The sequence below is a fragment of the Roseobacter sp. HKCCA0882 genome, assembly GCF_037805225.1.
Taxonomy (GTDB): Bacteria; Pseudomonadota; Alphaproteobacteria; order Rhodobacterales; family Rhodobacteraceae; genus M30B80.
In genome coordinates, this window is sequence record NZ_JBBLYI010000001.1 from 1,584,275 (window position 1) to 1,625,361 (window position 41,087).

Below are 41,087 nucleotides of genomic sequence, written 5' to 3' on the forward strand. Positions count from 1 at the left end.
CAATCGCTGCATCCACAGAAGCGACAACCTTATCGTGCAAGGATTTATCACGGCTGACCACGATATTGAGGCGATTTTTCAGCGGCTTAAACGGGAGGCTCTCCCATGTGATACGGCCCATAATCACCGCCCCGCCCATTGTTTCACGTTGGAAAAAGGCCAAATCCTCGGGCGCGTGCCACGGGATTGTGTTGCCCTTTCCAATCGCGCCGTTCTGCGCCCGCGCCACGACAAGTGAAATCATGATCTTACCCCCCTAAACCGCCACTGGCGCTTTGATGGCGGGATGGGGGTCATACCCTTCGATGATGAAATCATCGTAGCGGAAATCGAAAATCGACCCAACATCGCGTGCAAGCCGCAAGGTCGGCGCAGGGCGACTGTCGCGCGACAGTTGCTCTTTCACCTGATCCATATGATTGGAATAGATGTGACCATCGCCTATCGAATGCACAAATTCGCCGGGCTTATAGCCCGTGACATGGGCCAGCATCACCGCAAGCAAGGCATAAGAGGCAATGTTAAACGGAACCCCTAAAAACATATCTGCCGAACGCTGATAAAGCTGCAGGCTCAGCCGCCCGTTCAAGATTTTCACCTGCCACAGCGTATGGCAGGGCGGCAGGGCCATTTGATCTACCTCGCCCGGGTTCCAAGCCGACACAATCAGGCGGCGACTGTCCGGCGTGCGTTTGATCATCTCAACCAAATTCGAAATCTGATCAACCGATCCAATCGACACGGCGCCATCTGCACCATGCATAACCTTTGGAAAATGTCGCCATTGATGGCCGTAAACAGGGCCAAGATCGCCCTTTTCATCGGCCCATTCATCCCAAATGGAAACGCCATTTTCTTTGAGATAGCCAATATTCGTATCGCCCGCGAGGAACCATAACAACTCGTGAATAATGGATTTCAGATGCAGCTTTTTGGTCGTAATCAGCGGGAAAGTTTCGCTCAAATCGTAGCGCGCTTGCAGGCCGAAATAGCTGCGCGTGCCCGTGCCTGTGCGGTCCGTTGTATCCACGCCCTTTTCAAGGATCAGCGCCAATTGGTCATGATATTGCTGCATCGCCACGCATCCACAGGTTGGGCCATCGTTACGCTGTATATTGAAACGATTTTAGCACAAACCGCAATATCGGGTGGGGCATTTCGTGCCCCGGCCCCCTGTAATTCTGCAAATTTCACGCTAAGCTTGAGGCAACGCGAAATTTCACGAGGGAGACAGCCGTGGCAATCCGATATCTTCACACAATGGTGCGGGTCAAAGACCTTGAAGCAACCCAAAAATTCTTTGCGCTCTTAGGCCTAAAGGAAACGCGGCGCTCTGATTATGAAAGCGGGCGCTTTAGCCTGATCTTCATGGCCCCTGAAGGCCAAGAGGAATGTCCCGTTGAACTGACCTATAACTGGGATGGTGATGATGGGCTGCCATCAGATAGCCGCCATTTCGGGCATCTCGCCTATGAGGTGGATGATATCTACGCGATGTGTCAGCACTTGATGGATCATGGCGTGACAATCAATCGCCCCCCGCGCGATGGCCGAATGGCCTTTGTGCGCTCACCCGATAATATCTCGGTCGAATTGCTTCAAAAAGGTGCGGCACAAGAGCCCGCTGAACCATGGGCTTCGATGCCAAATATCGGGCATTGGTAAGGGCCGCACTCATAATTGGGGTGGCTTTGCTGCTGCCCCAATCGGCTACGGCTTGCCGCTTGGCCTTGGCCCTTGGGTTGGATGCATCGGCATCGGTTGACAGTGACGAACACAGGCTGATGCGCGCGGGCCTTGCCAATGCGTTGACAAGCCCAGTTGTCATGACCGCACTGTTTGACAGCGCGGCACCCGTGGCCATCTTGGTGTATGAGTGGTCAGGACGAAGGCAACAGCAGTTTTTGGTTGACTGGACGATCCTCGACACCCCGACAACCCTCACCGCTGTCGCTGCCGAAATTGTGGCCGCACCGCGCGCGGATGATGAATTTCCAACCGCACTTGGATACGCGCTCGGCTTTGGGGCCACGCAATTAGCAGCAGCACCTGCCTGTGATTTTTATACGCTCGACATCTCGGGGGATGGTGAAAACAACGAGGGATTTCAACCAAGCCACGCTTTTGCCCATTTCCCCTTTGACAACGTCACTGTGAACGGGTTGGCGATTGGGGGCGCAGCGGTTGATATTGTCGAATATTACCAACGCGAAATCCTGCGCGGGCCGGGTGCCTTTATCGAACAGGCGCGCGATTACCAAGATTTTGAAGCCGCCATGTTGCGCAAACTCGAACGCGAATTGCGCCCCATAATGTTGGGCGGCCTTTGATCCGCGCGCAAATGACTTGGAAAGCCGCGAATGATATGCAAATTATATGTAAGTTTTGATTATATTTTGGGTGATTTGCGCATGCTTGACCGAACTGACCGCCGCTTATTACGTGCCTTGCAACAAAATGGCGCAATGACGGCGCAGGAGATGGGGCGTCATCTTGGTCTTTCGACCTCTCAAGCAGGGCGGCGGCGACAAAAGCATGAACAAACAGGCGTGCTGCGCGCGGTTCAGCATAGATATTGCACCAGAGGCCTGCGGCTTATCAGTGCAGGCGTTTTTGACACTCACCCGCAGCGCCCATGATCCTGCCTTGATGGATGATTTCAAGCGATTGCTACACAGCACCCCTGAAATCGTTTCAGCCTTTGATGTCACAGGCTCTGCAAACACAATCCTGCGCGTTTGGCGCAGCGATCTAGACGCCCTACGCGAACTCATTGATACCATCATCTTACCCCATCCGATGGTCGAGAAACTGCACACCGAGATCGTGATGGCGCAAATCAAGCCAGACAGCGCCTTGCCGCTCTGATCCACTCGTGCCAAAGTTGCACTCAAGACGAACGCAACCTCCCCCACGCAAAGGACAGGCCGATGGAAAGTCTGCTTTTACAGGCGACAATCTACCTTTCTGCAATGGTCATCACTGTGCCTTTGACCGTGCGGTTTGGTCTGGGATCGGTCTTGGGCTATTTGCTTGCTGGCATCGCGATTGGCCCATTGATTGGGTATATTGGGTCGGACACGGATGACCTCCAACATTACGCCGAATTTGGCGTGGTGCTGATGCTGTTTCTGATCGGTCTAGAACTAGAGCCGCGCAATCTGTGGGATATGCGGCAACGTTTGATCGGTTTGGGCGGGGCGCAGGTTGTTTTGACGACCTTTGCGCTTGCAGGGGTCGCGCTGCTCTTTGGCTTGCAATGGCAATTGGCCTTGGCAACAGGGATGATCTTGGCCCTGTCTTCGACCGCGATTGTGCTACAGACGCTCAGCGAAAAGGGATTGATGAAAACCAACGGCGGCCGCGGCGCGTTTTCTGTGCTTATGACCCAAGATATTGCAGTCATTCCGATGTTGGCGTTTCTTCCCCTTTTGGCCGTGTCGGGCAGTTTAAGTTTTGCACAAGACGGCTCGATCCAACGCGCAACCAATACGGCGGATCATGGGGCCCATTCCTTCTCACTGGTCGAGGGACTGCCGGGATGGGGGGTAACGCTGGTCACAATTGCCGCCATCGCGCTTGTGATCCTTGCGGGGCATTTCCTATCCCGCCCCCTGTTCCGCTTTATCCACATGGCACGCTTGCGCGAGGTTTATACCGCGGTGGCGCTAGTGATCGTTGTTGGTATCGCAGCCCTCATGATCTTGGTGGGGCTTTCGCCCGCGCTTGGGGCGTTTATTGCGGGCGTTGTCCTTGCCAATTCCGAATTCCGCCATGAATTAGAGGCCGATATCGCCCCGTTCAAAGGCCTGCTCTTGGGGCTGTTCTTTATCACTGTGGGCGCAGGTATAAATTTCGGAACGCTATTTTCAGCACCCCTGACAATCTTGGGTCTGACCTTGGGAATGATGGCCCTTAAAGGGATAATCCTTTTGGCTATCGGATTTGCCTTTGGAATGCGGAAAAAAGACCTGTCTCTCTTTACGCTTGGCCTCGCACAAGCGGGCGAGTTTGGCTTTGTTTTGATCTCATTCTCAGTGCAGCAATCGGTGATGACCGATGCGACCGGCGAAACGCTTTTGCTGGTTGTGGCGCTGTCCATGCTTCTGACGCCTTTGGCCTTCATCCTCTATGATCGGCTCGCCCATCGTTTGGCCGATACAGGCACCGCCCCAGAGGCCGATGAAATCGGGGAAACCGCGCCCATCATCATCGCAGGCGTGGGGCGGTTTGGGCAGGTGGTCAATCGTGTTGTCCAAGGTGCAGGGTTTAAGACGGTGGTGCTCGATGCCGATTTATCAGTCATCCAACTGATGCGCGGCTTTGGCTTCAAGGCGTTTTTCGGCGACCCGACCCGCCCCGAACTCTTGACTGCGGCAGGGTTAGAAGAGGCCAAGGTTCTTGTCGTTGCGGTCGACAACAAGGAAAGCGCGGTGCGTCTTGTCACCTATGCGCGCCGCATCAGGCCAGATCTCCATATCACTGCACGGGCGCATGATCGGCTGCATGTCTACGAACTTTATAAGGCAGGTGCAGATCATATCGTGCGCGAGATGTTCGACAGCTCACTGCGGGCCGCGCGCTATGTGCTTGAGGATATGGGCCTGTCTGATTACGAGGCCCATGAAATGGAGGTGGCCTTTTACCGCCATGACCGCCAAAATCTGCGCGATTTGGCGGAACTGTGGAAACTAGGCGTGCCGATTGCCGAGAACCCCGCCTATATGGAACGCGCGCGCGAATTGAACGCGAACCTTGAGGCGGCGCTGCTCAGCGCATTAGACGAATCCACGCGGGAGAATGCCATGTGGGAAGGCCCTACAGATCGCCGCCGCGCGCGCGGTGATGCCAGCGCACTTTCGGGCAAGCTGTCACGCGGCGGTGCGCGGGATGCCTCTTAACCCGCGCTGACGCCAGCTTCAGCAAAGCTCGCCATGCCTGAGTGGCAGGCAAGCGCCCCTTTAAGAATTTGAATGGCCAAGGCGGCCCCGCTACCTTCACCAAGACGCAATCCAAGGTTCAGCAAAGGCTCTTTGCCAATCGCGTCCAGCAATTTGCGATGTCCTCCCTCAGCTGAGAGATGGCCTGCCACACAATGATCCAATGCACCCTTTTGGGCCTGCTCCAAACAGGCGGCCGCCGCAGTGCAGATAAATCCATCAAGGATAACAGGGATGCAGTTTGCGCGCGCCGCAGCAATCGCGCCCGCCATGGCAACAATCTCGCGCCCGCCCAAGCATCGCAAAGCCGTCAATGGATCGCTCCGCGCCTCAGGGTTCGCGGCAATCCCCCGCGCCACCACATCCGCCTTGCGCGCAAGGCCCGCATCATCCACACCCGTGCCGCGACCAACCCAATCGCCCCCCGTGCCACCAAACAGCGCGCAGGCCATCGCCGCAGCGGCAGTGGTGTTGCCGATCCCCATTTCTCCCACCACCAAAAGGTCAGAAGTTGGATCAACAGCCCCCCAGCCCGTTAAGAACGCAGCCAAAAATGCGGCCTCATCCATTGCAGGGCCTTGCGTGAAATCTGCGGTTGGCTGTTCCAGATCAAGCGCATGAACATCCATCTTCGCGCCAGCAAGCTTGGACAGTTGATTGATCGCTGCCCCGCCTGCCTCGAAATTAGCAACCATTTGCACTGTGACCTCAGCGGGAAAGGCACTGACACCCTGAGCGGTGATCCCGTGATTCCCTGCAAAGACAATGACCTGTGGGGCGTCAATTTGCGCGCGCGCATTACCGCGCCACCCGCAATACCAGATTGCCACCTCCTCAAGACGCCCCAAAGCGGCAGGGGGCTTGGTCAATTGGCTGTTGCGCAACTCGGCAGCCTCCAACGCGGTTGCATCAGATTTGGGGGCTGCGACAAGGGTCGCGCGAATGTCGGAAAGGGTCTCAAATTGCATGACGAGCTTTGTCCACCAGATCAAAGGATTGCGTGCTGCCCCCCCTATCCGATAGACAATGGCGGGGACAACAGGAACATCGCAAGAATGACCTATAACTTTCTGCATGGAAACCGACCAAAACTAGGCGATATCGCCGTTGCCTTTGCGCTTTTGAGCCGCCTTTCCCTGCCCTTCAAACCCGATTACACGCGCGGCGCAGAGGCCGCATGGGCCTATCCGCTTGTGGGCGCGGCTATCGGCGCGATTGGGATGGGGCTTGGCGGTGCGGCTTTGGGGCTGGGCCTGCCGCTTAGCGTTGCGGGTATAATCGCGCTTGCCGCCCTTATCCTCAGCACAGGCGCGATGCATGAGGACGGTCTCTCGGATGTGGCTGATGGGTTTTGGGGCGGATGGAGTGTGGAAGATCGCCTGACCATCATGAAAGACAGTCATGTGGGCGTATACGGCGTCATTGCCCTGACCTTATCGCTACTGCTTCGCGCAAGCCTAATTATTACGGTTTTACCGCAAGCCCCCCTTGCCCTGATTGCCATCGCTGCATTGAGCCGCGCGCCCATGGTCGTGCTGATGCGCTTTTTGCCCAACCCCCGCGCCGCGGGCCTGTCGCGCAGCGTGGGAACCCCGTCTAACGTCACCACGGGCGGCGCAGCTATTCTTGCCTTCCTGATAACATTGGGGCTAATCGGGCCGCTTTCGGGCCTCTTGGTGATTGGCGTTGCAGCCTTGACGGCATTTGGCCTTGGCCTGTTGGCTAAGGCCAAAATCGGCGGGCAAACGGGGGATGTGTTGGGGGCAAGCCAACAGATCACCGAAATTGTCGCCTTGGCGACAATTGCATCTGTCTTATAACAAAAACGCCGCGCGAAGATCCCTTCACGCGGCGCATCGAATGTTTCAAGAAATGGCTTAGGCCGCGCGGGCGGTCAAAACCTCATCCACGCGCTGCTGCGCGCCGCGCTCATCCATGCCTTGCACGGCGGCCAACTCGCGGGTCAAACGCTCGAGCGCCGCTTCATACAGCTGACGCTCAGAATAGCTTTGCTCGCGCTGGTCATCCGCACGATGCAAATCGCGCACCACTTCGGCAATTGCGATCAAATCGCCAGAATTGATCTTTTGCTCATATTCTTGCGCACGGCGCGACCACATGGCCCGCTTCACCCGCGCCTTACCCTTCAGCGTATCTAGCGCCTTGGACACGACATCGGGACTCGACAGCGAGCGCATCCCGACCTCAGTGGCCTTTGCGGTTGGCACCCGCAGGGTCATTTTGTCTTTTTCAAACGAGATCACGAACAGCTCCAGATTGATGCCAGCAATCTCTTGCTCTTCAATCGAGATGATCTGACCTACACCATGGGCGGGATAGACGACATAATCATTGGGGCTGAATTCTTGCGATTTACGCGACTTGCTCATAAGCAGTGTTTCCTTTGCACGGGCCACCCACGGCAATCAGCCGAAAAAACCGCATGCAGAAAAGAGCTGCTTTTCTACCTTGGCGATTGTTACGGAATGTGAGGCGATGGCCTAAGCCCGTGAATATGTTGGTTTGGGCAGTGATTCCAAAAAAGCTTGCAACATTAATTTAACACAAAATTACGCTGATTCAAAGTTGGCGCAGCAGACCTGCGCCCGTATCCCTATTTTTTCAGATAAATTTGCGCACAAATAAAGGCCAGCACAAACAGAACACAGGCGAATCGGTGCCAGAATCGCCGCGTCTTTTTGCTATTTAACCACCTTCACCGGGCTTTTCGGAAAAGAGATCCATTTTGCCAGGCTTACCATCCATTTCCTCTGCCTCGGGCAGTGGGTCTTTCTTGGTAATGATCACAGGCCATGCTTCTGACCATTTGCGGTTAAACTCAACCCACTGCTCCATATCTGGCTCAGTGTCGGGCCGGATCGCATCGGCAGGGCATTCAGGCTCGCAGACGCCACAATCGATACATTCGTCTGGATGGATGACCAACATATTCTCGCCCTCGTAGAAGCAATCCACGGGGCATACCTCAACGCAGTCTGTATATTTGCAGGCAATGCAATTGTCGGTCACGACATAGGTCATAGGGTCATCACTCTTTTCAAAAGATCATGCGGCATGGGTTTACTGCCCTGTCGCCCATCATTCAAGCACCCCTTGGCGCAAAGAAATAGCCTGTCGCCTTTCGCGTTTTGAGGGGCGTCCATGTCCCTCCATCTGGGGCTTTTCTGGAACAGTTTCTTTGATCTCGCTCAAATCGGCATAACAGGCCTGCGCCTCCGAGGCGGGGCCGCGGCGGACGGGCAAGGATATAACCCGCACCACGCGCACCGTCTGGCCTTGTGCGAAGGTCAGAACATCCCCCGCGCCGATGGCAGTTGCGGGTTTGGTAACCCGCGCGCTGTTCACCCGCACCGCCCCCTCCTCAACAATACGGGTGGCGAGGCTGCGGGTTTTGAAGAACCGCGCGTGCCACAGCCATTTATCAATCCGCAAGGTCGGGCGGGATTGGGTCAACCTTTCTCCTTCAGACCCATCAAGGCCTGCGCAAATGGGTTATCGGGATCAATGCGATCTTTTTTCTCGGGCTTGGCGCTGAAACTGCGCGCGGCCTCAGGCTTGCCGCCCTGACCCTTCCCTTTGGGCCCGCGCTGCGGCTTGCCACCTTTGCGCGGAGGCCGTCCTGATCCATCCGCCTCACCCGCACCTTCGCGGCGCGGGTTTGATTTACGATCCCGCCGTGGTGGCGCCCATTTGAAGTTATAGAAAACTTCCATCTCTGGGGCATCCTCTGGGGCATCGGTTGCAGCAGCATCTGCCACCTGTGGCACTTCGGTGGTTGGCTCAGGGGTAGTTTCGGCGGGTTCCGCATCCGTGGCGGCATCAGGCGCTGCGATCTCGGCGGGGGCATCAACCACCGCCTTAACCTTCACCCGTTCGCCCCTCTCAGCGCGATAGCCAAGACCTGTCATCAAATCCGCGAATTGCTCCAGCGTGAGGCCCGTGATGGACAGCATATCTGCATTGCCCTCGAACCCTGCGCGGCTGTCTTCCTTGCGCAGCATGTCAGCGAGACGTTCAAGCATATCAATACGGATCGCACGCGTGCCAGCAGGACGGTAACCTGACATTGTGAAATACCCCTCTGGCGCTTCTGCGTCATTGGGAATTGTCACGAGCCCCGGAGGGGGGCTTTCGGGGAATTGATCCAACTTGCCTGCCAACGCCCATAGAACCAAGCGCAACCGTGTCGGCGCGGGTTTTAGCAAGGCAGGCATGAACACGGTGAACTGACCAAAGCGCACCCCATGTTTGCGCAAGAGCGCGCGTGCCTCTTGATCAAGGGCTTTGACATCGTCTGCGACATCGCTGCGCGGCAAGATGCCCATGGCCTCAGACAGGCGGAAGGCAAAACCGCGCGCAAGCCCCGTGATGCCCTCATCTTTTTGCATCGCCAACATAGGCTCAAACAGGGCCGCAATTTTGCGATCAATAAAATGCTGCAAGCGCCGCTGCACTTTCTGGATAACCTCAGGGCCAGCATCCTCGTCAACAAAGGCCTCAGCCACGGGGCGTGTTGCGTCACTGCCAAGGGTGAGTTTGCCAACCGCCGATTGGCCCCACATCAGCCCACCTTGCTCGGTGAAGTCAAATTCCGTGTCGGGTGCATTATACAGACGATCTGCGCGCAGATGCAGCTCGGGCTTGAGGGCAGCCACGGCGGCTTGGCGCAAAGTTTTCGCTTCATCAGGGGTGGCGGCACTATCTTGGCGGAAGCGGAACCCGTCCAAACGACCAATGAATTGGCCCTCTACGGTGACTTCCCCGTTTTCATTCACTTCGGCCACAAGGCTCTCCTTCTGTTTCAATCGCCGCATCAAAACCGATGTGCGCCGATCGACAAATCTTTGGGTCAGTCGCTCATGGAGCGCATCTGACAAGCGGTCTTCTACCGCACGGGTTTCCTCGCGCCAATACGCGACATCATCCACCCAAGCAGCACGTTGTGCGACAAATGTCCATGTGCGGATATAAGCCAAGCGTTTCGATAATGTGTCAATGTCGCCATCTTGCCGATCAATCCGCTTTACCTGCCGCGCAAGCCAATCATCAGGCACGCGGCCCAATTCATGCAAATATTGAAAGATACCCGCCAAGAGGCTGCTATGCTCAGCGGGGCTAATCCCCCGAAAATCAGGGATACAGCATACATCCCACAAAAGCCGCACATCTTGGGCATCTCTGATCCGATGGGTCACATCAGCCCGTTCCGAAAGCGTCCGCAGCGCGATGACATCATCGGCTGCACGCGCCCGCGTCAGCCATTCATTGTCGGTTTGCGCCTCTAAAGACATCAAAAGACGCGAAATTGATCCAAATGACAGGCGACTGTTGCGCCATTGCAATTTGCGGATAGGGGCAAAACGATGCTCGGTGATGGCTTTAGCCACTTCATCATCTAATGGGCTTGCCTCGCCCGTCACACCAAATGTGCCTTGCAAAGTATGACGGCCCGCGCGGCCCGCGATCTGACCCAATTCATTCGGCGCCAAATCGCGCATCTTGCGACCATCAAATTTGCGCAGCCCCGAAAAGGCCACGTGCTTGATATCCAGATTAAGCCCCATGCCAATGGCATCCGTAGCCACCAGAAATTCAACATCGCCGTTTTGATATAAATCGACCTGTGCATTGCGTGTGCGCGGGCTAAGCGCACCCATCACAACCGCAGCACCACCCTTTTGGCGGCGCAAAAGCTCGGCAATGGCATAGACGTTTTCAACCGAAAACCCGACAATGGTCGAGCGCGGCGACATGCGCGACAGTTTCTTTGAACCAGTATAGGTCAGTTCAGAAAAGCGTTCTCGCCTCAGGAATTGCGCCTTCGGCACAAGCGCCGCGATTGCGCCCCGCATCGTATCTGCGCCCAGAAACAACGTCTCATGCAGGCCCCGCGCGTGAAGCAAGCGGTCGGTAAAGACATGGCCCCGCTCTGGATCAGCACAAAGTTGGATTTCATCCACAGCCAAAAAATCGCATGCGTGATTTGTGGGCATCGCCTCGACTGTGCAGACCCAATATTGCACGCGATCAGGAATGATGCGTTCCTCGCCCGTGATCAGCGCGACCACGGAAGGGCCGCGTATGGCCACGATGCGATCATAGACTTCGCGCGCCAGGAGGCGCAAAGGCAGGCCAATCACGCCAGTGCGATGCGCCAACATCCTCTCGATGGCGTAATGGGTTTTGCCCGTATTGGTGGGGCCTAATACGGCAGCGATCCGCCCTTGGCCCATCAATGTGCCCGTCATGCCGCCCATCTTGCCCGTTTTAGGCAGAGCCCTGCCCGCCTCTTGCCTAGAGGCTGATTCCTTCAAGCTGGCGCTCCAGCCGCTCCACTGCCTGTTCTAGGTCGGGGCGATGCGGATGTATAGCGCGCGCGGCACGAAAAGCGTCCAAAGCATGGGAATAGGCCTCCACCTGCTCCATGATCATGCCCAATCCCGTGAGCGCCCCAAAATGATTGGGGTTCAGGGCCAAAGTGCGCGCGATATCATCAAGGCTTGGGCCATAATCGCCCATTTCATAAAATAGGGTCGCGCGCGCGTTCCAGCCTTCCGCAAATTCAGGCGCATGATCGGTCAAGGCCGTCAAATGGGTCAATGCAGCGGAATAATCCCCCCGTGCCATGGCCTGCCTGCCACGGCGCAGCAACAAATCCATCGCGGGAGAGCCCGAGCGCGACCAAAAGTTTAGGATTTCGGCTTCGACACGTTCCCAATCGGGCAAAACGGGGGTTTGCAACTCGCTCAACAGGGAGGCGAGCCTTGCATCGGATGCAGCCTCCTCACTTGGTGCAGCAGGCGCAGATTGTGCGAGGGCAGCACAGCAGAGGGCCGTATTTATTGAAAATACCGCGATCAGGATGTTGAAGCTGATCCGAAATAGCCACATCATATGTGAGAAGTTAGCAGCCAATCACGCGACATCCAGTCCTGATTTTCAAAATCCTTGCGGTGAGGCCGCGTTATGAAAGAGAAATTCCAATGTCCGATTTGATTGCCGCAGCCGTGGATGCAATCGCCAAAAAACTGGTCAAACCTTACGATGGCGCGGCTAAATTCGTGATCGAGGGGGCAGGTTGCGTGATTATCCAAGGCGCAGACGTGCGCCCCAGTGACGAGGCTGAACCTGCCGATGTGACCATGCGTGCAACATCAGAGGTGTTCCAAGACATCCTCGCAGGGCGACTAAACCCCGCCATGGCATTTATGTCAGGCAAACTTAAACTTGAGGGCGATATGAGTGCCGCCATGCGCCTTGGTGGGGTTCTGGCGTGACACCTCCCCCGTTTTACGGCGCAGATCGGCCCGAGGATATACGTTGGATCACCGCCGCAGACGGCAAACGCTTACGCGCGGGCCATTGGCCGAAGGGGCAAAAGGGAACAATTCTTTTGTTCACGGGGCGCACCGAATTCCTTGAGAAATACACGGATGCGTCCCAAACTTTTGCCGCGCTTGGATGGGGGATAGCTTCGCTTGATTGGCGGGGTCAAGGCCTCTCGGCGCGGTTGCTAGAAGATCCACAAATCGGTCATGTGGGTGATTTTTCTGAATATCAACGCGATGTGGATGCGTTTCTTGACTATTGCGCGCGTTGCGATTTGCCCAAGCCATGGGTCATGTTCGCCCATTCGATGGGCGGCGCTATCGGCTTGCGCGCCCTTCACAACGGGTTCCGCCCCGCAGCTGCGGTGTTCTCTGCGCCAATGTGGGATATTCAACTGAGCCCCGTCTTGCGGATCTTGGCCAAGGTTGCCTATGTCATCGCTAAGCCGATTGGCCGTGCCGCGCGCTATGCGCCCACGCAAGGCCCGCATGAGCCGATGGTGTTTGAAGGCAATCCCCTAACCCATGATCAGGCGCGTCTCGATTGGATGAAGGAACAAGCCAAGGCAGACCCGCTGCTGACCCTTGGGGGGGCATCCATTTCATGGGTCTATCATGCCTTGACCGAGTGTCAGGCCCTTGCCGCACTGCCTGCGCCAAAAGGTGTTCCGACCCTTGGCTTTGTCGGCACGGATGAGCGCGTGGTCTCGCGCGAGAGAATTGCAGAGATCATGGCGACATGGCCTGATGGTCAGTTTCTTGAAATTGAAGGCGCCGCGCATGAGGTGTTGATGGAAACAGATCCCCTGCGCGATCAAGCCTTGCGCGCCATAGCCCAGATTTTGGGGCGCGTTGCCCCTTAGGGGCAATGCGGGGCAATCTGCCCTTGGGATAACACCACCACCCGATCCATGCGCGCAGCCAAGGCGTGGTTATGGGTGGCCACAAGCGCGGCCATGTTGGAGGCGCGCACGAGATCAAGCAGCATATCAAACACCATATCCGCCGTATCAGGATCAAGATTGCCCGTTGGCTCATCCGCCAAAAGCATCCGTGGTGCATTGGCCAAAGCACGGCAAATTGCCACGCGCTGCTGCTCGCCTCCAGACATTTGGGCGGGGCGATGCTGCGCCCTTTGCGAGAGGCCAACACGATCAAGCAAAGCGGCGGCCCGTGCCCGCGCTGCCCCCTCATCATGGCCAAGGGCCAATTGTGGCAGCACGATATTCTCTAGCGCGCTGAATTCAGGCAAGAGATGGTGAAATTGATACACAAACCCCAGATCACGGCAGCGTGCAGCACTGCGCCCCGCATCAGTCGCGCGCGCCATGGCCTGACCGCAGAGATCAACCTGCCCCGCGTCAGGCGTATCAAGCAAGCCCGCGATATGCAAAAGCGTGGATTTACCAGCGCCTGACGGCGCAATGAGCCCAACAATCTCGCCTGCATGAATGCGCAGATCCGCACCCGACAAAACACGCGTCTCATTGGGGCGACCAAGGTTATAGGACTTTTCCACCCCCTCAAGGCGCAGCACAGGCTGATCACTCATAACGCAGTGCCTCCACAGGGTTCATTCGCGCCGCACGGCGCGCAGGGAAAATCGTCACCAAAAATGACAGCCCAAGCGACAGGGACATGGCGGAAAGAATATCGCCCATCTCCAATCGGGCAGGCAATTGCGACAGATATCGAACCGAAGGATCCCAGACCCCGCCCCCTGCCATCCAATTCACGGCAGCAAAAATGGGATCAATATAAATCGCGAAGGCCGAGCCAAGGGCCACGCCAAATAGCGTTCCCGCCACCCCTACAGAGGCCCCGCAAATGAAGAAGACGCGCAAAATCGCCCCTTGCGTGAGGCCAACTGTTCGCAAAATCCCAATATCGCGCCCCTTGTTTTTAACCAACATGATAAGGCCCGAAACAATATTGAGCGTGGCAATCATCACGAGGATCGACAAGATGATGAACATCACATTGTCCTCCATTTGCAACGCTTGCAAAAAGGCGCCAGAACTGTCTTCCCAAGTCCACGCTGTGGCCATGGGCCCCGCTGCACCGAACACACGGGTCACGGCCGCATTTGCTTGTTCGGGGTCGTCCAGCATCACATCGATGCGATCAACCAAACCTTCGCGGTTAAAATAGGGCTGCGCTTGATCAAGTGGCATATAGACCCGCACGCGGTCGATATCGAAACGGCCCACTTGGAAAATATAGACCACTTCAGCATTCACAATGCGCGGGCTTGTGCCAAAAGCGGTGCGCGCGCCATCGGGCGAAATCAGGCGGATTTGATCTCCAACCACCACCCCCAATTCCCGCGCCACGCCCGAGCCGATAGCGACACCTTGATCAAATTGATCCAGATTGCCCCATGCGCGTTCAGGGTCCGCAACAAGGGGCAGACTGCGCAAATCTGCGCCTGTGATCCCCACAACCTCAACGCCTGCATTTCGGCCAAAAGCGGCGGCCATGACCTGCCCCGTGACCACCGGGGCCACGTGGGCCACGCCATCTAGCGTTGCAATTGCCGAAGCAATATCAGTGTAATCTGAAATCTCACGGCTCATCGCGCCTGTTGCGCTGTAATTGGGCGCACCATAGACCGAAATATGCGGGTTCGCGCCCAAAATCGTTCCAACAAATTCATGTCGAAACCCCGCCCGCACCGAGAGGGTCGCAATCAGCGCCGCCACGGCCAAAGCGATGCCAAGAAAGCTGATCCATGTCATCGCGGACACGCCCCCCTCAGCACGGCGGGCGCGCAGGTAGCGCATGGCGATCATAAATTCAAACCGCGCAAACGGGCGCGGGGAACGCGGTGCAGGGTTGGCGGTGGCAGCGGTGGTCATGACCACTCCTTCGCAAGGCTTCCTTGCCCTGATTTAGGCCTTCTTGAGGCGCTCTACAACTTGGCTCGCGTTTTCGTCAGGCGGAAACACGGGATAGATCACATCTTCGATCACCCCATCGCAACAGATCAGGGTCAGGCGTTTCAACAACACCTCCCCCGCAACCTCAAAACTAGGCAACCGCAGCGCATCGCGCAGTGCAAGCCCCTGATCCGATAGCATCGCATAGGGCAGATGCAGACGCAGAACCGCCTCAGCCTGATAGGCGCTGTCTTGGGTTGAAAGGCCAAAAAGATGATCGACCCCAAGCGCGCGCAAATCTGCGTAAAGATCACGAAACGCACAAGATTGCGGGGTGCAGCCCCGCGCGCCGGGTATGTCATTCCACCCGTCTGGCAGCGCGACATCAGGTCGTCCCGTGCGCGGATAGGCAAAGATCACGCTCCGCCCCTGAAGCGCCGCCAGAGAGACGACCGCCCCATCAGTGGCAGGCAAAGATACATCAGGCAAGGTCATACCGCGCAAGTGATCTGCCGCACCATCATCAACAGGCGCAGGGATGGTTGACCAATCAACTTCAAGCCCGTGCTTGGCAGATGCAGACATGGCCACGCTCCTCAGCTCTGGATATGCCCGAAATGCGGGGCGTAAATCTCGACCAAGCGCGCAATCGCATCTTCTGGCTTCATCTCAACGCTTTCGCCCGTGCGCCGCGAGGTCAATTCAACCACGCCATTGGCAAGGCCACGCGGGCCAACAGTGATACGCCATGGCAGGCCGATCAAGTCCATCGTGGCGAATTTGCCCCCTGCCCGCTCGGCGCGATCATCATAAAGTGGCTCAAGACCCTTGGCACTGAGGGCGTTGTAAATCTCGTCACAGGCTGCATCTGCGGCAGCATCACCCTGCTTGAGATTGACAATCCCGCAATGGAACGGGGTCACGCCTTCGGGCCAGATGATGCCATTATCATCGTGGTTGGCTTCAATGATCGCACCCAAAAGACGGCTCACCCCGATGCCATGGCTGCCCATATGGACGGGCACACGATTGCCATCACGATCTGAGACAACAGCCCCCATTGCCTCTGAATATTTTGTGCCAAAATAGAAAATCTGGCCCACCTCAATCCCGCGCGCCACGCGCTGACGCGCTTCGGGCAATTGCGCGAAAATCTCGGCATCATGTGTTTCATCTGTGCGCGCATAGCGGCTTGTGAATTCCTCCAGCACGCTTTGGCACTGGTCGACATTGTCGTAATCAATATCCCGATCACCAAAACGCAGATCCGTGATTTCGCTGTCATAGAATACCTCAGACTCGCCTGTCTCGGCCAGAACAAGGAATTCATGGGTGTAATCGCCGCCAATAGGGCCGCCATCAGCGCGCATCGGAATTGCTTGCAGCCCCATACGTTCATAGCTGCGCAGGTAACTGACCAAATGGCGGTTATAGGCGTGCAGCGCATCCTCTTTGGTCAGATCGAAATTATACCCGTCCTTCATCAAGAATTCGCGGCCCCGCATGACACCGAAACGCGGGCGGATTTCATCGCGGAATTTCCACTGGATATGATAGAGCGTCAGCGGCAAATCCTTGTAACTGCCGACATGGGCGCGGAAGATATCAGTGATCAATTCCTCATTGGTCGGGCCATAGAGCATATCGCGGCCATGGCGGTCTGTGATGCGCAGCATTTCTTGGCCGTAATCATCATAGCGTCCGCTCTCGCGCCAAAGATCGGCAGATTGCAAGGTGGGCATCAGCATTGGAATATGGCCTGCGCGCACCTGCTCTTCATGCACGATCGTCTCGATCCGCTTGAGAACCTTATAGCCCAAAGGAAGCCAGCTATAGATCCCCGCACTGGTCTGTTTGATCATGCCTGCGCGCAGCATCAAGCGGTGGCTTGCAATCTGCGCTTCGGAGGGCGTTTCTTTCAGGACGGGCAGGAAATAGCGGGTCAGGCGCATAGCGATCCTCATGGATTATGGTGATGCGCCCTCTCAATCAGGCGCAATACGTTTGACAAAACCGCTTAGGCCATCATCCGCGATGCGGCAAGGGGCCTGTGGCCAAGATGCTAATGTGTGCTGTTGGAAAAAAGCTGCACCACCACAATGCCGCTCACGATCATGCCAATCCCAATGATGCCCGCAAGGTCAAGTTTTTGCCCATAAACCCACAGCCCCACCAGTGCGATTGCGGCAATCCCTGCCCCTGACCAAATCGCATAGACCACGGCCAAATCAAAAACCCGCAAGGCCTGTGAAAGCATGACAAAGGCCAAGCCGTAACTGATGACAACCACCACAGATGGCAAAACCCGTGTGAACCCATCAGAAGCCTTGAGCGCGCTTGTTCCCGCAACTTCGGCGCATATCGCGATAGTAAGATAGATCCAATGCATGGGTTAAGCTGCCTTCTACCCCAGAGCGGGTTAATCAAAGAAGGGCATCGGATCGATGGCTTCGAACCCGCGCCGCACCTCAAAATGCAAGAAGGACGGCGAACCAGGCCCAACCTCGGCAATGGTTTGACCGCGGCTGACACGATCCCCGCGCGAGACGGTGATGTCGCGAATATTGGCGTAAACGGTCAGCAACCCATCGGCATGGCGCAAAACCAAGATCGGCACTTGATCCGTATCTTGGGTAATCGCCGCCACTTCGCCCGCCTCCGCTGCGCGGACGGGCGTGCCAACCGCCGAGGCGATATCAACCCCCTCATTGCTGGCCGAGAAGGCACGGATGATATTGCCCGATACGGGGCGCAACAAAGCCCCCCCTGCATCTGCCACTGCAGGCGCGGCTGCCTGCGGCTGCGCAGCAGGTGCGGGTGCGCTGCTTGGGGTCGCGGGGCGCGGCGCAGGCACAGTGCTGCTTGCAGGTGCGACTGCGCTTTGTTGCGCGGGCAGCGTTTCGCTGGTGATGGGGGCTGGCAAAGCTTGGCTTGCAGAAGGCGGTGGGGGTGGGGTCGAGGCACCTGGCACCGCCCCATCGGCAATAGTGCCTGTGGCGGTTTCAAGGGCCAACGGAATGACGAGATATTGCCCCTCACGCACTTCGAGATCGGGGCCGAGCCCGTTCCAATCCGACAAGGCGCGCACAGACACGTTGTAAAGACGCGCAATGGAATAGGCCGTTTCCCCGCGTGTCACGCGGTGGCGCACAGGCTCTTGACCAGATTGCACGGCGGGCGATTGCGGGCTGCGTGTCTCAGCCGCATCAATGGCCGAGCTTGCAATCTGCGTGATGTCCCGTCCCGCACCGCCACTGCCCACACGCGCATCACGCGGCAAGGCCAAAACCTCGTTCGGGCGCAGCGGATCATCCGCAGTGCGACCATTGAACCGCGCCAAACTGTCTGCATCAATACCGATGCGCGATGCCACGCTGCGCACTGTGTCACCCGACCGCGCGACAGCAAGCTGATAATTGGGATAGGTGATTAAACCTTGCGCATCAGGTTCAGGCCGTGGAGCTGTGGCGCTGACATCCGTGTTGGAAATTGCGTTTCCACGGAAATCAAAATCCAAATCGCTGACCGCACCAACGCAGCCCGACAACAGCGCAGCGCTCAGCCCGAAGGCGAGAATATTGGTCACAGGCAAGTGGCGCGCCACCGAAAATTTGCGTTTCATCATCTGCTCTTTCAGCTTCTGGCCGCTCAGCCAGAGGGAGGGCATCGGTTTCACCGCTGCACGTTCTTTACGCTCAACCATATATCAAAGATGCGGGTCGTTTCTACCCTTTGTCCCGCGTTATTGCGCGCTTTATGCCTCGGCCAAGCCTTCGACAAGCGGGACAAAGCGGACAGGCATCAATTCTTCGTAGTCAAACCCGTCCTCATGGCGCACAACCTTGATCAGGCTTTGCACCTGATCGGACTGCCCCACAGGCAGCACCATTATGCCGCCCACCTTCAGCTGCGCCAATAAGGGTGTCGGCGGGTCCTCGGCCGCGGCTGTGACGAGGATACGATCAAACGGGGCTTGTTCCTCCATCCCGAAACACCCGTCCCCTGTCACAACAGTGACATTGGGGATACCGAGCGCCGTGATCACCTCTTGCGCGGCACGGGTCAGGTTGCGATGGCGGTCGATCGTATAGACGCGGCGCGCCAGATGCGACAGCACCACAGCCTGATATCCAGACCCTGTGCCAATTTCCAAAACCTTATCGCGTTCGCTCACCTCAAGGGCTTGGGTCATCAACCCCACCACGGAAGGTTGCGAGATGGTCTGACCCGAGGCAATCGGCAAGGGCATATCTTCATAGGCCCGATCCGCGAAATGGCCGCGCACAAACATGCCGCGGTCGACTTTTTCCATAGCCGCCAAAACACGCGCATTGCTGATCCCCTTGGAGCGCAAGGTCAACAGAAACTGCATTTTGCGTTCGGCCAAATCGCTCATATTGGATCACTCAAGGCGGGATTTCAGATCTGACAACGCATCATGAGCGGTCAAATCTGCGCGCATTGGCGTGATTGAGATATAACCTGCCAAATTGGCATGGGCATCTGTATCGGGCTGGGTCGGCACATCTTGCGCGCCGCCCTTGATCCACAAAAAGCGGCGCTGGTTGGGGGCGATCATAGCCTCGACTTTAAAGCTTATTTCGCGGCGAAAGCCCTGCGCAACAACGCGGCGCCCTTTCACATCTGCTGCGGCAACGGGTGGGAAATTCACGTTATAAAACAGCCGATAATCATTTTGATCCCAATGCGCCTGCTGCCACAACGCGCGCAAAAGATCTGCGCCATGCGCCTCGGCAGCCTCAAACGGGTTTTCCAGATGGGCATTATGCGGCCCGAAATATTGCGACAATGCGATTGCAGGCAAGCCCTGCAAGGCCGCCTCCATCGCACCGCCAATCGTGCCAGAGTAGAGCACGTTCTCAGCAGAATTATTGCCGCGATTGATGCCAGACAAAACCAAATCTGGCGGGCAGTCTTGCAGCACATCGTAAAGCCCCGCCAAAACGCAATCCGCAGGCGTGCCTTCAGCGGCAAATTTTTTGGGGCCAAGTTCAGCGATCATCGTAGGATGCACATAGGAGATGCAATGCGCGACACCTGACTGTTCAAAGGCAGGGGCAACCGTCCAAACTTCGCCATCAGGGCCTGCCAGATCAGTTGCTATTTTGTAAAGGCTGGCCAGACCCGGCGCATTGATGCCATCGTCATTGGTAATCAGAATTCGCATCAATCGCACTCCTTCACGGCTATCGTTCTGTGAGTGTTGTTAGCGAAGGGGGCGGCGCACGACAAGGGCAGAGCTGCGCTGTGAGGATCGCCTAACTGATCCGAAGCGCATGATTGCGCCGCGCCGTGTAGATCGCCGAAGCGGCGGCGCCAATAGCGCAAGCGAGCATCAAATAAATCAGCGGATAGGCCTGATCCGATTGAGACAGAATGACGCCCGAAAGCGCGGAAAGACTGGCCCCACCCGCCAACATTATCGAGCCACCAAGCCCCGAAGCCGTGCCCGCCAGATCAGGTCGGATGGACATCATCCCAGATGTCGCATTCGGCAGCACCATCCCATTTCCAAGGCCCACAAAAGTCATTGAGCCAAAAAAGACCAGTGCGGTTTTATAGCCTACGAAAAACAGACCCAAGCCTGTGCTGAGACCTGCAACGGTGATCAGTGCGCCCCATAGGATCATGCGGTCAACGCCCACGCGCACTGAGAAGCGCCCCGATATTAGATTACCAAAGAAATAACCCAAAGCGGGCACGCCAAAAAACAGGCCAAGCAATGCAGGCTCTAGACCGAAGATGCGCGCGCCCACCAAAGGAGCACCGCCCAAATAGGCAAAAAACGCGCCCGAGGCCAAAGTGCTTGATAGGCTATAGCCCCAAAAGCGGCGCGAAAGCAGCAAAGTGGGATATTGCGCGAATTGATCCCGCAAGCGCCCCTCCCCCTTCCGCGCGGTCTCGCCCAAATCAGCCCATGCCAAGAGCAAGATCACGAGGCCTGCGCCGAATAAGAGCCAGAAATTGGCCTTCCATCCGAAGGCTTGCCCCAAAGCGCCACCGATGACGGGGCCAACCATTGGAACAATCGCCATACCCATGGTGACATACCCAATCATCGAGGCCGCTTGATCCCGAGGGTAAAGGTCACGCACCACAGCACGTCCCAACACCAAACCCACAACAACGCTGGCTTGAATCATGCGAAACACCAGAAAGGTGATGACATCTGGCGCCCAAAGGCACCCCAAACTGGCCAAGCAATAGATCGCCACCCCAACAAGCATCACAGGTCTGCGGCCATAGCGATCAGAGAGCGGGCCAACCAACAGCTGCAAGGCAGCGTTCACCCCCAAATAAAGCGCCACAGAAAGCTGAACCACACCGTATTCTGCCCCGAAATACTCGGCCATCTGCGGCAAAGACGGCAGAAATACATTCATCGACAACGCGCCCAAGCCCGTGAGCACGATCAATGTGAAAATGGATGGGGCCGTGCTGCGGTCTAAGAACCGCTGCGGAGGGATGTGAGACATAGCCCATCGCTAAGCCCGTTTGACTAAACTGTCTAGTTCAAAATCTGCACATGGCGGCAATGCCTCTAATATTTGCAGATTTGCAAAATTATTAAAAGCAAAGCGAAGTAATTTGCAAATATGCCAGAGAAGACTCGCCCGACCACATCAGATTGCGTAAGGTCAACGCAATTGTGAGACCGCCCCATGACGCGGCACGAAGGAGGATCGCCTGATGAAGGATATTTTGCAACAGCTTGAGGATCGCCGCGCGGAGGCGCGTTTGGGGGGCGGGCAAAAGCGCATTGATGCCCAGCACAGCAAAGGCAAGCTGACCGCACGCGAACGGATAGAACTGTTGCTCGATGAAGGCTCCTTCGAAGAATATGATATGTTCATCACCCATCGCTGCACCGATTTTGGGATGGCCGAAAGCAAGCCACGCGGCGATGGGGTGATCACGGGATGGGGCACCATCAATGGCCGCTTGGTCTATGTGTTTAGCCAAGACTTTACCGTGCTTGGCGGTTCCGTATCGGAAACCCACGCGCAAAAAATCTGCAAAATTATGGATATGGCCATGCAAAATGGCGCGCCTGTGATCGGCATGAACGACTCAGGCGGTGCGCGCATCCAAGAAGGCGTTGCCTCCTTGGCTGCCTATGGCGAGATTTTTCAACGCAATATTGAGGCATCAGGCGTTATTCCGCAGATCAGCCTGATCATGGGGCCATGTGCGGGCGGTGCGGTCTACAGCCCCGCGATGACTGATTTTATTTTCATGGTCAAAGACAGCTCATACATGTTCGTCACAGGGCCAGATGTTGTGAAAACCGTGACCAACGAGGTCGTCACAGCCGAAGAATTGGGCGGCGCCTCGACACATACCAAGAAAAGCTCGGTCGCGGATGCCGCCTTTGAAGATGACGTTCAGGCTATCTCAGAAGTGCGCCGATTGATTGATTTCCTTCCGCTATCCAACCGCGAAAAACCCCCAGTCCGCCCCTTCTACGATACGCCCAATCGGATCGAAGAGAGCCTTGATACGCTCGTCCCCGACACCCCCAACACGCCCTATGATATGAAAGAACTGATCGAAAAGGTCGCGGATGAGGGCGATTTTTACGAGATCCAGGAAAATTTCGCGAAAAACATTATCACGGGCTTTATCCGCCTTGAGGGGCAGACCGTGGGTGTCGTTGCCAATCAGCCGATGGTGCTGGCGGGCGTTCTTGATATCGACTCGAGCCGCAAAGCCGCCCGCTTCGTACGTTTTTGCGACTGCTTCGAGATCCCGATCCTGACCTTGGTGGATGTTCCAGGCTTCCTGCCAGGCACGAAGCAGGAATATGACGGGGTGATCAAGCACGGCGCAAAGCTACTCTTTGCTTATGGCGAGGCGACCGTGCCAAAAGTCACTGTCATCACCCGCAAAGCCTATGGCGGGGCCTATGTGGTTATGGCCTCCAAACATCTGCGCGCCGATGTCAATTACGCGTGGCCCACCTCAGAGGTGGCCGTTATGGGCGCGAAAGGTGCCACGGAGATCCTCTATCGTTCCGAATTGGGCGATGCCGCAAAAATCGCGCAGCGCACCAAAGATTATGAGGATCGGTTCGCCAATCCTTTCGTGGCCGCAGAGCGTGGGTTCATTGACGAGGTGATCCAACCGCAATCCACCCGCAAGCGCGTTTGCAAAGCCTTTGCCATGCTTCGCAGCAAAAAGCGCAGCATGCCATGGAAGAAGCACGACAATATCCCGCTCTAGGACAGAACGGCCCATCATGTACATGAAAATCATGTTTAATTTATATTTAAAATTTCCTTTGACTGCGTATATCATGCGCGCAAGCCATGAGTTCATGGCCAAAGCGTTGCGCGAATTCGGAAGCGAATTTGCGCCTATAACAAAGTTGAGGAGAGCAAGATGTCAGCGAGCATCAAAATTATTCTGGTTGCGGCAGGTTTGGCCAGCCTTGCAGGCTGTGCGCAACGCGCGCCTGTGCAAGACGAAGTCATCTATGTCGAGCCTGCGCCAATCATGCCAGAGCCTGTTTACAACAAATACCGCTGAACCGCGTTATAATCGGTTTGGGTACACGATGGCCGCTCCTTACGAGGTGCGGCCATGATCAAACATCGCGGTTTCCCCTCGCGCCTTCCAGGCACCGATTATCACTTCACCATCCGCCGTGAAAGCCGTGAAGGGGCCACCCCCCTTAAGCGCCGCGAGCGTTTTGCGGATCGCAAAGCCGCAGATCGCCGCGCAGATGCAGCTTTTATGGAGGCGTTGTGGCTCTATTTTGGCGAGGCCCCTTTCGAGCGGGGAAATCTCGATGCAGGTCGCCTGTCATGGCTCTTTGGGCGCGAAATTATCGCCGCCGAAGACCCGTTTGATCCAGAAAGCTATGATGCGCTTTTGCGGATTGATGTGGCCCGCGCACAGGCCGCCTTCCCTGAAGCCTTTGATGGATCAGGCGTTTGGGAGGGGCGATCGGCATGAATCTGCCCATCTTCGACAGATTTCAGCTAATTGCCGCTGATGCCAAATCTGCGCCCGCTTCCCCACTTGAAGCACGGCAGCCGCCTGCCCATATGATTGGTCACGCAACGGATTTTACCTCCTATTCTAGCCGCTGCAGCGGGGCCCATACGGCCCCAGGATGTTCCATCTATTCCCCTTCGAAAGGGTCGGTGCGCCCCACGCATCGACCCTCTAGGATTGCATGGATAAACCATGTATTATTTTCGCATATAGGCAGTCATCGGACAGGAGATCCAATATGCAAAAAACACTCAAACTCTTCGGCATCGTTCTTGTGGGCGCAATGCTTTCGGCTTGCGTCTCCTCAGATATTGAGCGCGCGGGCGTTGGCGCCGCTGCGGGGGCTGGTGCAGCTGTTATCTTGGATGGCGACATTGCCACAGGCGCCATTGTCGGCGCAGCAGGCGGTGCGCTTTGTGACGATGTGGGGCTGTGCCGCCGCTAACCCAGCGCAATACGTAAAAATTCAAATCGCCGCGTGTGGGGAAGCGCCCCGCACGCGGCTTTTTGTTTGAGACAGACGGCCAGCTTGGCCCAAAAGGAAGGAACGTGAACCCATGTTCAAAAAAATTCTGATTGCCAACCGTGGCGAAATCGCCTGTCGCCTCATCAAAACCGCGCGCAAAATGGGCATCGCCACCGTGGCGATCTATTCCGATGCGGATCGCAACGCGCTGCATGTGCAAATGGCAGATGAGGCGGTGCATATCGGCCCCGCCCCCGCCAATGAAAGCTATATCGTCATCGATAAGGTGATGGCAGCCATCAAGGCAACGGGTGCCGAGGCCGTGCATCCCGGCTATGGGTTCTTGTCCGAAAATAAGAAATTCGCCGAAGCCCTTGAGGCCGCAGGCGTGGCCTTTATCGGGCCACCTGCAGGCGCGATTGAGGCCATGGGGGATAAGATCACCTCAAAGAAACTCGCCCAAGAGGCAGGCGTCTCCACTGTTCCGGGCTATATGGGGCTGATTGAAGATGCTGAAGAAGCGGTGAAAATCAGCAATGAGATCGGCTATCCCGTGATGATCAAGGCCTCCGCAGGCGGCGGCGGCAAGGGGATGCGAATTGCATGGAATGATGATGAGGCACGCGAAGGGTTCCAATCCTCCAAGAATGAAGCAGCAAATTCCTTTGGGGATGACCGCATCTTTATCGAGAAATTCGTAACCCAGCCGCGCCATATCGAAATTCAGGTTCTCGCCGATGGTCACGGGAATTGCGTCTATTTAGGCGAGCGCGAATGTTCAATCCAACGCCGCAACCAAAAAGTGATCGAAGAAGCCCCCTCGCCCTTCTTGGATGAAGCCACCCGCAAATCCATGGGCGAGCAGGCCGTGGCCTTGGCCCAGGCAGTGAATTATACAAGTGCGGGCACAGTGGAATTTATTGTCGATGGCAATCGCAATTTCTACTTCCTTGAGATGAACACCCGTTTGCAGGTGGAGCATCCTGTAACCGAGTTGATCACGGGCGTTGATCTGGTCGAGCAGATGATCCGTGTCGCCTATGGCGAGAAACTGCCTTTCGCGCAAAAGGATGTGACGCTGACAGGTTGGGCCATGGAAAGCCGCCTCTATGCAGAAGACCCGTATCGGAACTTCTTGCCTTCAATCGGCCGCCTGTCCCGCTATCGCCCCCCTGTCGAAGTGGCTGCGGGGCCGCTGTTGGAAAGTGGCAAATGGCAGGGCGATGCCCCCAAGGGCGATACGGCGACACGCAACGATACGGGCGTCTACGAAGGCGGCGAAATCAGCATGTATTACGACCCGATGATCGCCAAGCTGTGCACTTGGGCCCCAACGCGGGCAGAGTCTATCGAAGCCATGCGCCACGCCCTAGACGGGTTCGAGTTGGAGGGGATTGGCCACAACCTGCCGTTCCTCTCTGCCGTGATGGATCATCCGAAATTCGTGTCAGGTGATATGACCACCGCCTTTATCGCCGAGGAATATCCCGAAGGCTTCGAAGGCGTGACCTTGCCTGAGGATCAAATGCGCCGTGTCGTGGCCGCCGCAACCGCAATGTATCGCGTCAGCGAAATCCGCCGCACCCGCGTCTCGGGTCGGATGGACAATCACGAGCGTGCGGTTGGCAATCAATGGGTTGCGCGCATGGGTGAAACAGAATGGCCTGTGACCATTACAGCAGATCATGACGGGGCCACAATTCGCTTTGATGATGGTCAAGACATACGAGTAACATCGGATTGGCGGCCTGGAACGATGTTGGCAAAACTGACTGTTGATGGCGGCCCATTGACTGTGAAAGTGTCAAAAATTCCGCAGGGCTTCCGCGTGCGCACGCGCGGCGCGGATTTCAAACTGTTCATTCGCAGCCCGCGCCAAGCCGAGCTTGCGCGGCTGATGCCTGAAAAGCTGCCCCCAGATACTTCGCGCCTTCTGCTTTGCCCAATGCCAGGATTGATGGTGAAACTCAGCGTTGAGGAAGGCCAAGAAGTGCAAGAGGGTCAGGCCCTTTGCACGGTTGAGGCCATGAAGATGGAAAACATCCTCCGCGCTGAGCGCAAAGGTGTTGTGGCCAAGATCAACGCCGCAGCAGGCGACAGCCTTGCGGTCGATGATGTGATCATGGAGTTCGAATAAATGACCCTTGCCGCCCAAAGCCTAGCGGTTGCGCAACTCGTCCTGACGCAGGGCGAAATTGTCAATCGCGCGGGTCAGTTCGCGCACATCGCGCGGGCTGGGGCGGCGCAGGCCGACACGGCCATCTTTTTGCAAAATCACGACTGCAAAACCACGCGGGCGCAAGGTGCTGCGAATGTCACTTTGGCCATCGGGGTCAGTGTCGATGATCACCACAACATCGCGCTCCAACAACGGGGCGGGGCGCGCCGCAAGCCGCGCCATTTGTTCCGCAAAGCGCGGATCGGCCTCGGTGTCGGCGAAAACAATCAGCGGTCGCGCCGTCCACAGATAGTCATCCAGACTGACATCTTCGGCCCGCAAAATCGGCAACTCTCCCTCCTCATCGGCCCATGCGCCATTGGGGGCGAGTGCCATCCAGACTGTAATCGCAAAGGAAAGAACCCGTTTCATCACGCCTCCTGCTGATGAAAGACATATAGGGCCTAAGCCACGAAACCAAAGGCCGAAGCTACGAGAAACTGCGCCAAACAAGCATTTCCGCCACAAGGATTTGCGCCGCAGATGAAGGACAGAGGAAGACGGATATGACTGTGACCAAAAAAGACTGGCAAGAGCTCGCCTCGAAAGAATTGCGCGACAAGCCGCTTGAGAGTTTGAACAAGGAAACGCTTGAGGGGATCACTGTCCAACCGCTTTATACCCACGAGGACATCCAAGACTTGCCCCATATGGGGAATTTACCCGGATTTGCGCCCTTCACGCGGGGGGTAAAGGCTACGATGTATACGGGCCGCCCTTGGACGATCCGCCAATATGCGGGTTTCTCAACTGCCGAAGAATCAAACGCCTTCTATCGCAAGAACCTTGCAGCGGGGCAGCAGGGCGTCTCGGTCGCCTTCGACCTCGCCACCCATCGCGGCTATGACAGCGACCACCCCCGTGTCGAGGGGGATGTCGGCAAAGCAGGCGTGGCCATTGACAGCGTTGAGGATATGAAAATCCTCTTTGATGGCATCCCGCTCGATCAAGTATCGGTGTCGATGACCATGAATGGGGCCGTTATCCCCATCTTGGCCAATTTCATCGTAGCAGGCGAGGAGCAAGGCGTGTCCCGAGCCGCCCTGTCTGGCACAATCCAGAATGACATCCTCAAAGAATTCATGGTGCGTAACACCTATGTATATCCACCAGAGCCCTCGATGCGGATAGTGGCCGATATCATCGAATATACCTCCAATGAGATGCCAAAATTCAATTCGATCTCAATCTCAGGCTATCACATGCAAGAGGCAGGCGCCAATTTGGTGCAGGAATTGGCCTATACTTTGGCCGATGGCCGCGAATATGTGCGCGCTGCGATTGCGCGCGGCATGAATGTCGACAAATTCGCGGGCCGTCTTAGCTTTTTCTTTGCCATTGGCATGGATTTCTTCATGGAAATCGCCAAGCTGCGCGCCGCACGCCTGCTCTGGTCGCGGATCATGGACGAGTTTGACCCCAAAGATCCCCGCTCGAAAATGCTGCGCACCCATTGCCAGACTTCAGGCGTAAGCCTGCAAGAGCAAGACCCCTATAACAACGTGATCCGCACGGCCTATGAGGCCATGTCAGCGGTGTTGGGCGGGACGCAAAGCCTTCATACCAATGCGCTTGATGAAGCGATTGCGCTGCCCACCGAATTCTCGGCGCGTATCGCGCGCAACACGCAATTGGTGCTGCAAGAAGAAACACGCGTGACCGATGTGGTCGACCCGCTGGCTGGGTCTTACTATGTCGAAAAGCTCACCCATGACCTCGCCGAAGCCGCTTGGAAACTGATTGAGGAAGTTGAAGACATGGGCGGCATGACCAAAGCGGTGGCTTCGGGTCTGCCGAAATTGCGGATCGAGGAATCCGCCGCCAAACGCCAAGCCATGATTGATCGTGGTCAAGAGGTAATCGTGGGCGTCAACAAATATCGCAAAGAAAAAGAAGACCAGATCGACATTCTCGAAGTCGATAATGACAAGGTGCGCGCGTCACAAATCGCGCGGCTTGAACATATCCGCGCCACCCGAGATGGGGCGGCGGTTGAGGCGGCCTTGGCCGAATTGACCCGCCGCGCAGCAGAGGGCGGCAACCTTCTCGAAGCGGCCGTTGATGCGGCACGCGCAAGGGCCAGCGTAGGAGAGATCACCATGGCTATGGAGAAAACATTCGGGCGTCACCGCGCCGAGGTTAAAACTCTCGCAGGGGTCTATGGCGCGGCCTATGAAGGCGATGCGGGCTTTGCACAAATTCAAAAAGATGTCGAAACTTTTGCAGAGGAAGAAGGCCGCCGCCCCCGCATGTTGGTGGTCAAAATGGGCCAAGACGGCCATGATCGTGGCGCTAAGGTGATCGCCACGGCCTTTGCTGATATAGGCTTTGATGTGGATGTCGGCCCCTTGTTCCAAACGCCCGATGAGGCGGCCCAAGATGCCATCGACAATGACGTCCATGTGGTGGGCATTTCCAGTCAGGCGGCAGGTCACAAGACCCTAGCACCCAAATTGATCGCCGCGCTCAAGGCGCAAGGTGCCGAGGAAATCATCGTCATTTGCGGCGGCGTGATCCCGCAGCAAGATTACGACTTTCTCAGGGCCGCAGGGGTCAAGGCAATCTTTGGGCCTGGCACGAACATCCCCGCCGCAGCCGCCGATATTCTGCGCCTTATTCGCGAGGCACGGGGATAGTTTTGCAGCGCGCCTTTGACGAAACCCCTTGAACCACAGGCAGCAATGCCGCAGATGTGAGGAAAGGGAAGTCTGGTTCAAAGGCGCGCGCAATCAATGGCATTGCCAATCAAACAACAAGCAGCGATTTGGGGCGGCATTATTACCGTCTTTTTGGCGCTGTTATGGTTCTTGGGTGATGTCATTCTGCCCTTTTTGACAGGGGGGGCGATTGCCTATTTTCTTGATCCTCTCGCAGATCGGCTTGAGAAATGGGGCCTTGGTCGCGCGGCGGCTACAACCGTGATCTCCTTGGTTGCGCTTTTGGTGGTCGTGGCAGGTATTTTTGTGATCGTTCCACTTTCGGTGGCGCAAGCCACGGCGTTAATCCAATCCGCACCGCAAATATTCAGCGAATTGCAGGCCTTTTTGACCCAACAGTTTCCGTCATTGATGGATGATGGATCGCCTTTGCGCCAATCCTTGATTTCCGTCGGCCAGACCATTCAGGCGCGCGGGGGCGAATTGCTCAATACGGCTCTCACCTCAGCAATCAACGTAGTAAACGCGATCGTGTTTATGGTCGTTGTGCCTGTTGTCGCCTTTTACATGTTGCTCGATTGGGATCGTATGGTGGCCCGTATCGATGAATTGCTGCCCCGCGACCATCGCCCCGTGATCCGTCAAATCGCCACTGATGTGGATCGCACTTTGGCAGGGTTTGTGCGGGGGCAAGGCACAGTGTGTCTCATCTTGGGCACATTTTATGCCATCGCGCTCATGGTGGTTGGTTTGCAATTTGGGCTTGTGGTGGGTTTGATTGCAGGGCTTTTGACCTTTATCCCCTATGTTGGCGCTTTGGTGGGGGGGCTTTTATCCATAGGGCTTGCCCTTTTCCAATTCTGGGGAGATTGGTGGAGCATCGCCGCCATCGCAATCATCTTTCAGGTCGGACAGATGCTTGAGGGCAATGTATTGACCCCGAAACTGGTCGGCTCCTCCGTTGGGTTGCATCCCGTTTGGCTGATCTTCGCGCTCTCGGCCTTTGGGGCGGTGTTTGGCTTTGTCGGGCTTCTGGTTGCTGTGCCAGTGGCCGCAGTAATCGGCGTTTTGGTGCGCTTTGCCATAACCCGCTATCAGGCAAGCCTGCTCTATCGCGGGCTTGAACCCCCGCAGGACGACTGACATGGCCAAACAGATGCAATTTGATCTGCCCTATCGCGCAGCTATGGGGCGGCATGATTTCTTTCTTTCCCCCTGCAACGCGGTTGCGGTCGCAGGCATTGACGCATGGCACCATTGGCCCTTGTCAAAATTGATCTTGATCGGGCCTGAAGGCGCGGGAAAAACCCACCTCGCCCATGTGTTTGCGGCACAATCAGGGGCGCTGATCCACAACGCAACGGGGCTGCAAGAGGCAGACATCCCAAAACTCATGCAAGCCTGTGCTTTGGTGATTGAAGATTGCGACCAAATCGCAGGCGATGCTGCGCGTGAGGAAATGCTGTTTCACCTGCACAATGATGCAGCCAGCCGTCAAGCGCCACTCTTGCTGACCGCTCGCGACAAGCCAGAGGCCTGGGGCATCGCCCTTCCCGATCTTGATAGCCGCTTGCGTCAGACCGATCTGCTGCGCCTTGAGGCCCCAGATGATGCGGCCTTAATGGCGGTCACGATGAAACTGGCCCATGATCGCGGCATCAGCCTGCCTGCATCAGTCCTGCATTACGCGCTGCCCCGCATTGAGCGCAGTTTCAAAGCCGTGATCGATTTTGTGATAGAACTTGATCAACAAGCCCTTTCTGAAGGAAAATCCCCAAGCCTTTCGCATGCCCGTGCAATTCTTGGGATGGAGGGGTGAGCCAATTTTGACTGTCATTGAATTGTGATAGAGAGCCAGTAAAGACGCAGGCATGACACATTTTACAGATTTCCTGAATGCCCCCATGCCTGATCCCGTGACCCTTCCTGAGCGGGAGATCACGGGGCCTAGCCGCTATTTTAACCGCGAATTGAGTTGGTTGGCCTTCAATTGGCGCGTTTTGGATGAGGCGGAAAATCCACGTGTTCCCCTGCTTGAGCGGGTGCGCTTTGTGTCAATCTCGGCAAGCAATCTGGACGAGTTCTACACTGTGCGCGTGGCAGGTTTGCGCGAATTGGCCCATAGTGGCAACACAACCCCAGCTGACGATGGGCGCACCCCGCTTGAACAGCTCAAGCTCATCAACGCGGATGCGCGCAAATTGATGACCTATCAACAACAGGTGTGGCGCAAGCTGAAATCCGAATTAGAGGCCGAAAAGATCACGGTCTGCACCCGAGCCAATCTCAAGGCACGCGACAAGGCAGATCTTGAGGAGATTTTCATCCGCCGCGTCTTTCCAATCTTATCGCCCTTGGCGATTGACCCCGCGCATCCGTTTCCCTTCATCCCAAACGAGGGGTTTGCCCTTGCCCTCCAGATGAAGCGTAGCAAAGATGGGCGGATGTTATCGGCGTTGCTGCCAATCCCTGCGCAAATTGATCGTTTCATTCGACTGCCCGCCGCAGAAGGCCAAGCACGGTTCTTGCCCCTTGAAGAGCTGCTGCTGCTGCATCTTGGCAAATTATTTCCTGGCTATGAGTTGACAGGTTCCTGCACATTCCGCGTCCTGCGCGACAGCGATTTGGAGGTTGAGGAAGAAGCCGAAGATTTGGTGCGTGAATTTGAAACCGCCCTCAAACGCCGCCGCCGTGGCGAAGTGGTGCGCCTTCAAATCAGCGCGGGCGCGCCCGAAGATCTGCGCGATGAGATCATCGACCAATTGGGCGTGGATGACACTGAGATTGTCGAAGTGCGCGGCATGATTGGCCTTGTGCATCTCAAGGAGTTGGTGATTGACGAGCGGCCCGATTTGCTGTGGCCCGCCTTTGCCCCGCGCGTGCCAGAACGGGTGCAGGATTTTGAAGGCGATATGTTCGCCGCAATCCGCCAAAAAGATATGCTTTTGCATCACCCCTATGAAACCTTTGACATGGTGATCCGCTTCCTCGCGCAGGCCGCGCGCGACCCGAATGTTGTGGCGATCAAACAGACGCTGTATCGCACCTCAAATGAAAGCCCGATTGTGGCGGCCCTGTGTGAAGCGGCGGAAAACGGCAAGTCAGTTACGGCCCTTGTCGAGTTGAAAGCCCGTTTTGACGAGGCCGCCAATATTCGGCAGTCACGCAAACTCGAGCGCGCAGGCGCCCATGTGATCTATGGCTTCATCAACTATAAAACCCATGCCAAGATCAGCTCGGTTGTGCGCCGTGAGGGTGACCGATTGGTGACCTATACCCATTATGGGACAGGCAATTATCACCCGATCACGGCGCGGATTTACACTGACCTTAGCCTCTTTACCTGTGATGATTCTTTGGGGCGCGATGCGGTCAAAGTGTTTAATTATGTAGGCGGCTATGCCGAACCTGAGGGACTGGAAAACCTGTCCATCTCGCCCATCAACCTAAAATCGCGCATCTTAGAGGAAATCGATGCCGAGATTGCCCATGCAAAAGCGGGTCGCCCTGCGATGATGTGGGCCAAGATGAACAGTCTCATCGACCCCGATGTGATTGACGCGCTGTATCGCGCATCTCAGGCAGGGGTGCGAATTGATCTCGTGCTGCGCGGCATTTGCGGCTTGCGTCCCAATATCAAAGGGCTATCTGAAAATATCCGCGTCAAATCTATCGTGGGTCGCTTTCTAGAACATTCCCGTATCGTTTGCTTTGGAAATGGGGCGGGGCTGCCTTCGAAAAAGGCACGGGTCTATATTTCTTCTGCTGACTGGATGGGCCGCAATCTCGGTCGCCGCGTAGAGACTTTGGTCGAATGTAAAAACCCGACTGTAAAGGCGCAGATTGTCAGCCAAATTATGGCGGCGAATATGGCAGATGTCGCGCAATCTTGGATGTTGCAGCCCGATGGAAGTTTCCTGCGCCCTGACCTCAGCGTGATTGACCAACCCTTCAATTGTCACCGCTTTTTTATGGAAAACCCATCCCTTTCAGGGCGGGGGTCTGCGGGGGCAAATGATGTGCCCGAATTGACCCATACAGAAGATTGACGCAAGACCACGCTTTGTGAAACAACCAATTCCATGAGTATCGTGGTGCCCGCTGAGAAATCCGAATTGGTGGTTGAGGATCATCCTGAATGGGGGCCTTTCGGCGCGCCTCTTTTTGATGCCGATCATGCCCGTTCGCTCTCGCGGGTGGGGGTTATCGACATCGGCTCAAACTCTGTGAGGATGGTGGTGTTTGATGGGGCCGCCCGCAGCCCTGCCTATTTCTACAATGAAAAAATTCTCTGTGGTTTAGGGGAAGGCTTTGCAGAAACGGGGCGCTTGAACCCAGAAGGCCGCCAGCGCGCCCTTGTCGCGCTGCGCCGCTTTGCCACGCTGTGCAAGGGCATGGGGGTGGCACCTCTTTTGACTGTGGCCACTGCGGCGGTGCGCGATGCTCAAGATGGCGCGGACTTCCGCAAAGATGTGCTCGATCAAACAGGCCTCGCGATCCGCATCGTAACAGGCGAAGAGGAGGCCCGTCTTTCTGCGCAGGGCGTTCTCTTAGGATGGCCCGGGGCCTATGGGTTGATCTGCGATATTGGTGGCTCATCAATGGAATTGGCCGCCCTTGAAGGCGGCGGCAGCATCGGGCGGCGCAGATCGGTGGATCTTGGGCCGCTGAAGCTGATGGGGATCACAGGCGGCAAACGCGCAATCAAGGCGCATATCAAAGCACGCATTGCTGATCTCAAGGCTGAATTTCCCGAAGATCACCAAAGGCTGTTCTTAGTCGGCGGATCATGGCGCGCTATCGCGCGGGTCGATATGGAGCGGCGCGGCTACCCGCTTAAGGTTTTGCATGAATATCGCATGACACCAAAGACCATTCTTGAAACAATTAAATATATTGCCAAGACCGACATCGAGACGCTGCGCGCACAGACAGGCACCAGTCTTGAACGTCTGCGCCTTGTGCCCCTTGCGGCGATCGTGCTGAAGGAATTGCTGCGGCAGTTGAAACCACGCGATGTGGCCATCTCAAGCTATGGCATCCGCGAAGGTCTGCTCTATGAACAAATGTCCGAAGAGCTGCGCCAACGCGACCCGCTGATCGAGGCCGCCCGCCACGCCGAGGCCATGTCAGCCCGCATTCCAGGGTTTGGGCGCAAACTATATCATTTTGTTGAGCCGCTTTTTCCACAGGCAAAGCCTGCAAAAAAGCGACTGATCCGTGCGGCGTGCTTGCTGCATGATGTCTCATGGCGCGCACATCCCGACTATCGGGCCGAGACATGTTTTGACAATGCAACGCGCGCCAATTTGGGCGGGCTCGCCCATTGGGAACGCGTCTATTTGGGTCTTGCCCTATTGCATCGGTATAAATCGAACCGCGAGGCGACACATTTTGACACCAATCTCTTGACCCTTTTGCGCGAGGTGGAAGTGCAAGAGGCCGAGATTTTGGGGCGCGCCATGCGCTTTGGGGCGATGCTTACCTTGGAAAAACCGCTGGATCATTGCTATCTCGAAGTGAACAGGCGGCGCAAAAAATTGATCCTACATTTGCTCAGTGATGCAGCGGATGATCTATTTGGCGAGGTCGCCCAAGCGCGTTTCGGGGCTTTGGCCTTGTCTATGGGTCTTACGCCCGCCGTCACCGATGAGCGCAGCAGCCGATGATCCGCGCCAAACCCCGTTTGGCCGTGCGCGGCCTGTTGGTGGTGGCAGACAAGCTGTTGCTTGTGAATGCCTATAAGGAGCGTGAAGGGGCGCTTTATTGCGCCCCGGGCGGTGGGGTTGAGGCAGGCCAATCCCTTCCCGAAAACCTGCAGCGCGAATTTCACGAAGAAACGGGGCTGACAGTTGAGGTAGCTGCGCCCTGCTTGGTCAACGAGTTCCACGACCCTCAAGGCACATTTCATCAGGTCGACATTTATTTTCATGTGACCCATATCGCAGGCAATCTTACGGGAGAGTGGCGCGATCCTGAGGGTGTGGTGAGCGAAAGGCGCTGGGTGACGCGCACAGAGCTTGCGACCCTACAGGTGAAACCTGATAGCCTTGCACGCGTTGCATGGGATGGCGAGATCATGATCTATGACGCGCTAGAGCCAATTCTGCGCTAAGACGCTTTATGCGCGCCCGTCAGACCATAGGCCACGCCACCAATGACCACGAGGCTTGCAGCGATCAAATGCAGCGTCAAAACCTCGTCCAATAGCAGCACACCGCCCAAAATTGCCAAAGGCGGAACACTGAGCTGCGCAAGCCCTGCGCGGGCGGCACCCAGATGCGGCAAGATCGTATACCACAGCGCATAGCCCATTCCCGAAGTCACCGCACCTGACAGGATCGCCAAACCCCGCCCCGTTACATCGGCAGTCTGACCTTCGGGAAGGGGAAACAAGAACAGGGCCAAGGCGCAAAGGCCAAAGGCAATCCAAAAATTCACGGCTGTTTCAGGGATCGGGTCGCGGGCCTTTCGCCCCAAAAGCGAATAGCCCCCCCATCCTAACCCTGCGACCGCAATTGCGGTGACCGCATCTAGCGGCAAAGTGATCTGCCCTTCTGGCAGAAGCAACCAAACCAACCCTGCAAGCGCGACAGCCGCGCCCCCCAAGCGGCGGGGTGACACCCCCTCCCCCAAAAGGAGCGATCCTGAAAACATGGTCAATTGCACCGCGCCAAAGAGCAGCAAAGTGCCCAAGCCCGCATCCAATTTCAAATAGGCCAATGAAAAGCCCAACATATAGGTCGCAAGGCAAAACCCGCCCGCAAGACGCATCTTGGGATTGGCGCGCGCAATCGTCAGAAACTTCCGCCCGCATAAAATCACACTCAGGCCAAGCAGCGTCACAGCGCCCGCAGCCACACGCCAAATTGCGAAATCCCCAACGCCGATATGCCCTCCCGCCACAGCCATACGGTTCAGCACAGAATTGGCAGCAAAAGCAATCAAGGTCAGAAAGGCCGCGAGGATCAACCGCGTCATGACAACAGCCTTTGCACAATATCCCCGCGCGCATAGGCAATCTGCCCGCCCGCGATTGTGGCGGCCACCGCATGGCTTTTGGCATCTAGGATGACAAAATCGGCGCGCTTGGCCGTGGCAATCACACCACGATCCTCCAAACCCAAAAGCCGCGCAGGGCCAGAGGACACGAGCGCCCAAGCCTCTGTCAAACCCATTCCCCCTTGCCACAAAGTCAGCGCGGCGCGCAGCAAAGCAGGGTAGTGGTAATCTGACGCCAAAGCATCGACCAAACCCGCTTCGACCAAAAGCCGCGCAGAGACCTTGCCCGCATGCGACCCGCCACGCAGAACATTGGGCGCCCCCATCACTACGCCATGGCCTTCTGTGCGCGCGGCCTTTGCAGCTTCGACTGTTTCAGGAAATTCCGCCAAGCTGACCCCAATCTCCGAGAATTGCGCATGGGCGGCGGGGGTTGCGTCATCATGGCTGCCCATCACCACCCCAAGTTCAGAAAGGTGTCCCGCCAGATCACGCAATGCAGGCATCACTTCGGGCTTTCGGGCATGGAGGCTGTGCAGAAACGCGAGGTGCGCCTCGGGCGAGCGGCCTGCCTTAAGCGCCTGCCCCGTCAAACGCGGCGGGCGTTTTCCCGCCGCTAAGGCCTCATGCGGCAGATGATCATTAAACACCACGCAAGCGATTTGGTAATCGCGCACCAAGTCTAAAATTGCGGCGTAATGGTCAACCATATTCATATCAACGCGCAATTGCAGACGCAAATCACAAATCAAGCCCTGCGCATCTTGCAAGGCGCGGGCCATGGCGGCGGCGAAATCGGGGCCGCGCATCCCCCCTTCCCAAGAGTAGAATTGTGCAAGCATGGCTGTCGTTATCCCATTGGCCGCCAACTCCGCCTCGATGGGACGTATCCCCTCGCGCGGGTCAACAACGGCCCCACGGCGGGGCGCAACATGGCGTTCGAACCCATCGCCATGGAAATCGACCAATCCCGGCAAGATGATATAGCCAGATAGATCAATACAGCGCGAGCCTTGATCTTGGGTGATGACCCCCTCCGCCATGCTCACAGGGCGCGGCGCAAGCCCCTCAGGGCCCAAGACCTCAGCCCCCATTAGCGTTAGGTTCAGACCCAGCATGCGCCCTATCCCACAGATGGATCGCGCCAGCGATTGACGATTGGATAGCGCCGATCCAACCAGAATGCGCGGGACGTCAGCCGCGCCCCCGGTGCGGATTGAAAGCGCTTATATTCCGAAATGTAGATCAGATGCTCAATCCGCTTGACTGTCGCGACATCAAACCCTTGTGCAACCAAATCTGCAACGCTTGCCTCATGATCTATCAGCCCCTCAAGGATGGCATCCAAAACCTCATATGGCGGCAAGCTATCCTCGTCTTTTTGATCATCGCGCAGTTCAGCCGATGGCGGCTTTTCAATCACCGACACAGGCATCACAGGCCCATCTGGCCCTTTCATCCAAGCGCGGTGGTTGGCATTGCGCCAATGGCATGTTGCAAAGACGCGCGTTTTATAAAGGTCTTTGATCGGGTTATAGCCCCCTGCCATGTCGCCATAGATGGTGGCATAACCTACCGCGACCTCGGATTTATTACCTGTGGTCAACAACATTTCGCCAAATTTATTCGACAACGCCATCAGAAGAACCCCGCGCAAACGGGATTGGATGTTTTCCTCGGTCAAATCTGGATCGCGGCCTGCAAAGAGCGGCGCAAGCGTGGCCTCAACCGCCTCTTTCGGGGCCTCAATCGGCAAACTGTCAAGCGTGACCCCAAGCATCTGGGCCACATCGCGGGCATCATCAAGCGAAGCCTGCGAGGTATAGCGCGAAGGCAGCATCACGCAATGCACGTTTTCAGGGCCAATGGCATCGGCGGCAATGGCCGCAACCAAGGCCGAATCCACCCCGCCCGACAGACCCAAAACCGCGCGAGAAAACCCTGCCTTGGCCATGTAATCACGCAGACCCAAAACCATCGCGTGGTAATCCGCCTCGATGTCATCGGGCAGGCACGTCAGGTCAGTCTTGTCAATCTGCCAGCCCTCAGCCCCCTCTCGAAGTGTCAGATGGGTCATGCCTTCTTCAAAGGCGGGCATCTGCGCCACCAAGGCCCCGCCTTGGTTCAAGGCGAAACTGGCACCATCAAAAATCTGATCATCTTGTCCACCGACAAGGTTCAGATAGATCAATGGCAGGCCCGTCTCGATCACGCGCGCGACCATATGGGTCTGCCGCAATCCCATCTTGCCGCAATGATAGGGCGAGCCATTGGTGACAAGCAAAACCTCTGATCCTGCTTCGGCGAGCGTCTCGGTAATGTCCTCATGCCACGCATCTTCACAAATCGGGATACCGATCCGCACAGGGCCAATGCGCACGGGGCCAGACGGATTGCCTGACTTGAAATACCGCTTTTCGTCAAAAACGCTGTCATTAGGCAAATGATGTTTATTGATCCGCGCAATCTGCACGCCGCCTTGCAAAATGACATAGGCGTTGTTGATACCCCCGCCTTCGGCAGGCAAAGGCAGACCAATCCCACAGGCAGGGCCATCCTTGGTGGCCTCTGCCAAATCTTCCAAGGCCTGCACGACTGAGGCCAAGAAAGCGGGCCGCGTGACAAGGTCTTGCAACTGATAGCCCGTCAACGCCATTTCGGGGAACACCACCAAATCAGCCCCCGCATCCCGCGCTTTGGCCCAATAAGCCAAGACCTTTTGTGCATTGCCTGCGAGGTCACCGACTGTGGGGTTAATCTGCGCAACACTCAAACAAAACCGAGACGCCATTTGCCTGTGCCTTCCCTACTCACTCACCCGAGGTTCTAGCAGATCAAACCCGCAGGCCAAGGCCATTGCGCATATTGATCGCACCCAAAGGCGCAAAAGACGTTGCGAGATGAGGCGGGCTTCAATAGTTTCTTTTACAAGGCCAGAGTAAGCAGATGGGACATTTGCTAAATATGCGAAACAAAATGCGCCCCTTGGAAAGGACAGCACAGGCAGCTTTGCTTGGTCTTTTTTTTGGATTGGCGCCGCAGAGCGGGCTTGCCCAAGAGGGCGAAATCATCCGTGACGAACAGCGATATGACAATGGCGCGATCTATCGCGGGCAATTCCGCAACGGGCTGCAACACGGGACGGGCACCTATACTTTGCCCAATGGGTATGAATATACGGGGCAGTGGGTTGATGGCCAAATTATGGGCGAAGGCCGCGCAACCTTTCCTGATGGGTCGGTCTATGAAGGTGCGTTTGTGGCGGGCAAACCCAATGGCCAAGGCAAGATCACCTTTGTCGATGGATCAACCTATACAGGCACTTGGGCAGACGGCCTCATGTCAGGCGAAGGGCGCGCCTTTTATTCCAACGGACTGACCTATACGGGCAGCTTTGTCGTGGGCCTTCAAGAGGGACAGGGACGGCTGTCCAACACCGATGGTTATGTCTATGAAGGTGGGTGGCAATCGGGCCAGAAGCATGGCCAAGGAAGCCTCACTTTCCCAGATGGCTCAACATATGTGGGGGAATTTCTCAACGACATGCGCCACGGCGCAGGACGTTTGGAAACCTCGGATGGCATGGTGTTTGAGGGCGCATGGGAAAATGATCAGATCAACGGTCAAGGCAGCCTGACCCAACCCAATGGCGATATCTATGAGGGCGGTTTAGTCAATGGCGCGCGCCAAGGCCAAGCCGTGGTGCGCTATGCGAATGGCGATTTCTATGAGGGCGAATTTCTCAATGACCGCCGCCATGGCCAAGGTCGTTTCACAGGGCATCAGGGGCTTGTTTATGAAGGCGAATGGGTCGAAGGGCGCATTGAGGGGCAAGGCGTGATGACCTACCCAGATGGGGTGGTCTATGCTGGCGGATTTGAAAATGATTTGGCCCATGGGACGGGAACCATAACCTATCCTGACGGCACCAAATACGAGGGCGATTGGGTCGCGGGGGCGATGCAAGGCTTTGGCATTGCGGAATATGCCGATGGGTTGCGCTATGAGGGCCAGTTCCTCAATGGGCGCCAACACGGCCAAGGGGTAATGACCTCAACCAACGGCTATCGCTACGAGGGCGGATGGAACGCAGGCCTGCGCGAGGGGGAAGGGATCACAACCTATCCTGATGGCAGCAGCTATCGTGGGCAATTCGTAGGCGGGGCGCGCGAAGGCATAGGCCGCCTCGAGATGGCCGATGGGTTTACCTATGAGGGCGCTTGGCGCGCAGGTGAAATCACAGGCCAAGGCGTGGCGCGCTATCGCTCGGGCGATGTTTATGAAGGGACGTTTGAAAACGGTACCCGCCAAGGTCAAGGGCGACTGACCTACGCCACGGGCCAAGTGGTAGAAGGACTGTGGGAAAACGGCCAATTAGTGGGCGCGGGGGCGGCGGATTTGCCACCTGCCCCCGAAACCCCTGATGTCAGCGAACCGCAATCGCAGTAAAATCAGGCTGCAATCAGCCCCATGCTTTCGAGTTTCAACAGCACCTGCTGCGCGCAGTAATCCACCTCCGTGCCTTCGGTATCGACCACCAATTCTGCAGCGGTTG

At 56.5% G+C, this 41,087-nt stretch carries 41 protein-coding genes (1 of these 41 cut by a window edge); 20 read left to right on the forward strand and 21 right to left on the reverse strand.

Annotated features, from left to right (window positions below):
* Both AAC622_RS08035 and AAC622_RS08040 read right to left on the reverse strand, forming a co-directional pair.
* Window positions 1-244, reverse strand: partial view of a dihydrofolate reductase gene (locus AAC622_RS08035; RefSeq protein WP_340261288.1) — the 5' portion only. The gene continues 233 nt to the left of window position 1, outside the view; only the first 244 of its 477 coding nucleotides appear in the window; its start codon is at window positions 242-244; its stop codon lies off the left edge, out of view.
* A gap of 12 nt (window positions 245-256) precedes the next feature.
* Window positions 257-1,075, reverse strand: a complete 819-nt coding sequence (locus tag AAC622_RS08040; protein WP_340261290.1) for a thymidylate synthase — start codon at window positions 1,073-1,075, stop codon at window positions 257-259.
* 161 nt (window positions 1,076-1,236) lie between these two features.
* Between AAC622_RS08040 and AAC622_RS08045 the strand changes: the two genes are divergently transcribed.
* The 5 genes from AAC622_RS08045 (at window position 1,237) to AAC622_RS08060 (ending at window position 4,901) form a co-directional block, all read left to right on the forward strand.
* A complete protein-coding gene (locus AAC622_RS08045; RefSeq protein WP_317656198.1) occupies window positions 1,237-1,665 on the forward strand; it encodes a VOC family protein in 429 nt (142 codons plus the stop codon).
* Window positions 1,632-2,330 carry a DUF1194 domain-containing protein gene (locus AAC622_RS08050; RefSeq protein ID WP_340261292.1) on the forward strand — a complete coding sequence of 233 codons (699 nt, stop codon included), beginning with the start codon at window positions 1,632-1,634 and terminating at the stop codon, window positions 2,328-2,330. Before AAC622_RS08045 ends, AAC622_RS08050 begins: the two co-directional genes overlap by 34 nt.
* 81 nt (window positions 2,331-2,411) lie before the next feature.
* Entirely contained in the window at window positions 2,412-2,639 is a 228-nt protein-coding gene (locus tag AAC622_RS12435) for an Lrp/AsnC family transcriptional regulator (RefSeq protein WP_445322617.1), read from the forward strand.
* Complete coding sequence (locus tag AAC622_RS08055; RefSeq protein WP_340261294.1) at window positions 2,536-2,868, forward strand: Lrp/AsnC family transcriptional regulator; 333 nt, start codon at window positions 2,536-2,538, stop codon at window positions 2,866-2,868. Before AAC622_RS12435 ends, AAC622_RS08055 begins: the two co-directional genes overlap by 104 nt.
* Window positions 2,869-2,930: 62 nt before the next feature.
* Entirely contained in the window at window positions 2,931-4,901 is a 1,971-nt protein-coding gene (locus tag AAC622_RS08060; RefSeq protein WP_340261296.1) for a cation:proton antiporter domain-containing protein, read from the forward strand.
* Here the strand turns inward: AAC622_RS08060 and cobT are convergent.
* Entirely contained in the window at window positions 4,898-5,908 is a 1,011-nt protein-coding gene (gene cobT, locus AAC622_RS08065) for a nicotinate-nucleotide--dimethylbenzimidazole phosphoribosyltransferase (RefSeq protein ID WP_340261298.1), read from the reverse strand. The genes AAC622_RS08060 and cobT overlap by 4 nt on opposite strands.
* Window positions 5,909-5,995: 87 nt before the next feature.
* Between cobT and AAC622_RS08070 the strand changes: the two genes are divergently transcribed.
* Window positions 5,996-6,760: an adenosylcobinamide-GDP ribazoletransferase gene (locus tag AAC622_RS08070; protein ID WP_340261300.1), complete on the forward strand. Its 765-nt coding sequence runs from the start codon at window positions 5,996-5,998 to the stop codon at window positions 6,758-6,760.
* Between the two features lie 57 nt (window positions 6,761-6,817).
* Here AAC622_RS08070 and AAC622_RS08075 read toward each other — a convergent pair whose 3' ends face one another.
* The 5 genes from AAC622_RS08075 to AAC622_RS08095 all read right to left on the reverse strand — a co-directional run bounded on the left by AAC622_RS08075 (window position 6,818) and on the right by AAC622_RS08095 (window position 11,876).
* The gene (locus AAC622_RS08075; RefSeq protein ID WP_317656207.1) at window positions 6,818-7,330 is read right to left on the reverse strand and encodes a CarD family transcriptional regulator; all 513 of its coding nucleotides are present in this window, start codon (window positions 7,328-7,330) and stop codon (window positions 6,818-6,820) included.
* 316 nt (window positions 7,331-7,646) lie between these two features.
* Entirely contained in the window at window positions 7,647-7,982 is a 336-nt protein-coding gene (fdxA, locus tag AAC622_RS08080) for a ferredoxin FdxA (RefSeq protein WP_317656208.1), read from the reverse strand.
* A gap of 57 nt (window positions 7,983-8,039) precedes the next feature.
* The gene (locus AAC622_RS08085; RefSeq protein ID WP_340261302.1) at window positions 8,040-8,414 is read right to left on the reverse strand and encodes an RNA-binding S4 domain-containing protein; all 375 of its coding nucleotides are present in this window, start codon (window positions 8,412-8,414) and stop codon (window positions 8,040-8,042) included.
* Window positions 8,411-11,209, reverse strand: coding sequence for a helicase-related protein (locus AAC622_RS08090; protein ID WP_340261513.1), 2,799 nt, complete (start codon window positions 11,207-11,209; stop codon window positions 8,411-8,413). The genes AAC622_RS08085 and AAC622_RS08090 overlap by 4 nt, the downstream gene beginning before the upstream one ends.
* 46 nt (window positions 11,210-11,255) lie before the next feature.
* The gene (locus AAC622_RS08095; RefSeq protein WP_340261304.1) at window positions 11,256-11,876 is read right to left on the reverse strand and encodes a tetratricopeptide repeat protein; all 621 of its coding nucleotides are present in this window, start codon (window positions 11,874-11,876) and stop codon (window positions 11,256-11,258) included.
* Window positions 11,877-11,944: 68 nt separating this feature from the next.
* On the opposite strand from AAC622_RS08095, the gene AAC622_RS08100 reads away from it, so the two are divergent.
* Window positions 11,945-12,238, forward strand: a complete 294-nt coding sequence (locus AAC622_RS08100; RefSeq protein ID WP_340252356.1) for an SCP2 sterol-binding domain-containing protein — start codon at window positions 11,945-11,947, stop codon at window positions 12,236-12,238.
* Window positions 12,235-13,152 (forward strand): alpha/beta hydrolase, encoded by a 918-nt coding sequence (locus tag AAC622_RS08105; protein ID WP_340261306.1) that lies wholly within the window; start codon window positions 12,235-12,237, stop codon window positions 13,150-13,152. Before AAC622_RS08100 ends, AAC622_RS08105 begins: the two co-directional genes overlap by 4 nt.
* On the opposite strand, the gene AAC622_RS08110 is transcribed toward AAC622_RS08105, so the two are convergent.
* From AAC622_RS08110 to AAC622_RS08150, 9 genes are all read right to left on the reverse strand, one after another.
* Window positions 13,149-13,841 carry an ABC transporter ATP-binding protein gene (locus AAC622_RS08110; RefSeq protein ID WP_340261308.1) on the reverse strand — a complete coding sequence of 231 codons (693 nt, stop codon included), beginning with the start codon at window positions 13,839-13,841 and terminating at the stop codon, window positions 13,149-13,151. The two genes, AAC622_RS08105 and AAC622_RS08110, sit on opposite strands and share 4 nt — an antisense overlap.
* Entirely contained in the window at window positions 13,834-15,147 is a 1,314-nt protein-coding gene (locus AAC622_RS08115) for a lipoprotein-releasing ABC transporter permease subunit (RefSeq protein ID WP_340261310.1), read from the reverse strand. The genes AAC622_RS08110 and AAC622_RS08115 overlap by 8 nt, the downstream gene beginning before the upstream one ends.
* A 33-nt stretch (window positions 15,148-15,180) precedes the next feature.
* The gene (locus tag AAC622_RS08120) at window positions 15,181-15,753 is read right to left on the reverse strand and encodes a peroxiredoxin (RefSeq protein WP_340261313.1); all 573 of its coding nucleotides are present in this window, start codon (window positions 15,751-15,753) and stop codon (window positions 15,181-15,183) included.
* An 11-nt stretch (window positions 15,754-15,764) separates the two neighbouring features.
* Window positions 15,765-17,120, reverse strand: a complete 1,356-nt coding sequence (gene proS / locus AAC622_RS08125) for a proline--tRNA ligase (RefSeq protein WP_340261315.1) — start codon at window positions 17,118-17,120, stop codon at window positions 15,765-15,767.
* Between the two features lie 110 nt (window positions 17,121-17,230).
* Window positions 17,231-17,557 (reverse strand): DMT family transporter, encoded by a 327-nt coding sequence (locus AAC622_RS08130; RefSeq protein WP_340261318.1) that lies wholly within the window; start codon window positions 17,555-17,557, stop codon window positions 17,231-17,233.
* 30 nt (window positions 17,558-17,587) lie between these two features.
* A complete protein-coding gene (locus AAC622_RS08135) occupies window positions 17,588-18,790 on the reverse strand; it encodes a peptidoglycan DD-metalloendopeptidase family protein (RefSeq protein ID WP_340261320.1) in 1,203 nt (400 codons plus the stop codon).
* Between the two features lie 132 nt (window positions 18,791-18,922).
* Complete coding sequence (locus AAC622_RS08140; protein WP_340261321.1) at window positions 18,923-19,564, reverse strand: protein-L-isoaspartate(D-aspartate) O-methyltransferase; 642 nt, start codon at window positions 19,562-19,564, stop codon at window positions 18,923-18,925.
* A 6-nt stretch (window positions 19,565-19,570) separates the two neighbouring features.
* Window positions 19,571-20,356: a 5'/3'-nucleotidase SurE gene (surE, locus tag AAC622_RS08145; protein ID WP_340261323.1), complete on the reverse strand. Its 786-nt coding sequence runs from the start codon at window positions 20,354-20,356 to the stop codon at window positions 19,571-19,573.
* Between the two features lie 91 nt (window positions 20,357-20,447).
* Window positions 20,448-21,665, reverse strand: a complete 1,218-nt coding sequence (locus AAC622_RS08150; protein WP_340261325.1) for a multidrug effflux MFS transporter — start codon at window positions 21,663-21,665, stop codon at window positions 20,448-20,450.
* Between the two features lie 214 nt (window positions 21,666-21,879).
* Here AAC622_RS08150 and AAC622_RS08155 point away from each other — a divergent pair, with 214 nt between their 5' ends.
* From AAC622_RS08155 to AAC622_RS08175, 5 genes are all read left to right on the forward strand, one after another.
* Entirely contained in the window at window positions 21,880-23,412 is a 1,533-nt protein-coding gene (locus tag AAC622_RS08155; protein ID WP_340261327.1) for an acyl-CoA carboxylase subunit beta, read from the forward strand.
* Window positions 23,413-23,571: 159 nt separating this feature from the next.
* A complete protein-coding gene (locus tag AAC622_RS08160; RefSeq protein WP_317656231.1) occupies window positions 23,572-23,718 on the forward strand; it encodes a hypothetical protein in 147 nt (48 codons plus the stop codon).
* A gap of 54 nt (window positions 23,719-23,772) precedes the next feature.
* Window positions 23,773-24,147 carry a hypothetical protein gene (locus AAC622_RS08165; protein ID WP_340252380.1) on the forward strand — a complete coding sequence of 125 codons (375 nt, stop codon included), beginning with the start codon at window positions 23,773-23,775 and terminating at the stop codon, window positions 24,145-24,147.
* Window positions 24,148-24,427: 280 nt separating this feature from the next.
* Complete coding sequence (locus AAC622_RS08170) at window positions 24,428-24,634, forward strand: hypothetical protein (protein WP_317656234.1); 207 nt, start codon at window positions 24,428-24,430, stop codon at window positions 24,632-24,634.
* A gap of 112 nt (window positions 24,635-24,746) precedes the next feature.
* On the forward strand, window positions 24,747-26,792 hold the full coding sequence (locus tag AAC622_RS08175) for an acetyl/propionyl/methylcrotonyl-CoA carboxylase subunit alpha (protein WP_340261329.1): 2,046 nt from the start codon (window positions 24,747-24,749) through the stop codon (window positions 26,790-26,792).
* Window positions 26,793-26,813: 21 nt separating this feature from the next.
* On the opposite strand, the gene AAC622_RS08180 is transcribed toward AAC622_RS08175, so the two are convergent.
* Entirely contained in the window at window positions 26,814-27,245 is a 432-nt protein-coding gene (locus AAC622_RS08180) for a DUF4174 domain-containing protein (RefSeq protein ID WP_340261331.1), read from the reverse strand.
* A gap of 134 nt (window positions 27,246-27,379) precedes the next feature.
* Here AAC622_RS08180 and scpA point away from each other — a divergent pair, with 134 nt between their 5' ends.
* The 6 genes from scpA (at window position 27,380) to AAC622_RS08210 (ending at window position 35,645) form a co-directional block, all read left to right on the forward strand.
* The gene (gene scpA, locus AAC622_RS08185) at window positions 27,380-29,509 is read left to right on the forward strand and encodes a methylmalonyl-CoA mutase (protein ID WP_340261334.1); all 2,130 of its coding nucleotides are present in this window, start codon (window positions 27,380-27,382) and stop codon (window positions 29,507-29,509) included.
* Window positions 29,510-29,605: 96 nt separating this feature from the next.
* Window positions 29,606-30,673: an AI-2E family transporter gene (locus AAC622_RS08190; RefSeq protein ID WP_340261336.1), complete on the forward strand. Its 1,068-nt coding sequence runs from the start codon at window positions 29,606-29,608 to the stop codon at window positions 30,671-30,673.
* Between the two features lies 1 nt (window position 30,674).
* Complete coding sequence (locus tag AAC622_RS08195; RefSeq protein WP_340261338.1) at window positions 30,675-31,349, forward strand: DnaA ATPase domain-containing protein; 675 nt, start codon at window positions 30,675-30,677, stop codon at window positions 31,347-31,349.
* 52 nt (window positions 31,350-31,401) lie between these two features.
* Window positions 31,402-33,579: an RNA degradosome polyphosphate kinase gene (locus tag AAC622_RS08200; RefSeq protein WP_340261340.1), complete on the forward strand. Its 2,178-nt coding sequence runs from the start codon at window positions 31,402-31,404 to the stop codon at window positions 33,577-33,579.
* 33 nt (window positions 33,580-33,612) lie between these two features.
* Complete coding sequence (locus AAC622_RS08205) at window positions 33,613-35,199, forward strand: Ppx/GppA family phosphatase (protein ID WP_340261342.1); 1,587 nt, start codon at window positions 33,613-33,615, stop codon at window positions 35,197-35,199.
* Window positions 35,196-35,645 carry an NUDIX domain-containing protein gene (locus tag AAC622_RS08210; protein WP_340261344.1) on the forward strand — a complete coding sequence of 150 codons (450 nt, stop codon included), beginning with the start codon at window positions 35,196-35,198 and terminating at the stop codon, window positions 35,643-35,645. The genes AAC622_RS08205 and AAC622_RS08210 overlap by 4 nt, the downstream gene beginning before the upstream one ends.
* Here AAC622_RS08210 and AAC622_RS08215 read toward each other — a convergent pair.
* Genes AAC622_RS08215 through AAC622_RS08225 form a run of 3 tightly spaced genes read right to left on the reverse strand, consistent with a single transcriptional unit; the run spans window position 35,642 to window position 39,323 of the window.
* Complete coding sequence (locus AAC622_RS08215; RefSeq protein ID WP_340261346.1) at window positions 35,642-36,511, reverse strand: DMT family transporter; 870 nt, start codon at window positions 36,509-36,511, stop codon at window positions 35,642-35,644. The two genes, AAC622_RS08210 and AAC622_RS08215, sit on opposite strands and share 4 nt — an antisense overlap.
* A complete protein-coding gene (locus tag AAC622_RS08220; protein ID WP_340261349.1) occupies window positions 36,508-37,650 on the reverse strand; it encodes an alpha-D-ribose 1-methylphosphonate 5-triphosphate diphosphatase in 1,143 nt (380 codons plus the stop codon). Before AAC622_RS08220 ends, AAC622_RS08215 begins: the two co-directional genes overlap by 4 nt.
* Before the next feature lie 5 nt (window positions 37,651-37,655).
* Entirely contained in the window at window positions 37,656-39,323 is a 1,668-nt protein-coding gene (locus tag AAC622_RS08225; RefSeq protein ID WP_340261351.1) for an NAD+ synthase, read from the reverse strand.
* A gap of 173 nt (window positions 39,324-39,496) precedes the next feature.
* Between AAC622_RS08225 and AAC622_RS08230 the strand changes: the two genes are divergently transcribed.
* A complete protein-coding gene (locus AAC622_RS08230) occupies window positions 39,497-40,981 on the forward strand; it encodes a 2-isopropylmalate synthase (RefSeq protein WP_445322608.1) in 1,485 nt (494 codons plus the stop codon).
* Window positions 40,982-41,087: the final 106 nt, after the last annotated feature.

Bases quoted from the DNA above. Each gene is read 5' to 3' on its own strand.
- AAC622_RS08040 (WP_340261290.1), bottom strand. From the start codon at position 1,075: ATGCAGCAATATCATGACCAATTGGCGCTGATCCTTGAAAAGGGCGTG.
- AAC622_RS08050 (WP_340261292.1), top strand. From the start codon at position 1,632: ATGGGCTTCGATGCCAAATATCGGGCATTGGTAAGGGCCGCACTCATA.
- AAC622_RS12435 (WP_445322617.1), top strand. From the start codon at position 2,412: ATGCTTGACCGAACTGACCGCCGCTTATTACGTGCCTTGCAACAAAAT.
- AAC622_RS08055 (WP_340261294.1), top strand. From the start codon at position 2,536: ATGAACAAACAGGCGTGCTGCGCGCGGTTCAGCATAGATATTGCACCA.
- AAC622_RS08060 (WP_340261296.1), top strand. From the start codon at position 2,931: ATGGAAAGTCTGCTTTTACAGGCGACAATCTACCTTTCTGCAATGGTC.
- cobT (WP_340261298.1), bottom strand. From the start codon at position 5,908: ATGCAATTTGAGACCCTTTCCGACATTCGCGCGACCCTTGTCGCAGCC.
- AAC622_RS08070 (WP_340261300.1), top strand. From the start codon at position 5,996: ATGACCTATAACTTTCTGCATGGAAACCGACCAAAACTAGGCGATATC.
- AAC622_RS08075 (WP_317656207.1), bottom strand. From the start codon at position 7,330: ATGAGCAAGTCGCGTAAATCGCAAGAATTCAGCCCCAATGATTATGTC.
- fdxA (WP_317656208.1), bottom strand. From the start codon at position 7,982: ATGACCTATGTCGTGACCGACAATTGCATTGCCTGCAAATATACAGAC.
- AAC622_RS08090 (WP_340261513.1), bottom strand. From the start codon at position 11,209: ATGACGGGCACATTGATGGGCCAAGGGCGGATCGCTGCCGTATTAGGC.
- AAC622_RS08100 (WP_340252356.1), top strand. From the start codon at position 11,945: ATGTCCGATTTGATTGCCGCAGCCGTGGATGCAATCGCCAAAAAACTG.
- AAC622_RS08110 (WP_340261308.1), bottom strand. From the start codon at position 13,841: ATGAGTGATCAGCCTGTGCTGCGCCTTGAGGGGGTGGAAAAGTCCTAT.
- AAC622_RS08115 (WP_340261310.1), bottom strand. From the start codon at position 15,147: ATGACCACCGCTGCCACCGCCAACCCTGCACCGCGTTCCCCGCGCCCG.
- AAC622_RS08120 (WP_340261313.1), bottom strand. From the start codon at position 15,753: ATGTCTGCATCTGCCAAGCACGGGCTTGAAGTTGATTGGTCAACCATC.
- proS (WP_340261315.1), bottom strand. From the start codon at position 17,120: ATGCGCCTGACCCGCTATTTCCTGCCCGTCCTGAAAGAAACGCCCTCC.
- AAC622_RS08130 (WP_340261318.1), bottom strand. From the start codon at position 17,557: ATGCATTGGATCTATCTTACTATCGCGATATGCGCCGAAGTTGCGGGA.
- AAC622_RS08135 (WP_340261320.1), bottom strand. From the start codon at position 18,790: ATGAAACGCAAATTTTCGGTGGCGCGCCACTTGCCTGTGACCAATATT.
- AAC622_RS08140 (WP_340261321.1), bottom strand. From the start codon at position 19,564: ATGAGCGATTTGGCCGAACGCAAAATGCAGTTTCTGTTGACCTTGCGC.
- surE (WP_340261323.1), bottom strand. From the start codon at position 20,356: ATGCGAATTCTGATTACCAATGACGATGGCATCAATGCGCCGGGTCTG.
- AAC622_RS08150 (WP_340261325.1), bottom strand. From the start codon at position 21,665: ATGTCTCACATCCCTCCGCAGCGGTTCTTAGACCGCAGCACGGCCCCA.
- AAC622_RS08155 (WP_340261327.1), top strand. From the start codon at position 21,880: ATGAAGGATATTTTGCAACAGCTTGAGGATCGCCGCGCGGAGGCGCGT.
- AAC622_RS08160 (WP_317656231.1), top strand. From the start codon at position 23,572: ATGTCAGCGAGCATCAAAATTATTCTGGTTGCGGCAGGTTTGGCCAGC.
- AAC622_RS08165 (WP_340252380.1), top strand. From the start codon at position 23,773: ATGATCAAACATCGCGGTTTCCCCTCGCGCCTTCCAGGCACCGATTAT.
- AAC622_RS08170 (WP_317656234.1), top strand. From the start codon at position 24,428: ATGCAAAAAACACTCAAACTCTTCGGCATCGTTCTTGTGGGCGCAATG.
- AAC622_RS08175 (WP_340261329.1), top strand. From the start codon at position 24,747: ATGTTCAAAAAAATTCTGATTGCCAACCGTGGCGAAATCGCCTGTCGC.
- AAC622_RS08180 (WP_340261331.1), bottom strand. From the start codon at position 27,245: ATGAAACGGGTTCTTTCCTTTGCGATTACAGTCTGGATGGCACTCGCC.
- scpA (WP_340261334.1), top strand. From the start codon at position 27,380: ATGACTGTGACCAAAAAAGACTGGCAAGAGCTCGCCTCGAAAGAATTG.
- AAC622_RS08190 (WP_340261336.1), top strand. From the start codon at position 29,606: ATGGCATTGCCAATCAAACAACAAGCAGCGATTTGGGGCGGCATTATT.
- AAC622_RS08195 (WP_340261338.1), top strand. From the start codon at position 30,675: ATGGCCAAACAGATGCAATTTGATCTGCCCTATCGCGCAGCTATGGGG.
- AAC622_RS08200 (WP_340261340.1), top strand. From the start codon at position 31,402: ATGACACATTTTACAGATTTCCTGAATGCCCCCATGCCTGATCCCGTG.
- AAC622_RS08205 (WP_340261342.1), top strand. From the start codon at position 33,613: ATGAGTATCGTGGTGCCCGCTGAGAAATCCGAATTGGTGGTTGAGGAT.
- AAC622_RS08210 (WP_340261344.1), top strand. From the start codon at position 35,196: ATGATCCGCGCCAAACCCCGTTTGGCCGTGCGCGGCCTGTTGGTGGTG.
- AAC622_RS08215 (WP_340261346.1), bottom strand. From the start codon at position 36,511: ATGACGCGGTTGATCCTCGCGGCCTTTCTGACCTTGATTGCTTTTGCT.
- AAC622_RS08220 (WP_340261349.1), bottom strand. From the start codon at position 37,650: ATGCTGGGTCTGAACCTAACGCTAATGGGGGCTGAGGTCTTGGGCCCT.
- AAC622_RS08225 (WP_340261351.1), bottom strand. From the start codon at position 39,323: ATGGCGTCTCGGTTTTGTTTGAGTGTTGCGCAGATTAACCCCACAGTC.
- AAC622_RS08230 (WP_445322608.1), top strand. From the start codon at position 39,497: ATGCGAAACAAAATGCGCCCCTTGGAAAGGACAGCACAGGCAGCTTTG.